This is a genomic window from Citricoccus muralis (genome assembly GCF_029637705.1).
Classification (GTDB): domain Bacteria; phylum Actinomycetota; class Actinomycetes; order Actinomycetales; family Micrococcaceae; genus CmP2.
The window spans coordinates 115,344-172,681 of sequence record NZ_CP121252.1 but is presented as its reverse complement, the minus strand read 5'-3'; the positions used below and the strand labels follow the sequence as shown (position 1 = coordinate 172,681).

Here is a 57,338-nt window from a genome sequence, read left to right as displayed (position 1 = left end):
GGGTTCACTCGCTCACCGCTTGGCGGGTTTGCGTTCTTTTCGAGTTCGAAACCGGGCGAGTTGACAGGGTTTTCCACGACGACATCGGGGGGCGTGATGGTCTCTCCGCCGGGAGGAGTCGCCGTACCTGATGCCGAGTTAGCCAGCGTCTCGCCTGAAGCGTTAGCACCGACTGTGAATTCAAAGGTGATGGTGAGGGTTTCGTCTGTGGCTAGGGTGCCTGTCCAGCTCAGCAAGCCGTCTTCGAGAATGGCTTCAGGCTCTGCAGGCTGACCATTGATGGTTGCCGTGATGCTGCCTTCATCGACGCTGCCGAGCTCGAGGAGCTCGTTGAGGTCGTCATTGACTTCAACATCTGTCAGCGGAGTTCCACCGGTGTTAGATGCCTCGATGCTGTATTCAAGTGTGTCACCAGGGTTGACCGCAGTCCCTGACTCCGGGGAAACCGATTTGTTGAGTTCGAACCCGGGAACATTCACGGGGTGATTTGTCGTAACCTCGGCGGGGTTGGTGGGAGGGGTGCCACCATTCGGAGGAGTTACCGATGCATTGGCTGCGTTATTCAGAATCTGGCCAGCGGCGTCACTACTCACCACCACCGTGTACGCTATGGTGACCGCCTCACCCACGCCGAGATTGCCGCCCCAGATCAGCTGCTGAGACCCGTCGACCGTGGGCTGATTTTCGGCAGGTGTTGTGTCGCCGGTCGCGTTGATAATGCTGGCGGAATATCCTTCGTCAGTAATGGTGCCGTGGGCCAGCACATCCGACAGGTCATCTGTCACGACGAAGTCCATGGCGACTGCGCCGGTGTTCTCTGCTGTCACCGTGTAGGTAATTTCATCTCCCGCGTTGACGGCAGTCCCTGACACCGGGTCGGACACCTTGTTGAGTTCGAGAGATTTCTCCAGCGAGGTGTTTGTCACGGTACAAACGACGGTCGATCCCACGAGACGGTCAGGTTGGTCAATGGACCAGTTCGGGGCCTCGCCGCGAACGTCGACCGGGGCGTTGTCTGCGGCCGCGTCGTAGCAGACAAGATCGGAGTTGTAGTAGCTCAGGTCAGTGCTGCCTGCACCGACCTCGCTAAGATTCAACACTTCACCGTTAGCGGTGATGTATGGGCCAGCGAATGATGATTGGCGTCCAGTCTGATTGCCGGACGTCGTTACTGCGCCGAGTCGAGCGCCGGAATTACCACGGCTGGGAGCGTCGACGACGAGCTCGAATTGGTCACCCGGCGCGAACCGCTCGGCATCGATGTCCTTTTCGAGCTGGACGGTATTCGGGAAACCACAGCTCGCCAGATCGGTGAATCCAGACGCCGTATTCGGGTTGCTGTAGGTATTGACCGTCTGGCCTGTGGCCAGGTCAATCTCGATCAGTTGGGACGAGGTCGAGACGAAGATATTGCCCGAGTTACCGAATGCGATTCCGTTGCCAAGAGTGCCAGCAGGAAGCTGGGCGATCGGATCGCCTAAATTCAAGGTTTGATTGCCCGGCGTGCTTGGCACCGCCCCGTCTACAGCGTAGACGTTCGCGTTAGCCACGACGATGAGTTGCCCGTCGGCCGTGAAGGCGAAATCGCCATTCTGATTACCAATGCCTGGGATATCGCCTACCCGGTATGCCGACTGAGTGTTCGGATTGTATACCCCCAGGTAGGCGGGACTTCCGGAACCGCCATAGTAATAGAGGCCGTTCGTCGGGTTTACCGCTCCCCGGATGAGGCTGGCCGGCGCGTTCGCATCGCCCAAGTTGCGAGTCTGGGTCCGTTCGGTAAGACGATCATGGATCGATAACTGCTTAGTCGCTCCAGCAGTGCCGTTCTGAATAGAGTAAAGGTATCGGCCATCCCCGGAAACACCCAGCCCATTGTTCTGCTGACCTGTGACCTGAAATTCTCCTGTAGGAGTGAACTCGCCGTCAGTGGCTATGAACTCACGGACCTGACCACCGGCATTTTGAGTATAGACTCCTGAACCGTCGCAATGCAGGAGTGGAGCGGCGAGAGCGGGAGGCGCACTTACCGTCGCATCAGCCACGACCAGACCGGAAGCCACGACTGCTGCCGTTGCGAAGGTAGCTAGGGTTTTCTTCAGCGATCGTGATTTTCGCCCGCGAAGCGTCATGCGTCTCCCTGTGTCATACGGTTTCACGCCCCCGAATCGGAAAATTCGCAGCGCTACCGCTCGATGAGCAAGTCCTCACACAGCCTACACAGGGCCGAAGGCCAGGGAGCACCCAGGAAAGAAAATGACAGAAAAGTTACCTGAAGTTCATGTGTCGGAGTCTGTTGTGCTCCACGTGCGCCGATCCGCGCGAGATTGTCGCACACGGCCGGCCGTCGGCTGCGACGTCGAATTGATCATTCCTTGACCGCCCGTTCGGCGATCTGCACGTCGAGCGGGAAGTCAACGGGAGCGCCACCAAACAGCAGCCGCCCCGCCGCGACGGCGGCGTCGCGAACGGCCTCGGCCGCTTCCTCCGCCAGCGCCTCCGGGGTGTGCACGATGACCTCATCGTGAAGGAAGAACACCAGGTGCGGGCGGTTCTGGAAAGCCAGCCCTGAGGCGGTGGCTCGCGGACCGTCGGTGACGGGATCGAGCCGGGCCAGGCGCAGCCGCAGGTCGGCGATCCAGGAGAGCGCCCATTCGGCAGCGGTGCCCTGCACCACGAAGTTGCGAGTGAACCGGCCCTGAGTGCGGGCCGCGTTGCGGGCGGCGCGCTCATCGGACGGACTGGCTTCGATGTCTGAGGCACGATCATGGAGCCGACGCCAGCCGGGGCTCGGGGCCGGGGAGGATCGGCCCCACCAGGTGGAGACGATGCCGCCGTTCTCGCCGGTGCGAGCTGCCTCATCCACGACGCGCATGGCGGCGGGGAAGACTTTCCGCAGCTGCGGGACGACGGTGCCGGAGACACCGGTGGTGCCTCCGTAGAGGGCGCCGAGCATCCCGATCTTCGCCTCCTGACGGGTGGCCACGATGTTCTGTTCGACGATGCCGGCGTAGAGGTCGCGGCGCCAGCCGGCTTGCGCCATCGCCCGATCCCCGGCCATGGCGGCCAGCACGCGCGGCTCCAGCTGGGCAACATCGGCGGAGACGAGCACCCAGCCGGGGTCGGAGCGCAGCGCGGGACGCAACAGCCGGGGCAGCTGCAGGGCTCCGCCGCCGGCGGCCGCCCAGCGCCCGGTGACCACGCCGCCGGGCACATACACCGGGTGGTACCGCCCCTCGCGCACCCATTCGTCGAGCCAGGCCCAGCCGTTAGCCGAGAGCAGCCGGGCCAGCTTCTTGTATTCCAGCAGCGGTTCGATGACCGGGTGCTCTTGCTCCTCGAGCTCCCATTTGGAGGTGGAGTCCACGCTGAGCCCGGCCCGGTGCAGGGCGCGCAGCAGCTGGGTGGGCGAATCGATGCTCAGTTGTGGGGCGTTCAGGGCTGCGCGCACCTGCTCGGCCAGCTCGAGCATCTTCGCGGGTTTGTGCCCTGCCGCTGGTCTGGGGCCGAGCGCCTCGGTGAGGATCCGCTGATGCTCGACGACGTCCCAGGGGGTGCCGGCCGCGCTCATCTCCACGGCGGCGAGCGCCCCGGCGGACTCGGCGGCCAGCAGCAGGTGCAGCGCGCCGGGCCGGCTACTTGATGCCACCGCGGCCCGCTGCCGGCGGAACTCGTCCAGGGCGGAGTCGAGGTCATGCGGGACGGTGTGTGCGCTGGGTCCGGCGTCGTAATCAAACAGGGCGGTGACCAGTTCGGGGCCGGCGATGTCGCTGGGCCCGGCATCCCACCGGGTGTCGGCGGCCAACTCGGCGCGCTCGGTGACGCTGGCGGCGTCGCGCAGAACCGCGTGGCACAGGCGCAGGTCATGGCACCGGCTGAGGGTGATGCCAGCGGCCACCAGTCGCGGGTACCAGTGCGGGGCATCGCTGAACACCCAGCGCAGCCCCGCGGTTTCGGCCTCCAGTCGGGTGACCAGCTCCGGCAACTGGGCACGCTCGACGTCGTCGCGTCCAAGCTCCGCGCCGTCGAGACTCAGCCACACCAGGCTCACCCGCCCGCCCGGAATCGTCCCGAGCACGCACCACCGCGGGGTCGGGACGTCGGGGCTCGGCATGGCCCCAGTCTACGGTTGCTGTGGCTCGAGCTTGGCCCCTCCTGCATCGCCGCTCAGATCGTCACCGGCATCGGGTTTCTCGGCGCCGGGGTGATCTTCGTGCGGAAGAACATCGTCTCCGGGCTCACCACGGCCGCCTCCATCTGGGTCACCGCCGCCGTCGGCATGGCCTGTGGCGCCGGCATGCCGCTGATCTCCGGGCTGACGGTGCTGCTGTACCTGCTGGCGGTCACCGTGATCAGTCCCCTCATCCGCCGACTGCCGCACCAGGACAAGACACGACTGTTGACGGTCCGCTACACCGACAGACACGGGGCCCTGCGCGACATTCTCCGTGTCGCCTCCGAGGAAGGCTACGAAGCAGTCCTCTCCCAGACGACCCGGGAGAAGTCGGACAACGGCAGCTACGCGGTGGAGGCCAGCATGCGCTTCACCCGCCAACAGGGCACCGCCGGCGAGACCCTGCTGACGCGCCTCAGCGAACTCGACGACGTGCTGGAGGTCCGAGCCGTCGACGAAGACCACGACTAACAGACACTCGACAATGCGGCGGCTGTCCATGCCCGCCGTCGTTCGTCGATAAGTTGTCGATTTTTCGTCGCATATCCGTAGATTGACAGTGCGCATCGCGGTACCTTGGGGACGCATCTAGAACGTGGCAAAATTCTGAAGAAAAGGGACCGGCGATGGCTTCGACCGACGCCGGAACAGCTCATGCCGAGATGGCGCGTCTGGGCGTCCGAGAAATTGTCCGGAGACTCAACCAGGCCCTGGGGGTAGCCCTCGTGGCGTCCTTGGCGGGCAACAAGGGCAAGAAGGTCAGCTACGGCTGGGCAAAAGTGGGCGGCCTTGAGCCGAAGGATGACTCCTTGGCCCGGATGATGCTCGCGTACCGTGCCTGGACCCACGTGGCTGAAGCTGAAGGCGACCACGTGGCCAGACTCTGGTTCATCAGCGCAAACCCGTGGTTGGGCGAAATCTCCCCCCCCTTGAGGCAATCCGCCAGGATCGCTCACAAGACGTCATGGCGGCAGCGCAGGCGATGACTGAAAACCGCTTCGCTGGCTAATGTGGATCTGCACACATACGGGCCTCGCAGTGGCGAATGACCTGCGGCCAAAATTCGAAGAAAAGTCATACTTGTCCTCGCCTACGAGTCCCCTGACTGTACTTCCACGAGTTGTGTCAACGCGCGTTGACAGTACCGCGCGGGTCCAAATACCATGTAGGTAATCGACCCCCTCCCAAGCCTCTCCACGATGCTCAAATGGGAGGGGCCTCTTTTTTCTCGAGGAGTGTGAGTGAAGCCGAGCCTGACGGTCGCGGAGCAGGTTGAACTGTTTGCGAAACGCGGGCTCGTCATCACAGACCAGGAAGAATGCTCCCGGTTCCTGCGTTCCACGAGCTACTACCGGTTCTCCGGTTACTTTCGATACTTCCAGCGCGCTCCGCATCTCGGGGATAACACCTTCGATCCAACAGTCACGTTCGAAGCAATACCTGCGATTTATGACGCGGACGAGAAACTTCGGGCAACGCTGACACGGTCGCTCGCCCACGCGGAACTGCTACTTCGCACTCACGTCGCGAGGGTAATCGCGGATAAGCACGGAGGGTACGGAAACTATCTCGACCGTGACTTCTATTCGGATCTCGGCGACGCAGAGCCGACCGTGGAGTCATGTCTACGCGACATCGAGCGCAGCAGAGAGCGTCACATACTTCGCTACCGTACGCCTGGGATTGAGATCCCGCTGTACGCAGACCTGCCGGTGTGGTCGGCGGTCGAAGCATGGTCCTTCGGGACCTTGTCGAAGGTCATTGAGCGCGGCGATCAGGGCTCCTTGGGTAGGGCCGTAGCGTCCAGCATCGGCGTTGCACAAGCAGGGTTCGCATACCGGGTTAAGGCACTTGTCTATCTCCGCAATCGTTGCGCTCACCACAGTCGACTATGGAATCACTCGGTCATCGATGCGGGACCGACTCCGAACAACGTCCGGAGCAAAGGGAAACGCGTTGCCGGCCAATTCAGCCCACGCTCCGTCCTCGATGTCGTCGCGTCCCTTGGCGATATTCTCATCCGTGGCAACGCGACTCCGCCAATTCTGGATGACCTCGTGATCCAGCACGGAGCGCACGAAGAATTCTGGAACGGACTTCGCCAACCAGTCGCTCCGCAAGACCACCAGGAATAGCCCGCGACTGGGTTTTTGCCAGCGGAGAGCCGAAGGTTTTTTGGTGCGTGAAGCATCGAGAAGCGACACTCCGTCTTCGGCCCTCAGCTCGCCCGCCGAGCGCGCAGCACGACATCGTGAACATGGTGGCTGGTGGCCGCTCCGGCGGGACGCTCCCGGCGCTCGTTCACCTCGATCTCCCATTCCGGCGAGGCAGACAATGCCTCCACGACGTCGTCGGTGCTGACGAACGCCTCGTGGTCGAAGGGCCGGGTGACGTCCGAATCCCCGTGCGAGTGGGCCTCCCGCATGTCGGCGACGTCGTGGTTGATGATCAGCAGTCGCCCGCCGGGTGCCACCGCGCCGAGGAGGTTCACGATGCCGCGCGCATCCGGGGTGCGCGGAATCGACGCGTAGGACGCGGTGACCAGGTTGTAGCGCTGCCCGGCGAAGGGATCGGCGGCGTTGGCGTCGGCCTGCCGGGTCTCCACCGGGATCGAACGCCGCTGCGCCTCGGCGCGGATGCGGTCAAGGGCGCGGTCGGAGATGTCGCTCGCCGTCACCCGCCATCCCTGTTCCGCGAGCCAGAGCGCGTCGCCGCCCTCCCCCGCACCGACGTCCAGCGCGGTGCCCGGTGTCAGGCCCTTCACCTCGGCGACGAGGGAGCCGTTGGGGTTGCCGCTCCACTGTCGCTCCCCGCTGTAGCGATGGTCCCAATCGGCGGCGTGGGGCGCGGGTCGCGCGGCGGCCGCCAGATCCTCTTGGGCCAGGTCAAAGCTGACCATCGCCCCGACCCGGGAACCGGCAGCCGCGGTGGGCAGCACCTGCAGCATCGGCTCGGCGAGCGTGCCGGCCGCATAGAGGCCGGGCACAGCCGTGGCCCCTGTCATCGCGTCCGCCTCCACGTAGCTCGCCACACCGCTCGGGTGCTCGCTGACGGTCAGGCCGAGACCGGCGAAGGGTGCCACCTGAGCATGCAGCTTCGTGCTGACAAGGATGGTGTCGGCGTCCACCTCACCACCGTCGGCCAGCCGCAGGGCGCGCAGCCGCCCGGATTCGTCGTCGAGAATCCGCTCCACGGGGGCGACGATCACGCGCACCCCCGCCGCCCTCAGCGCCGCCAGCTGCGGCTCCTCAGCGGAGGCACCGGCGTGCACCACCACAGTGAGCCGGTCGGTGAGCTGACGCAGCATCGGCAGGGGGTGCAGGCCCGCGGGCGAGGTGACCAGGGCGACGATGCGCTGATCTCGCGACTCGTATCCGTGGCAGAAGGGGCAGTGGATCACCGAGGCGCCCCAGTGCGCGGCGAGGCCGGGGAGCTCGGGGAGCTCATCGGTCAGTCCGGTGGCGGCGACGACGCGCCGGGCGTGCAGCACGTGCCCGCCGGTGAGCTCGATGCGGAAGCCCTCGGCTTCGCGGGCGACGTCAACAGCGCGGCCGGTGAGCACCTCCGCGCCGTAGGAGCGCACCTCCTCGCGGGCAATGTTCAGGAACTCGCGCGGGGAGCGGCCTTCGTGGCCCAGGTAGCTGTGCATCGCCTCGGCCGGTGCGTTGCGCGGCTCGCCCGCGTCGACCACGATCACCGAACGCCGCTGCCGGGACAGCTGCAGGGCGGCCGCCAGCCCGGCGGCCGAGCCGCCGATGATCGCGACGTCGGCATGGCGAGTCATGGAGGGCATAGCAGGTATGGCGGGCTGGTGCTGGTCTGAGGAAGTCATACCTCGAGCCTAGCGAGAATCTCATAAATCGCATACACTCTTGCAGTATTCGCAAACAGCCCCCGCGCTCAGGAACGGAGCACCATGTCCGAGATCGAACAGGTGGTGCGCACCCGCCTGCGCAGCCTGCGCCGCGCCCAGTCCCTCTCCCTCGACGATCTGGCCGAGCGCTCCCACCTCAGCCCCTCCACGATCAGCCGCATCGAAACCGGCAAGCGCTCGATCAGCCTGGACGTGCTGCTGCCGCTAGCCCGCGCCCTGCGCACCGACGTCGAGACCCTGCTCGAGGATGACACCGACGACGACGTCGTCATCCGCCCTCTGCCCAGCCAGGAGGGCTCCCGCACCACGTGGATGCTATCGAAGGCGACCGGCAACATGCGGGTACTCAAGGTCCGACTCGAACCCACCGGTGTGGTCCCGGAGCAGCGGGTGCACCCCGGTCACGACTGGTTCTTCGTGATGGAGGGCCGGATCCGCCTCTTTCTCGGCGAGCGCGCGGTCATCGTCGAGGCCGGTGAAGCTGCAGAGTTCTCCACCATGACCCCGCATGCGTTCGTGGCCGAAGGCGGAGCCGCGGAACTGCTCATGGTGTTCGATCAGGAAGGCCACACCGTGCATCGCCACGACGGCACCGAATGAGACGATTCCTCGAACACCCCGGCCGCATCATGCACCCAGGAGCGCAAGCGGCACCACAGCCACACCGTCTTCCCTCCGGTAGGCGTACTTTCCTGTGGTGACAACGATCAGGTCTGACACGTCATCCTTGAGTTGCTCTTTCAGCCACAGCAGGTGCTTCACGTCTCCGGAATCCACCGAAGCCGCTAGCTTGACCTCAATTCCGAGCACCTGGCCATCACGGCCCTCCACGATCAGATCCACTTCACGGTCGCCATTGCGCGTGCGGAGATGCCCCACCCGCGCTCGCGCTGCTTGCGCCGCCACCTTGACAGTCAAAGTCACCAACGACTCGAACAACGGACCTGCCATATGGGCACCGCGGGATGAGGACAGTTTCTTCGCGTTGAGGTTCAGCAGACGTGCGGCCAAGGCTGGGTCCGCGAGCTGATGCTTAGGAGCCTGCTGCAGCCGGGCGAACGGACTGGAGCTGGGGCTCCATCCGGGCGTAGGGTCCAGTAGCCATAGTTGAGTCAGGTGATCTCGGTAATTGATCGTCGTCACCTTCGTGGGCTGGTACCCGTCACCGGCCGTGGTGGCATCCAGAATCTCCGAGTATTTGGCCGTGCTCGACGAGGCCGCGGCGTACGCGGCGAGCCAGCGTCGCAAAACTTCAGGTCGGCGCGACGTAAACCCTAGGTCCGGCAGATCACGGTCAATGACCCGTTGCACGTAGGCTTCGAGCAAGTCTTCGCGAAACAATTCTGGGCGTGAGGTGATGCCCGGAAAGCCGCTGGCTTCAACGGCTTCCATATAGTCTGCGACGCCGAACTCTGTTGTACCCTCAATGTCGCCCCCACCCCCGTGCAGCAAGGCTTTCAAGCTCACCGTCGGGGCCGCTTCACCCCGTTCATACAGGGCCATGGGCCGCATCCTCAAAGACAGGATCCGCCCGGCTCCGCTGTGAGTTCCTTGACTGGAAGCCGGCGTGGCACTGCCCGTCAACAGAAAACTGCCAGGAGTGGCATGGTCGTCGACCTGACGTCGGACTGCGTCCCACACCTGCGGCAGCTTCTGCCATTCATCAATCAGCGTGGTCCCTTGAGCGCGGTTCGAGAAAGACAGATCAGCACTTAACAGCGACCGCTGATCGTCATCATCCAGCATCCACACCGATGCGGCCCGGCGTCGCGCAGTAGCCGTTTTCCCGACGCCTTTGGGGCCTTCGATCGCTATCGCCGGAGCCACCTCGAGCAGCTCATCCAGCTGGGAGTCAAGTGTTCTTGGAGAGTAACTCACCCTTCTACTATACCTCCAGCACGGCTCCTACTATACCTCCAGCATGGTTCTTACTGTACTTTGAGCAGACTTTCTATTGCACCTCCAGCAGAATCTCGATCTCAAGACTGGCTCAGTGGAGGGGTGTTCTAAACTATCCAACGTGTCTTCCACTCACTCTGCACCCACCGGTTCCGATTCCCGCTCCGCGCTCGACAAGCTCGGCCTGAAGTGGACGGTCCACGGCGACGGCTGGCATATCCGCCCCTCCGAAGTCGTCGCCCCCAACGAGCGCCTGGCCTGGCCGAACACCATCGGCGTGGGCGTGCAGCACGTGATGGCCATGTTCGGCGCCACCGTGCTGGTACCGACCATCACCGGGTTCCCGCCGGCGGCCGCACTGTTTTTCTCCGGGGTGGGCACCCTGCTGTTCCTGCTGCTCACCCAGGGCAAGGTGCCCAGCTACCTGGGCTCCTCCTTCGCGTTCATCGCCCCCATCACCGCCGCCACCTCGCAGCACGGCATGGCCGGGGCGCTCGGTGGCGTGCTGATGGCCGGGGTGCTGCTGTTCTTGGTCGGTGTCGTCGTGCAGATGGTGGGCACCGGGTGGATCCATGCGCTCATGCCCCCGGTGGTGATGGGTACCATCGTGGCCCTGATCGGGCTGAACCTGGCTTCGGCCACCACCGCCGGCATGGAAGAGCTCACCCTCACCACGTTCTCCACCATGGGCGCTATCGTTCTCGCTGCTGTCCTGTTCAAGGGACTGCTCGGCCGGCTGTCCATTCTGGTGGGCATCGTGGTGGGCTACCTGGTGGCACTGGCGCAGGGGCAGGTGGACTTCGCTCCGATCTCCGAGGCCGGCATCATCGGGCTGCCGCCGTTCCAGACGCCCGAGTTCCACTTCAATGTGGTGTTCCTATTCCTGCCGGTGGTGTTCGTGCTGGTGGCGGAGAACATCGGGCACGTGCGCACCGTGGGCCTGATGACCCGCCACGACCTCACCCCCTCCTACGGCCGCGCCCTGATGGCCGACGGCCTGGCCACCACGCTCTCCGGGCTGGGCGGCGGCGTCGGCAACACCACCTACGCCGAGAACATCGGGGTGATGGCCTCCTCCCGCGTGTACTCCACCGCCGCGTACTGGGTGGCCGGACTGACCGCGATCGCTCTGGCGTTCTTCCCGAAGTTCGGCGCGCTGATCGCCACCATCCCCGCCGGGGTGGCCGCCGGTGCCGGGATCATCCTCTACGGCATGATCGGCATCATGGGCGCCCGCATCTGGGTGCAGAACAAAGTGGACTTCTCCAACACCATCTTCCTGATGACAGCGGGGGCCGGGCTGATCATCGCCATCGCCGACCCGACCATCGTGGTGGGTGGCGCCGAATTCGGTGGCATCGCCCTGGGCACCGCCGCCACGGTGATCGTGTACCACGTGATGACGCTGATCGCCCGGTTGCGCGGATCCGAGCCCGTATCCGAGAACGACGAGGAGAGCTACTCGGCCACCGAGCCCGGCAAGCTCGGCTGACCCGGCTCCGGACGCACGAATGCCCCACCCGAAGGTGAGGCACCGGCAATGGCGGGTTAGCGTTCTGCCGCTATCCTGCGCCTGCAATCTAGCAGAATGATTCCGGCCTGGTCGCGTTGAATCCATCGCTTCGCGGACGACTTGACCCAGCCACAGCTTCGACACCGCCGTCACCGTCACGGATCCACCCCGCTACCCGGTGATTGCCGACTGGATCGCCCGCACCGCGCAGACGATCGGAGCTCAGCGGATCATCATCACCGGATCTTCCGGCGGAGGGCTGGCGTCCCTACAGATCGCCACCTACATCCCCGGAAGTATAGCGATGCCGTTCAATGCGCAGACGGCCGTATCGAAGTATCGCACCAAGAGCGTTCCGGGCCTGAGTCCACAGCGCAATTACCTCCGTCGAGTCATGCCTCATCTTCAGCCCGATGTTCCGCTCGACCAGTTGGACCCCGGGGAAGACTGGTCGGCTCCGTTGGGCGCCAGGCTCTCCGCCGTGACGCGTTACCGCGACGCACAGCCCAACCGGGTCCACTATGTGCAAAACTCGAACGACGATCGACACATGACGGATCACTATCAGCCGTTCCAGCAGGTGATCCACCACGGGCCGAACCAAGATCACGTGCGGTTCCACTTCTATGATGGCCCCGCCGGTCATGTTCCCCCACTGCCGCGCATCCTGAAGGCCGAGTTGGATTCCGCCCTCGCAGGGTTCGAAAAGTAGGCTCAGCGCCGCCGACCCCGAGCGCCCTTCTTCGCGGTGGTCTTCGCGCTCTTCGCACCCTTTTTGCCGGTTTTCGGTGCGGGTTGCTTCTTTGATGGCTTTTCCTGCGTTTGTTGCCTCTGCTCGGGCACCGCGGAGCTGCGCGACGACGACGGACGCCGCCCGCGGGCCACCCCGATAAAGTCCTGCACCAGCTCCGAGTCCAGGTCCCGACGCCAGGCCAGGGCCACCTGCCACCCCGGATGTGCCGCGCTGGGCTCCAGGGGCAGCGTCACCAGATCGCGGCGGCCAAACATCCGCGCCACCGAGGCGGGCAGCACGGTGTACCCGGCACCGGAGGCCACGATCTCCAGTGCCATCCGCTCCCCCGCCCCGGGCTGCTCGGGCACATCCAGCGGGTCGGCGTCGGGTGCCACGACCGGGGCGAAATCCCGCGGGTCCACCTCGGCGTCGTCGAGCGCCTCTAACTCCGCAGCGGGCAGCGGGCCGTCCACGTCGGGAGCCCACGCCGCCAGCACGTGATCGCGCCCCACGCACACCACCGGCTGCTCCTGGTACAGGGTCACCACGTGCACCTGCTCGGGCTCGATTCCGGCCGCCGTGAGTACCTCCGACGACGACGCATCCAGCCGCCAGCGCACGTAGCCCAGCTGCGGAATCCCGCGCGGTAGCTCGCCTTCGGCTGCCGGTCTCAGGTGCGCGACCTGCGCCGCCTCGTCCTGGTTCACCAGCTGCACGGCCCGATGCCGGGACGTGAACCGCTCCACCCATTTCGAGGGCGTGGCGCCGGGGACGGTCACAATGAACAGCGTCTCGGCGACGGTGTCGTGGGCAGCTCCGGACGCATCAGTCATGCACCCAGCGTAATCGCCCGAATGGCTCGTCACCGATCGATGTTCGGGAAATCCCGGCATTCCGTCGCCCGCGGAATCGGCGCGTTTCCCGAACAACGCGCCCGCCAGCACCCAGACACAGCAGCGGGCGCGGCCGAGAACATGTCTCGACCGCGCCCGCTCGCGCGTCAGGTGACGCTAGATCAGGGTGCGAGCCTGAATCAGGCGTCGTCGCTGGAGAGAACGAAGGAAGCGTCGATCTCGATCTTCACCTTGTCGCCCACGAGCACGCCACCGGTCTCCAGGGCTGCGTTCCAGGTCAGGCCGAACTCCTTGCGGGAGATCTCGCCCTTGGCCTCGAAACCGGCGCGGGTCATGCCGAAGGGATCGACGGTCTCGCCGCCAAACTCGCCCTTAAGCTCCACCTGGCGGGTGTTGCCGAGGATCTGCAGGTCGCCCACGAGGGTGAACTCGTCGCCGTCGACGTCCTTAATCTCGGTGGAGACGAAGGTCATGTGCGGGTGGTTCTCGACGTCGAAGAAGTCAGCGGACTTCAGGTGACCGTCGCGGTTCTCGTCGCGGGTGTTGATCGAGGCCAGGTCGATGGTGACGTCGATCTTCGCGTCCGAGAAGTTCTCGCCCACCACGGCCGTGCCGCTCACGGTGTTGAACGAGCCACGCACCTTGGAGATGCCGGCGTGGCGAACAATGAAGTTCACCTCGGAGTGGGAGTTGTCGAGGTTCCAGGTGCCTGCGGTCAGCTGAGCCATGATGATGTCCTCCTTGAAGAACGTCGGGGAGTATTTCAATTTTGTACGAACACCGAGCATAACCGCTGCTCGCGGGGGTCTATTCCCCATCGGTAGAAAATTTTTCAGAAATTTTTCGAGCCCGCTTCACGACCAGCCTCAGGGCAGCTCGCCGACCCCGGCCGCACAGGCTCCGCGGCCGAGATGTGGCAGCTCAGCAATGCTGTTCTGACCGGCCCACTGGTAGCCTATGGCCCCCTGTACGTAGGCATCTACAGCTGCCAGTTGCTCCTCCACCCGATCGCGCGTGGAGTCCTCCCGCGACTCGGAATCGCCTCCGCCGGGGGTCATCGCCTCAATGGTGACGTAAAGGTGCTCGGCGTCGACGTGGTGCAGTGCGGCGAAGTACTCCTCGGTGGTGTATTCGTGCTCCGCGGACTCATCCGCCTCCAAGGCGGTGGTGCCCACGCCGAGGCCGTCCTGCGGGGCGACGAAGATTTCGGACTCCCCTCCCAGGTCCAGCAGCTTCTGGTAGCCGGCGGCGGCCGTGTCCGGGGTCAGGGTGGCGGCATCGGCGCGGCCCTCGAGGTAGGGGGCGATCAGCACGGGGGCGCCGGCGTCGACGTCGTCGATGATCTCCACCTGGCGACCGTAGTAGTCGGTGACCGGGTTCCAGTGGTCGGCGTCGGTCAGCGGCATCTCCATGGCCAGGTAGTACCCGTCGGCGCCGCGCTGCTGGTAGGCCCGCACGAAGTACTCGTTGAACCCGTCGACGACGTCGGCGTAGCTGTTGTCCGGCAGCCAGGTGTCACCCTCGGTGCGCATCTGCGGCACGGGCAAGCCGATGTAGCCCTGCGCGTCCAGTTCGGGGGCGGTGCGCAACAGGGAGTGAAACGGGTCGTTGCCGTCGTCGCTGGAGGTGATGACTACGGCGTTCTCAAGCTCGACGATCCCGTATTCGGTGTCGCCCTCGTGGATGATGGCGTCGTCGTCGAGCAGATCGGTGTCTTCCCAGCTCATCTCCACGGTGTAGCCGTAGACGTCGTGAGTGCCCTCAAGGTCATCCACGGCGTCGCGCACCCGCTCGGGGTACTCGTCCCTCTCCGTAGGGCGCACCCAGCCCCCGAAGGTGACGGCGTCGGTGTTCATCAGCTCGAGGCGCTCCGCGGTGGACTCGTCACTGTTCTGGGGCGACATGAATCCGGCCACGAAACGCGCGTCCACCCGGCACACCGGGGGCGGTTCGGAAGGGCTGGGCCCGACCGTGGGTTCGTTTCGGGTGGGCTCACCCGCCTGGCTTTGCTCTCGATTCCCGCTCTGGTTCCCGCCGTCGTCGTCGCCCGTGGCCAGCACGATGGCCATCCAGCCCAAAAACACCACGGCGAGGATGATGGCCGCGAGCGCCACCCCGGTGCGCAGAGAACGGGACCGAGCGGGCGGGGAAGCAGGCATGCCTCCAGTTCATCACGACGACGGCGGCCGGGGACAGCTCTGAGGCGGCCCGGTCGCGCCGCCGAGTGCATGAGATGCACAACACCCGCCAGCGTGGTACTCTGAATCACCCACAGCAAAGTGATTCACGAGGTGCCTCATGAGCAGCATCACCGCCGCCATCAACACCGCGCTCGAGCACAGCACACTCTCCCAGCGCGCCCTGGCCGAGAAGACCGGAATCTCGCAGCCCACCCTGAACCGGATTCTGACCGGCGCCCGCGAGGCGAAGCTGCCCGAGATCATCCTGATCGCGGACGCCACCGGATGCACGGTCGCCCAGCTCACCGGGACGGGCGTCTCAGAACGCGTGGAGTGCGTCGCGCGGGCGACCAACGGATCGGGCATGGACACGATGCGGCAGCGGCTGCTGCACTTTATGGAACTCGATGCCTATCTCGACGACCAGGCCATTCCTGCACCATGAGGGGGACGTCGGAACAGCAAGCACGTGAAATGGCCGAACAATTCCGCGAGGAACACCGGCTCGGAGTCCAACCACTCGGCGACCTCGTCGCGCTGATCGAGCAATCGACGGGACACGATGTTGCCGTGCTGGACGCGGAACCCGATGAACACGGCCTCACCATGCGGGATCCCGTTCGGGACCGGGTCTTCATCGGAGTAGCTCGCACGCCACATCCGATGCGGCAGCGCAGCACGCTGGCTCACGAACTGGCTCACCTGATATTCGGAGATCGCGCCCAGGATCTAGCGGAACGCTCCCCGGCGGAAAAGCGCGCCGACGCCTTCGCTCGACATCTGCTGGTTCCCCAAGAAGGGTTGAGAGAATTTCTGGGCGTCGTAGCGAAAGCAACGGAATCCACCCTTTCCGATGTGGTCCAGCGGTTCCTCGTATCCCCAGCCATCGCCGCCATTGCGATGAGAGACGCCAGCTACATCTCTCCCGACACCGTTTCGGAATGGAAAGATCTCTACACCCCGGAGCTGGCGACGCGTTTCGGCTGGCAGGACCAGTACCGCTCCCTCCAGGAAGACTCACAGCGGCTCCGTGCCCCACAATCCCTGGTGGCACGGGCGAACGCCGGTTACGCCGCCGGTGTGGTGAGCGCGCAGACCATCGCCAGCCTGCGCGGCGTCAGCGAAGAGCAGGTCGTCAAAGAGCTGTATGAGGTCGGGCTGGCACCCAGATCTCCAGCCGAGGCCGACTTCGAGGTTGAGGACCTGCCCACCGTGACCGTCGACCTCACGGGCCTGGAGGATGATGGTGAGGACGCATGAGGCAACGGCCCATCATGGATGCTGGCCCAGGCCTTAATTTCTTCTCGATCAATAAAGAGCGCCTGCTCTTCGGGACCGTCGGCCCACTCTCGATTCCCGAAGTCGTGGAACAAGAGATCATCCGAAAATCCGGTCAAGATCAGCGATTCACCGCGGCCGAGCGCGTCCTCAGAAAAATTCCGTCCCGTTACCTCGAGATCCTCCGAGACGACCCCACCACAGAACTCGCCACCGCCGTCAGCCGCATCACCGGGATCCCCTTCCACGACCGCATGCGCACCAGCAAAGACCTCGGTGAAATCATGGTCGTGGCCCATGCTGTCGTCGCCGCCGAACGTGGGGACGACCTGCTGGTCTTGATCGATGACAGCGGAGGACGACGACTGGCCATGGCCGAAGCCGAGCGACTTCAACGCAAGCAACGCTCCGGCACCGCCTGCGGAGGCATCCGACTGGTGAACACCACGACCGTCCTCCGAAACGCCGCCGGCAAGGACTTTCTGCCGGATAAGTCCGCCCTGCGCGCCGTGTATGCGAAACTCCGTCAGCTGAACGACGGACTTGCTCCCCTGGAGACCGCGGGACTGCTCGACCTCCCCTGCTGGACGTGAGCTGACGCTCCGGACGATCGGCAGGCGACCGCCCGGTGCGCCGTCGCGATGAACCGCTCGGCTCAGGTGCTGGGCGGGGCGCCGCCGGGGGCACCCTGCGCACCGCCGCCGCCCGGCATGCCGCCGACCTCGGACTCGGTGGAGGTGTCGATCGGAACGTCGATGCGCACCGTGTAGCCGGAGGACACCGAGCCGGAGATCTCGGGCACCTGCAACTCCCAGCCGTCGGAGAACACGTTGTCGGTCTCGAGGGTGACGCCGCTGAGGTTCTGTGCGGAGCCGGTGTAGCGGGAATCGGCGTAGACCGCGGTGGAGGCTTCCTCCGGCAGGGCGATCTGCGAGGTCAGCACCGCATGGGTGGCATCCGTGATCGAGTCGATATCGGGGAACACCTCGAAGTGGATGTGCGGCCAGCGCCCCGCATAGCATCCGGGGAAGATCGTGGTGAAGGTGACCGTGCCGTCATCGCCCACCACCTGGACGCCGCGCAGATAGGTCTCATTCTCCAGGCCGGTGGAGTACATCGAGTACTCGCCCACGGCGTCGCAGTGCCAGATGTACACGGCAGCTCCGGTCATGGGGCCGTTGCTGTTCACCATGTCCACGATGTTCATAGTCAGGATCATTTTCACGCCGTCCGCGGTGGTGCCGCCGTCGATGCTGGAGCGGATGTCGGAACGCTCGACGCCGGAGATCTCCAAAACGTCCTGCCCGTTGGAGCCATCGCCCGGGTAGGGGCCGGCGGTCTCGCCCGGCATCTCCTCGGTGAAGTCTGCGGCGGAGGTGGATGAGGACGACGTCGGGGCACAGGCGGCCAGGGCCAGGGCACCGGCACCGATCCCGAACACGCCGAGCGCGCGACGGCGGGAGATCGCCGTCGTCAGGTCGAAGGCCAGGCCCTGATCTTCGACGTCCTCGTGCGGGCGGTCCAGGGGGCGGCCCTCGAAGGTGGGGGCGGCGCCGGAGGCTGCGTCGGAGGTGAGGGCGTCGTGCTCGGAGGCGGTCGGATACGCGGTGTATCGGGGATTCTCCGCGTGCTCGGGGGTGGCACGGCGGCGGGAACGGAAGAGCGGGGTCATGGTGCGGTCCTTTCGCAACGGTCGGGATGACGTGTCTGAACGAGCATCCCGCCCCGGCTCAGCACCGCACTGTGGGGTGGCTATGCCGAACCTGTGAGCCTCAGCCCGTCGACCGCGAGCGCTCCAGCGCCTCCAGGCCGCTGAGGAGGAGCTCGAGCCCGAAGCTGAATTCGTCCACCACCCTGGCAGCTTCGGGCTCAACGTCGTTCCGCGACGAAGTCAATAACAGCCGTTGATCCAAAGCTTGCCTCGGTAGATCTGCGGGGTAGCGGCAGTCGCTTAATTGGGCTCCCGATAGAGCAATTGGGCTAGCGTTGCCTCCAACGAAACCAAGTGAACGCGAATAAGCTCAATAGATCCTTGAGAACTGTGTTTTCCAGCCTGGAAAACCTGTTGGATACTAGTCACGGACAGTGCCAGCGCCTTCGTTTGAGCAGCGACCAGCTTGGGGGCATTTGGATGACATCGCTGGACCGAATAGGCAACGCGACCGGCACGAGTTGGAGCACGTTTCTCGTCCTTCATGTAGACGGAATTTTTTGGTAGTCGTCCTGTGTCGTATTCCAGGAGGACAACCTCGTCAGGAGCCAATGCCCGCAGAGTTCGATCAAGTACTTCCACAGCCGCATGCGACGCCATGTCTACTGCGGCTGGCCCTTTCAGCTCAACTTGCGCCCATGCGGCGTCCAAAAGCTCCGGGATACGAGGATCAAGGTCACCCAGCGACCGAATTAGTAGACGACGCGTGTTTTTCGGTCCTGCGAGCCAGGGCTCGATCACTTCCTTTTCGAGAAGTTCCCCAGATTCTTCGTCCATCTCGCACGTAGAGGTATATAGATCGACAGCAGTGATACCTGCGATTCCTCGGCTCGCGTGAGCAGCGAAAGTGAGTTCATCGGTATCCGGTGCGACTGAGATCCCGGAGAGGTGTTTGCGTAGCTCCCGTGTGGGTCTAGCACTTAACACTGGCGACAGCATCGCGGCCCCATCTTGATCGGCGACCCGTGCAAGGACTCTCGTAGTTGTGGCATTGACCCCTACGATGTCACGCAGCAGGCTAGCATCTCCGACGGGAAGCTTCACAGTACCGACCAAGGATCGCGCGGTAGCCTCGGCAAGCAAAGTCTGACGCCACGATCCCATCAGTTCTTCGGAGGCAATGAGGTTTGTGATCCCACTTGTGACAGCCAACCGCTGGGAGGAAATCCCACGTATGATCCCAAGACTCCCTGCTGAGAATTGCGCGGTCAAACTTCTATTGAGACCGGATATACCTTTCGAGCCCATTGCTGCTATCGCCGATCCGTCCGACCTCTCGGCCATCTCTTTCAAAACTGATGACGCCAAGCCAACACCAGCGGTGTCTGATGCAAGTTGCGAAATCATCGAGGAAACTGAATCAGAAACTTTCAGACCTGTAGCCAAAGTGAACGACGCGCGATCCGTTGTTGCCCGAGCGATTGATTCCATCACCGATAGCTGACTTTTGAAGTAGCCATTCCGAACCTGGGCCATTCGGCTTACATTATTGACTGCATTACTACTGAGTGCCTCGGAAACCACCGTCACGGCGCTACGTTGCCTCATGGCCATATCCTGTGGCTTCGCGATACCTTCAAGAAGCTTGCTCACACCCAGGTTTGCTTCGAGGATCTTGGGACGATTCGCGTCAAACATGATCTTCGCAAGACGCTCCCGTTGTTCCAACCATCCAGGGCGTGTCATTCGGGCCACAGCCTCAATCGCCGAACCGACAGAATCCGTCGGAGAATTCGACGACATTTCCACCTGAGGTGAACTATTGCAGTCCACTTCAGCGGGAGTCGGATAGTCTTCGCAGTCGCGCTCGGCACTGTCGTCTAACTGATCGTCCATTTCAAGCCGACCTCCTCCATATCACGGCATGCCCCTATCTTCTCAAGGAACGCGGAAATCCCGATGCCTTAATTAGAGCTGGAAGCTTCAACGAACATGATTAGGCGTAGCGCCCGCGACAGTCTTCCAACTTCTACGAGAACTCGACGCGCCCCATTCTTGATTCCCTTCCGGACAGCCCTATTAATCCCCCGCCTATTAATCCCCCGCTTCGGCCAGGACGCAACCCCGTGCTTCAAGTTCGTCAAAGTCCGGAGCTTCTTCATACGTGCTCGCACCCAGCTCCTCACTTACGCAGAACGTGGTAAACACGGCCGCGTGGTTGACCTTCTTCTGGTCTAAAGTCAGCCCCCTGATCCTCCATATCCTCATGCAAGCGATCACGAGAGTGCCCCTATGCCGAACCTGTGAGTCTCAATCCGCCGACCGCGAGCGCTCCAGCGCCTCCAGGCCGCTGAGGAGCAGCTCGAGCCCGAAGCTGAATTCGTCCTCCACCAACGCGCTCACCTCACTGCTCTCGTCGCCGCCGTCTCCGCCGTCACCCGCCGTCGGCGACCCGCCCACATAGTGCCCGCCGGCCACCAGCGGCTGCAGGTGCGGGAACCGCTCGGCGGTGATGACCTCCGCCATCAGCTCCGCGCCCTCCGGGGAGAACTCGACGGCGCCCTCGCGCGCCAGGTTCTGCTCGAGCTCCACCATGGAGCCCACAAACTGCGAGACGCTGAGGATGACGCCGACCTTCTCGTCGTCGTCCAGCTCGAGCTCCTCCAGGGCGGCCAGGCCGAGATCGGCGGCACGGGTGGACTGGGGCATCAGCACCGAGACCTGGCCGCGCGGAATGCTCAGAATCCAGGGATGGGCGCGAAAGGCCGCGCGGACCAGCTGCGCCCACTCGCGCAGCGCGGCGCGCCACCCCGAGGGCAGCGTGACCTTCTTCGGCAGCGCACTGGCGGCGTCCTGCATCAGCAGCAGCAGCTCGTCCTTGCTGGAGACGTAGCGGTAGAGCGACATGGTGGTGAACCCCAGGGATCGGGCCACCGCCTGCATCGTGACGGCGGTCAGCCCCTCGGCGTCGGCGATCGCGATGGCGGCTTCCACGATCCGCTCGTGGCTCAGCCCGCGGCTCGGCCCGCGCTGGGGAGCTTCCTGCATGCCCCAGGCGATGGCGATGGCGCGCGGCAACCCGGTGTCGGTGGTGTCAGCCATGCCCGCCATTGTCTCACGCGGTCCGGCGCCTCACGGCGAGATCCCCGCTTCTGTGTACATGATCCACAGTATGTGTCATACTCTGTATATGTCATACACAGAACCGCTGCTGGACGTCTCCCGGCTGAGCAAGAGCTTCGGCACGCATCGCGTGCTCGACCAGGTCACCTTCCGCCTCCCGCCGGGCCTCCATGCGCTGCTCGGCCCCAACGGCGCGGGGAAGACCACCCTGGTGAACATCCTCTCCACGCTGATCCGCGCCGACGCCGGCCGGGTCCGCGTGCTGGGCCTGGACCCCCAGGCTGACCAGCGCCGCCTGCGGAGCCTGATCTCGGTGACGGGGCAGTACGCCGCCGTAGATCAGCGGCTCACCGGCACCGAGAACATGCTGATGATGGGCCAGCTCTTCGGGCTCTCGCGCGCCGAAACCCGACGACGTGGCGGGCGGCTGCTGGAGCGCTTCGACCTGACGACGGCGGCGGCGCGGCCGGTGTCCACCTACTCGGGCGGCATGCGGCGCAAGCTCGATCTCGCCCTGTGCCTCATCGCCGCACCGCAGCTGATCTTCCTCGACGAGCCCACCACCGGCCTGGACACCCGCAGCCGCTTGGCGCTCTGGGACGAGATCACCGCCCTGGCCCGCGCCGGAACGTCGATCTTCCTCACCACCCAGTATCTGGAGGAGGCCGAGGCGCTGGCCGACCGGATTCTGGTGCTGCACGACGGCGGCATCGTGGCCGAGGGCACCGCCGTCGAGCTCAAGGAGCGTCTCGGGGCGGCCACGCTGGAGGACGTGTTCCTCGCGCTCACCGAGACGTCCGCGACGGAAACGGGCGCGACGCCGAACACGACGCCGGCCGAGAAGACGAGCGAGAAGGCGGGGAGTGCAGCATGAGCACCACCATCGATATGCGCGGCACGAACGACCTGCACCCGGCAACCGGGACGCCTCGTCAGCGCGGCGCCGGATTCTCCACGGCGCTGCGGGTCTTCTCCGCGCGCAGCCTGAAGCACTCCTTCCGCGACGGCGAGTCCCTGCTGATGGCGGTGCTGCTTCCCCTGATGCTGATGCTGGTGTTCACCTTCATCCTGGGCGGGGCGATGAACGTCACGCCCGCGGATGCGGCGGGCGCGGCGGGGTCAGCCGGATCAGCGGCGGAGGCCCGCGGCGCCTATCTCGCGTACGTGCTGCCGGCGATCGCCCTCACCGCCGCCGGATTCGGCGCCTCCTACACCGCCGTCGTCGTCGCCAACGACGTCAACACCGGGTTCATGAACCGCCTGCGCACCATGCCGTTCCCGGTGATCACCGTGCTGCTGGGGCACACCGTCTCCTCCTTGGTGCGCAATCTGATGGCCACCGCGGTGGTGGTGGCGGCGGCCTTCGCCCTCGGGTTCCGCACCGCGGCCTCTCCCGTGCAGATCCTGACGGCGATCGGGCTGATCATGCTGTGGATCCTGGTGATCACCTGCGTATTCACGCTGCTGGGGCTGGTGTCCGGGTCGGCGGAATCGGCCAGCGGCTACGGATTCATGCTGCTGTTCCTGCCCTATATCTCCTCCGGATTCGCCCCGGTGGAGACCATGCCCGGCTGGCTGCAGGGCTTCGCGGGGCATCAGCCGATGACGCCGATCATCGACGCGTCCCGGGCGCTGTTCACCGGCGAGCCCTGGTCGGCGCTCACCGCCGACCTGCTGGTGGGCGCGGCGTGGTGCGCAGGCTTCATCGCGGTGTCGCTGGCGCTCATCGCCGTCGTGTTCCCGCGCAAGGTGGCCCGCTGAGGAGTGGGCGCCGGGTCAGGGCGACGACGTGAAGGCGCCTGTGCGGCGCCGCATGACGCGCGACGGCGGCACGGCCTGCGTGACACGGCGAGCCCGCCCGGGCCGAGATGCTGCGCTACTCGCCGCACCTCTTCGCCCCGCCGCTGGGCACCTTCCTGCTGCTGCACGACGGCGAAGGACAACGGACTGGTCGAGGCCGTCTCCCTCGTGCTGGACCACGCCATCGCCATCGCCAGCGGCGAGTACGGCGAGGTCCTGGACCGCTGGGATCTCGGCGAGGAAGCCGTGGAGGAAGCGCTCATCAACCCGCCCGGACTGCCGCGTCAGTGATCGGCTGATCCGTGTGACTCGCGTCCGTTCGCCCGAGTCCGACACGCAGATTCATCGCTTTTCAGACAGAAACAGGTGATGTGGCGTCGCGTGCAGTAGGGCTGTTGTTCCGGTGGGTCAGCTGTCGGACGGACCCTGGTACTCCCACCTCTCGGCGAGGGCGGTGACCCGGGCCTGGAGCTCGTCGAAGTCGGGCGCCAGGCCCGGATCGCTCTCGTCGTCGTGGGCGGAGGCGTCGTCAGTGCCCGTACCGGACCCCGCCTGCGCCTGCCCCAGCGCCAGGCCGACGAGGAACGTGGTGAGCGGGGCGGCGGGCCGAGCGACCCCGTGGGCGACGTCGCGGGCGATGTCCAGCACCTTGCCGATCGGCACCACCTCCGGGTCCAGGCCGAGCTCGGGGGCAACCTCGGCCAGCCAGTCGTTCAGGGCGGACGGGGGCAGGTGCTTGCTGTTCGAAGCGCTCATGGGGTCTGGTCTCCTTCGGGGTCGGGGTCAGGCTGTGAGTCAGGGATGGCACGGGCGCGGGTGAGGTCTTCGGGCCGGTCGATGTCGGCGGTGCGGGAACCAGGGGCCGGGATCTTGGTGAGGCGCAGGTCCCCGGCGCGGAACAGGGCGCGTAACGGCAGGTCGGCGAGGTGGGTCAGGCGGCTGTCGGCGTCTGCACCGTCGCCGTCGTCGCCCAGTTGTTCGACCCCACGGCGCAGAGCAGCGGTGCGGTAGAGGCCCGCCAGCCATTGCGGGTAGCCGTCGTCGTCGACCAGCACCCACCCGTCTTGCGGAATTGATACAGCGGGCTCCGGATCGGGAGTAGGCGCCAGGTGCTCCGCCAACTGCTCGGCCAACAGGGCGCACACGGCGTCGGGGTGCTCGAGGTCGCAGGACAGCAGCAGCGTCCAGGTCGCGTCGAGGTGCGGCAGCGCGGTGGCCAGCGCCGCCAGCGGGCCAGACAGCGGCGGGTCTTCGCGCACCACGAGGCTGCCCGGGGCGCGGGTGTGCTCGGGTCCGACGACGACGATGCGCCCGGCACCGTTCCCGCGGGCGGCGGCCGCGGCGCGGTCCACCAGGCGTTCGCCGTCGATCCGCAGGGTGGCCTTGTCGAGACCGCCGAGCCGACTGCCGCGCCCGCCCGCGAGAATCACGGCGTCGAGCATCATGACCCCACCAGGATCACGGGGACGGTCTCGCCGGCGCGCACATCGCCGCGGTCCTCGGCCACCAACGCGTAGCCGTCAGCGGTACCGTGACCACCCACCGCATGCGACACCCCGCGCGGATTCACCGCCGGCACGCAGCACAGTTGAGGGGCGTCGACCGTCCTGCCGGCCTCACCCGCGTCGTCCACCCGCACGGGCAACACCTGGAGCCGACCGACCTTGCCACGCCAGTCCGCCCCGGCCACCGCCTGCACCCGCGGACGCTCGGTGCGCGCCGCACCCTGCATCCCCAGCAACACCGGCCGCACGAACAGCTCAAAACTCACCGCCGCGCTCACCGGGTTGCCGGGCAGCGCGATCACCAGCGGCCCGTCGGTGAGTCGCCCGGCCCGCTGGGGCGCCCCCGGTCGAACGGCCACATGAGCCCCGCGCACCCCGGGCTCAGATTCCAACGCGATGCGCACCACGTCGTGGGTGCCCGGCCCGATGCCGCCGGTGGTGAGGATGAGGTCGCAGCCCGAGCTGTCCACCATGCCGCGGGCCAGCTCGGCGAGCAGCGCGCGCGCCCCGGCCGCGTCGTCGCGTGAATGTCGCACCGCCACCGGCTCAAGCCCCACCTCACGCAGCAGCCCGGCGATCAGCACCGAGTTCGACTCCGGGATCTGCCCGCGCTGCGGCACCTGCCCGGGGGCGCACAGTTCGGACCCGGTGACGACGACGGCGACCCGCGGTGCGGCGTGCACGCGCACGCGCTCCACTCCGGCGGCGGCGAGGGCGGCCTGACGGGCGGCAGTGAGCCGGGTGCCCGCGGCGGCCAGCACGGTGCCGGCGCGGGTGTCCTCCCCGGGACGGCGGATGTTCGCGCCCTCGGCCACCGGTTCCAGGATCTGCACGGTGTCGCGGGCCCAGGTCTCGCCGTCAGCGCTGCGGGTCCGCTCCACCGGGATCACGGCGTCGGCGTCGGTGGGCACCGCAGCACCCGTCATGATCCGCACCGCGCACCCGACCGGCATCTCCGGATCCGCGCCGCTGCCCGCAGGCACCTCGCCCAGCACGCGCAGGCTTACCCCGACACCCAGATCCGCCGCCCGCACCGCGTACCCGTCCATCGCCGAATTCGCCCACAGCGGCAGGTCGTACCGCGCCACCGCATCCTCGGCGAGCACCAGCCCGTGCGCCTCCGTCACCGCACGCTCGACCACCGCCGTCGTCGCGATCTGCGCGCGCAGCCAGTCACCCCACGCCGCCGCCGACACCAGCCCGTCGTCGTTCATCGCACCCCTAGAAAAGTCCACCCGGGCCTCGCACCCGGTGCCCCCATGCTATCCAGTCCCCACGCCCACCCCACCAGACAGGCGCGCCACCTCGCACTCGCGCACCAAACGGGGCAGACTGGTGCCATGTCCCGCATCGCCGCCCGCCGTCGCGTCACCCGCATCACCGTCGGAGAGAAGCGCACCCAGCGCCCCGATTCCCTCTCCGGGGAGGAACCGCTGGAGCTGCGCGTCGGCGGCACCCCGCTGGCCGTCACCATGCGCACCCCCGGCCACGACGTCGAACTGGCCACCGGGTTCCTGGTCTCCGAGGGTGTCATTTCCTCGGCCGGCGAGCTCGCCGCGGCCCGGTACTGCGCGGGCGCCGTGGTCGACGACGTCAACACCTACAACGTGCTCGATCTCAGCCTGGCCCCCGGCGTCGCCCCGCCCGACCCCTCCGTAGAGCGCAATTTCTACACCACCAGCTCCTGCGGGGTGTGCGGCAAGGCCAGCATCGATGCGGTCGCGACGACGTCGAAGTTCGAGGTGCGCCATGATCCGCTCGTCATTGAAGCCGGGCTGCTCACCACCTTCCCGGAGAAGCTGCGCGACCAGCAGGCGGTGTTTGAACGCACCGGCGGGCTACACGCGGCCGGCCTCTTCGACGGCACCACCGGGGAGATGCTGGTGTTGCGCGAGGACGTCGGACGCCACAACGCGGTGGACAAGGTGGTCGGCTGGGCGCTGCAGCAGGGACTGCTTCCCGCGCGCGGCCACGTGCTGATGGTGTCCGGGCGGGCCAGCTTCGAGCTCACCCAGAAGGCGCTGATGGCCGGCATTCCGATGCTGGCCGCCGTGTCCGCGCCGTCGTCGCTCGCGGTAGATCTGGCTGACGACGCCGGCATCACCATCGTCGGTTTTCTGCGCGGGTCCTCCATGGTGGTCTACACCCGCGACGACCGCGTCATCGACTCCACCTTCACCGGCTAGCTTCTCCGCCCACGAGCTGCCGGAAGCAGGGCCACAGCGTCTGAGCACAGCGGTGTGATGCCCACGCCCCCATTCGCCATCAATCGAGTTTTGCCGTAGGCGATCACGTACCAACCGCTGAAGTCCGAGAAGGCCTCAACTCCGTTGCGCGCGTTCAGAGTTATGAGTACAGCAGCGAGGTCTTCCGAGATTTCGACGGCGCCCTTGTTGTAGCCCGCAGCACCCTGGTTCAAAAACCACGAACCCGTCCGCTGGTGATGGTTGGCCGAATAGACCTTGCCCCATACGATCACGTGTCGTCCCATCATGGCCCTGTTACGCGGGTCCAGTTCGTCCATCGACCAGATCAAATCTTCCGGACTAACCCGACCGCGTTCAGGGACCTCCATAACCCTTCCAGCGTCTACCAGCCCCTGCACATACCCTTCATCAGCAATGAGATGCCGCAGAAGAGACGACACATTATGTGATTGGCTATGCCCTTCCTGGTGGACTCTGCCGTCGAGAGCAGAACCCCTTCGCCCTGCGCTGTCCGGGTCGCTTCCGTCCGCATGAATTTCTTGTCCATCCCGTCCAGTAACCCGCGAATCTAGACGCAACACCAAGACAGATGCGTCATTGTTCAGGGGCCGCCGTCGGGGTTCTACGACGCCGGGAGCGTTGTCGACTTGTCGGCCTTCCATAAGACAACCAGTGGCGTGGTGAGCCGAGAAATGGCCGGCGCTGGAATTGCGTTTGACCATCCAGGCGAATCCTTGACATCCCGGACATTCCCAGGATCGTTCAGCCTTCGCTTGCGCCCAAGATCCGGGCTCTCGGCGCTCGGCCCTAAGCAGGTTGGCGATGTTGATCGTTGTCCCAGTGCCACAATCGCGCGCACTTTCCATAGGTGTACCTCGCTTTGTCGACCGCGGGGGTCGGTGACCTACCGCGGTGTCCGTTCACTTCATCGAGAAAGAGGATTAGCTGGTGTTCACAACACCATCCTGATCGATGGATAGGACGAGATAAGCGCCTCGTGGTTCGTGTTCTTCACGCTGACTCTTGCAGCGCAGCTATGGAACGCGTGTCGCATCCCTGTGGAGGACCCGCCTCCCGCACCACCCCGCGCACCCACTCATTTCGGCGCCCAACTTATCCCCAACATCGATCACCACTTCCCTTGAATTGAAACATCTACTAGACTTTGACCTAGAACATACGTACCAGCAATATCGTTAACACTGGACCAGATCGGGAAGGGAGCAACATCGTGACCATCATTGTCCCGTCACCCCTTCCTGCCTTGCCCGAGCTCCTCGACGCCCTCGATGACCTGAACACCGCCGATCTGACTGCCCTGCTTGAACAGGGCCTCACCACCCTGAGCCGGCGCGTCTCTGCGGCCCATGCCCACGACGAGTTCACCCCGTTCCACCGGCAGACACCCGACACCCGCCAGGACTGGGGCACCTCATTCCTACCCAACGAGAAAGGCCACTACGCCACCGGCGGCAAGAACAATGAGGACGCCATCGTCTGCGATGACCCGGCCGGGTCGCTGCCCAGCATCATCACCCAGGCCGCTACCCTGGGCCGACTGTGTGAGAACGTGGAAACCGCGTTGGCCGGGATTGTCGGGCGGATCTTCCCCCTGCACGAACAACGCCTAGAACTCCTCGGGTTACCCACCGGGCGGTTAGCGCATAAAAACGCCGCCGACTATCTGCGCTTCCAGACCCATGTTGGGTTTGGTGTTGCTCGGCGTCGTGTCCACACCGCAAACGCCATCCACCCCGATACCACCCTGGCCAGCCTCGCCGACGCCGCGGGCACCACCACCGAACCCCCGCTGCCCGAAGTCCACGACGCCGCCGTCGACGGAGACATCACCCCACGAGCCACCCAGGCCATCATCGACGCCCTGAACGCGGTGGATGAAGAAGCCCGCTCCGTGAGCACTGACCCAGAAGAGGTCACGAAACTCATCCACGACGGGGAGAAAACCCTGGTTGATCAGGCCCGGGAGTTTGATGACAACGCCTTCACTGCCTACGCGTCCGGGTGGAAACAACGCACCAGCACTCGGATCAATCCCGACGGCCAAGCACCCGACGACAAAATCGCCGAAAAGAAGCGGGGACTACGTCGCATCGGCACTCGGGGCAAGCTCAGCATCTGGCAATGCGCCACCGACCAAGCCGGCGACGAACTCCTCTCCACCCTGGTCCACGCGATGAACAACCCCAGAGCCACCCCTGGCTCCCACAGCGAAAACACGACCAGCACCTCAGAGGCTGGCACTGAAACTCATGCGGTCGATGCTGACGGGAACCCATCCGAGAGCTTGGATACCCGCACCCGGGACCAGAAAGCCCACGACGCTCTGATCGGAGTCCTCACCGCAGGATTGAAAGTCCCCCACAACAAACTCCCAGACCAAGGCGGGGCCCGGCCCCAGATGCTGGTCACCATCGACCTGCCCCTGCTGCTACGCATGATGCACCAGTCAGGGATCGCTCCGAAGAACTTCGACCCGGCCTGGCTGACTGACGGCACCCTACCGAGTTTCGAACTCTCCCAGGGCTCTTACACCGGCCAGATCAGCCCCGCCGCCATCCGCCACCTACTCTGCGAAGCCGAGATCCTGCCCGTCGTCCTAGGCGGTGCAGGACAAGTGCTAGATGTCGGCACCAGTGAACGATTCTTCGATAAACACCTACGCAAAGCCCTCGTCGCCCGCGACGGCGGCTGCGCCGCCCCCGGATGCACTACACCGGCACCGTGGTGCGAAAGCCACCACATCGACCCGGCCCGCAACCACGGCCCCACCTCCACCGCCAACGGGGTACTGCTATGCCACCACGATCACCGGTTAGCCGACCGAGGCGACTGGGACATCCACATCATCGATGACGTGCCCTGGTTCACCGCGCCACCCTACATCGACCCCGGCCAAGTACCGAGGCGGAACACCTACTGGCGACCCAGGCGGGAGTGAGCCAACACGACAGTAGGCCGACGCGAGAAAATGTGTTTCGTCGTGCCGACCTATCGTGCCAGTTTTCTGTACCGACCTACAGCTGACCTACATACATCGCGCGTCTTACAGCGCGGCTTCGACCGTGGATTCTTCTTGGTCGTACTCATTGGCGCCCTGTGGATCCTCGGCGCGCTCTTCGAAACGCACCATCACCGCCTTGAAGCCCGGGGTGTTGGACTCGCGTGCCACCAGCTCGCGGTGCACCAGTGCGTTCGCCTCCGGGTAGTAGGCAGCCACACAGCCCCGCGCCGTCGGGTACGCCACCAAACGGAACCGATCCGCGCGTCGCTCTTCACCCTTGAACACCGAAATGACGTCCACCAGGGTCCGATCCGCGAAGCCGGTCTCCTTCAGGTCCTCCGGGTGGATGAGAATCACCCGGCGACCGCCCTTGATACCGCGGTACCGGTCATCGAGACCATAGAAGGTGGTGTTGTACTGATCATGAGAGCGCATCGTCTGCAACACCAGGTGCCCCTCAGGCGGCGTCAGGTACTCCAACGGGCTCACCGTGAAGTGCGCCTTGCCGGCTGCGGTGGCGAAGCTGCGCCGATCGCGCGGCGGGTTCGGAAGCACGAAACCGTACTTCGTGCGCACCCGGGTGTTGAAGTCCTCGGTGCCCGGAATCACGCGCGAGCAGTGGTCGCGGATCACATCGTAGTCATCCGCCATCGCCTTCCAGTCCACAATATGGTCCGGACCGAAAATCTCCCGCGCCATCCGCGCCAGAATCACCGGCTCGGCCAGCAGGTGGTCCGACACCGGCTGTAGGCGACCCTGCGTGCGGCTGATCACCGACATCGAGTTCTCCACGGACAGGAACTGCATCCCGCCCGGGTGCTTATCGTCCAGGTCGGTGCGGCCGAGGGTCGGCAGAATGATGGAGGTCTTGCCGTGAGTGACGTGCGAACGGTTCGGCTTGGTCGAGATGTGCACCGTCAGCCCGGTGCGCCGCAGACCCTCCTCCATGTGCGCGGTGTCCGAATTCGCCATCGCCAGGTTGCCACCCAGGGAGACGAAGACGTCGGTCTTGCCGTCATACATGGCGTCCATCGACTCGGTGGAATCGTAGCCGTGCTCACGCGGGGAGGTGATGCCGAATTCCTTGTCGATCCGCTCCAGCAGCGCTTCGGTGGGCTTTTCCCAAATACCGAAAGTCCGGTCGCCCTGCACGTTCGAGTGCCCGCGCACGGGGCAGGCACCGGCACCCGGTTTGCCGAAGTTACCCTGCAACAGCAGCAGGTTGATGATCTCCTTGATGGTGTCCACCGAATGCGGTTGCTGCGTGATGCCCAGCGCCCAGCAGAAAATGGTGGCCTTCGAATTTGCCAGCATGTCGGCGGCCATCTCAATCTCCGACCGTTCCAGGCCGGTGGCCTCCAGAGTGGCATCCCAATCCAGCTCGGCCCTCGCGTCAGCGTACTCCTGGAACCCGAGGGTGGAGGACTCCACGAACTCGCGGTCCACAATGGTCCCCGGCGCTTCGGCTTCCTTCTGCAGCAGCAGGTGGCCCAGCGCCTGAAGCAATGCCAGGTCACCGCCGACCTTGATCTGCAGGAACTCGTCCGAGGTCCGTTCGCCGTCGGCCAGCAGGCCCTTCGGCGTCTGTGGGTCCTTGAAACGCAGCAGCCCGGCCTCCGGCAGCGGGTTCACCGCCACCACCTTGCCGCCGTTCTTGCGACACTCGGCCAGCGAGCCCAGCATGCGCGGGTGGTTGGTGCCCGGGTTCTGCCCGACGACGAAGATCAGCTCCGCCTTTTCCAGATCCTCCAGGGACACGGTGCCCTTACCGATGCCGATCGTCGGGTTCAGCGCGCTACCCGAAGACTCGTGGCACATGTTCGAGCAGTCCGGCAGGTTGTTGGTACCCAGCGAGCGGGCGATCAACTGGTACATGAACGCTGTCTCGTTCGGCGTGCGGCCCGAGGTGTAGAAGGTGCACCGGTCCGGCGTCGTCGCGTGAACGTGCTCGGCGATCGTCGTGAACGCCTCGTTCCAGGTGATCGGCTGGTAGTGCGTCTCGCCCTCGCGGATGATCATCGGGTGCGTGATGCGCCCGGACTGACCCAACCAGTACTCGGTCTTCTGCTCCAGCTCCGCGATCGAGTACTGTGCCCACCATTCCGGGCTGGCTACACGCGTGGTGTTCTCCTCGGCCAGGGCCTTGGCGCCGTTCTCGCAGAACTCGATCTTCTTGCGGTCGCCGGTGATCGACTCGGGCCACGCACAGCCGGGGCAGTCGACGCCGTCGGGCTGATTGATCCGATACAGCGAACGGACGGTGCGGCTCACCCCACCCTGACGCACGGCACGCTGCAGGGCCACTTCCACGGCTTTCAGCCCGGCAGCGGCACCCTTCGGCTTCGAGACTTCCAGGGCGTTCTCGTCAATATCGTTGAATTCGACGATCCGTCCTCGTACATCAGACATGGTCGACCCCCTCAGGATCTCTCCGCGCCGTCTTCCGCACTCTCAGCGGTGCGTGACGCGCGTCATCTACCTCAGATTGCTCCGTATATCGAGGATACGGGATTGAGCTCACATTCTCGCCTAGAAGAACGCTCCGGCCTTGATCAGCACCTGGGTCAGTGCGTAGATCAGACCCACGATGACGACACCGGTCAGCGCGTACGCCACGATTTTGTAGATGCCGCCGGTCGAGTGGATCGGCTGCGCCCCACCGTTGCCGTTGGTTTCGTGCACCTTGGCGGCTTCGACCTCCTCCTCGGAGGCGAAGAACTTCTCCCTCACCGGGCGCATCAGCAGGTTCGCCACCAAACCGAGGGCGAGCAGGCCCACCATGATGTAGAGCGACAGGATGTAGACGTCGGCACCCTCGGCCCCGGCGGCCCGACGGTTCTCGATCACCATATTGACGATCAACGGCCCGGCCACGCCCGCTGCCGACCACGCGGTGAGCAGGCGTCCATGGATGGCGCCCACCTGATAGACGCCGAACATGTCCTTCAAGTAGGCCGGAATGGTGGCGAAACCGCCGCCGTAGAACGACAGGATCACCATGGTAGCGATCAGGAAGATGATCAGGCTCTGCGCACCGAACAGCGCGATCACCAGGTACATCACGATGCCCACACCCAGGTAGACGATGTAGATGTTCTGCCGGCCGATGAAGTCGGAAACGCTGGACCACAGGAAGCGCCCGGCCATGTTCGCAATGGACAGCAGGCCCACGAACCCGGCGGCGGTGGCGGCGTCGACGTCGGAGAAGAAACTCTGGATCATCGGAGCGGCGTTCTCGAGGATGCCGATACCCGCCGTCACGTTGGTGAACAGCACGATCCACAACAACCAGAACTGCGGGGTGCGGATCGACATCTTCGCCGAAACGTTTCCGGAGGTCTGCAACTTCTTCTTGACTGCCTTCGACGGGTCCCAGCCAGTCGGCTTCCAGTCCGGGTGCGGCAGGCGAATCACGATCGCGCCCAAGGTGATGGCGACGGCATAGACGATGGCCAGGGTCAGGAAGGTCGGCGTCAGACCCGCGATCAGCTGCTCGGGTTCACTACCGCCACCGTAGAACGCCATCAGCGAGTTCGACATGGGGCTGGCGAGCAGGGCGCCGCCACCAAAGCCCATGATGGCCAAGCCGGTGGCCAGACCGGGGCGGTCCGGGAACCACTTCATCAGGGTCGAGACCGGGGAGATGTAGCCGATGCCCAGGCCGATACCGCCGATCACGCCGTAGCCGAGGTACAGCAACCAGAGCTGGCCGGTGGAGATACCCAGGGTGGCCACGAAGAAGCCGACCACCCAGAACGCGCCCGCCACGACCATGGCCTTGCGGGGTCCGGCACGTTCCACCCAGGTGCCGCCCACCGCGGCGGAGATGCCCAGCATGGCGATCGCCACGGAGAACACCCAGCCGATGGCGACGTCGCCGGCGTCGAAATTACCCATCAGCGGGGTCTTGAACACGCTGAGCGCGTAGACCTGACCGATACAGAGGTGGATGGCGAGCGCCGCGGCCGGCATCAGCCAGCGGTTGAACGTCGGCGGCGCGATGATGGCTTCGCGATCGAGGATGCGCATGTGACTCTTTCGTGAGGTGTGAACGGTGCTGCTCTAAGGTGCGTCTGAACTGCGTGAATGCTCGAATCTCATGCCACATCGATCCCAGCTGAACGTCATCTGAAGGTGCTGACGGGAAAACACTACATCGTGTGACATAACTAACTCCACAGGCAGCGAAGTGTCCGAGGTGTCAATTTTCGCAGGTACGTCTGCAACGCCCCATTTGAAACGCATTCGCGGTGATACGCTTCGATTCGTGACAGAATTCCGTATCCGAGAAGTGGCGCGCCTGTTGGGTGTCAGTGACGACACCGTGCGGCGCTGGGTCAACGACGGCAAGCTCACCACGGGCACCGACGCCTCCGGGGTGCAGGTGGTGGACGGCCGCTCGCTGGCCGAACACGTCAAGCACCTGGCCACCGGAGGTGACGAGGATCCAGTGCGGCGCAGCGCGCGCAACACCTTCACCGGGATCGTCACGAAGGTCGACGTCGACGGCGTGATGGCGGTGGTGGAGATGCATTCCGGGCCGCACCGACTGGTGTCCATCATGACCCGCGAAGCGGTGGAGGAACTGGAGCTGGAGGTCGGATCCCGCGCCACCGCGCTGGTGAAGTCCACCCACGTCATCGTCGAAACCCCGCGCTGAGCGCCTCCGGATGTCGCACTCACGTCAGCGCTCACACCGAAGGACGGTCCATCATGACACTCCCACGCACCTGTCGCTCGTCGCGCTCTGCGCTGCTAGCCGGGCTACTCAGCGCCGGACTGCTACTCGCCGGATGCGGTGGGGATTCGGGCGCGGATTCTGGCTCAGGCGCGGGCGATGCGGGCGGTACCACGGACGCGGCGGCGTCGTCGGGCGGTTCGTCGTCGGGCAGCACTGATGGCGCTGAGGTGTCCGGCGAGCTGACGGTGTATGCCGCGGCCTCGCTGAAGGGCGCCTTCGACGAACTCACCGCCGCCTTCGCGGAAGCCCACCCCGACGTCACCTTCGCGCCCACGGTATACGATGGCTCCTCCACCCTGGTCACCCAACTCACCGGCGGCGCCCCGGCCGATGTGTTCGCCTCCGCCGATGAGCCCAACATGGACGACGCCGTGTCGGCCGAGCTGACCGCGGACGACCCGGTGCTGTTCGCCACCAACGAGCTGGTCATCGCCGTCGAGCAGGGCAACCCACTGGGCATCGAATCGCTGGAGGACCTGGCTGACGGGACGGACGGAGCTGACGCGCCGATCACCGTGATGTGTGCGGCCGAGGTGCCGTGCGGCAACGCTGCCCGGACGCTGCTGGAGGCGGCCGGAGTCGAGTTGACCCCAGCGTCGGAGGAGCAGAACGTGAGCGCCACGCTGTCGAAGGTGGTCAACGGGGAGGCCGACGCGGGGCTGGTGTATCGCACCGATGTGGCCACCACCGACGGCGAGGTGGAAGCGGGGACGATCGACGGCGCGGCCGAGAACCCGAACCGCTACCCGATCACCGTGCTCCAGGACGCTGACGCACCGGACGCCGCCCAGGCCTTCGTGGACTTCGTGCTCTCCGAGGAGGGCCAGCAGGTGCTGGAGGACTTCGGCTTCGGCGCACCGTGAGCGGGTCGGTGAGCAGTGTGGTGACCCGACGATCAACATGACGGCGACAGCGACGACAGGACGGTGAGTAGACGGTGACGGCGGTGCGCATTTCGCGGTGGCTGTGGATCCCGGCTGGGCTCGGGCTGATGTTCCTGCTCTTCCCGCTGATCGCCCTGCTGCTGCGCGTGGACTGGGTGCAGGTGCCTGCGGTGCTAGCCACCCCCACCGCGCTGAGGGCCCTCGGGCTCTCGCTCGCCACCGCGTCGATCGCGACGGTGTGCTGCGTGCTGATCGGGGTGCCGCTGGCCATACAGCTCTCCACCCTGCGCGGTTGGCCGGCGACCCTGGTGCGCGGGGTGGTGCTGATGCCGCTGGTGCTGCCGCCGCTGGTGGGCGGGCTCGCGCTGCTGATGCTGCTGGGCCGGGGCGGGCTGCTCGGCGACGTGCTGCTGTTGGCCGGGGTGCGGATCCCGTTCACCACCCTCGCGGTCGTGTTGGCTCAGGTGTTCGTGGCGTTGCCATTTCTGGTGATCTCGGTGGAGGGCGCGCTGCGCAGCGCCGACCCGGATTTCCGGCGCGTGGCCGAAGGGCTGGGGGCCCGGCCGGTCACGGTGCTGCGGCGGGTGACCCTGCCGCTACTGGCGCCGGCGCTGGTGTCGGGGACGGTGCTGAGCTTCACGAGGGCGCTGGGCGAGTTCGGGGCGACCGCGATGTTTGCGGGCAATGCGGAGGGGGTCACCCAGACCATCCCGCTGGCCATCTATACCGCGTTCAACGGGTCCGGCGTCGGCCAGGACACCGCGCTCACCCTGGCGCTGCTGCTCATCGCGATCTCCTTCGTGACCCTGGTGCTTCGGCTGCCGGACCGGGAAAGGCGCGGGACCGGGGCTGGTGCTGGGACTGGTGCCGGACGTCGAGTTTCAAACAAAAACGGCGCCGAATCGAGTGAACATGTCTGACAAGCGGCGTCCCGCTGCCGGTGGACGGAATTCGGGGTCAGGTGCGGGACTGACGGCGGACCTCGAGGTGCGGCGCGGCGAGTTCCGGCTGCGGGCCGCACTGACGGTGGCGCCCGGGGAGACCCTCGGCGTCGTCGGACCGAATGGCGCGGGGAAGACCACGCTGCTGGCGGCCGTAGCCGGGACGCTGGACGAGCGCGCTGGCACCACGCTCACCGGCTCCATCGCGGTGGGGGCGCGCGAGCTGACTGCGCTGCCCGCCTGGCGCCGTCGCGTGGGCTACGTGGAGCAGAAACCGCGGCTGTTCCCGCATCTCGACGCCGCCGACAACATCAGTTTCGGGCTCCGCGCCCACGGGATGCGACGCCGGCCGGCCCGCGCCCTGGCCGCCGAGTGGCTGGAGCGGGTGGGGCTGCCCGGGCGGGATCGGGCGCGCGCGTCGGAGCTGTCGGGGGGTCAGCAGCAGCGGGTTGCCCTGGCCCGCGCCCTGGCCCACACCCCGGAGGTGGTGCTACTCGACGAGGCATTCGCCGCACTCGACATGGACAGTGCGGCCGGGCTGCGCGAGCTGGTGCGCGACGAGCTGGCCCGGTTGCAGGTGCCGGCGCTGATGGTCACGCACGACGGCGACGACCTGGATGCGCTGGCGGATCGGGTGCTGGCCCTGGACCGCGGACAGGTGGTGGACCGGGCACCCGTAGCACCGGATCCCGGGCCGGCCGAGTCCGGGCGCGAGGTGCGGGGCACCGTCACCGCGGATGGCGGCGTCGTCGTCGCCCCTCACCACCGCAACACCCTGCCACCCGGAACCGAGGTGATCCTCCGCGTCGTCCGATAGGCGATTGCGGCCCGCAGGCTAGGGCGCCCGCAGGCCTGAGCTTGAACACGGGTGTTAGCCTGAAGTGTGCCCGAAATTCCCGCGAATGCACGCCGCCTGAACCTCAGCGTCGTCGACCAGCACCGGCGACCGCTGACCGATCTGCGCATCTCCGTGACCGATCGGTGCAACTTCCGCTGCGTGTACTGCATGCCCAAGGAGGTCTTCGGGCGCGACTATCAGTTCCTCGAGCGCGACGAGCTGCTCAGTTTCGAGGAGATCACCCGGCTGGTGCGCATCGGCATCCGACTGGGCGTGCGCAAAGTGCGCTTGACCGGCGGCGAGCCCCTGCTGCGCCGCGGGATCGAGACCCTCATCGCCCAGTTGGCCGAGCTGCGCACCCTCGACGGCGAGCCGCTGGACCTGGCCCTGACCACCAACGGATCCGCGCTGGCGGTCAAGGCGCAGGCGCTGAAAGAGGCCGGACTGACCCGGGTCACGGTGTCGCTCGATTCGCTGAACAACGAGAAGTTCATGGCGCTCAACGACGTCAAATTCCCGGTGGAACGGGTGCTGAAGGGCATCGCCGCCGCGGAGGAAGCCGGGCTGGGCCCCGTCAAGATCAACACGGTGGTGAAGCGCTCCGCCAACGATCACGAGCTGCTCCCGCTCGCCGAGCATTTCCGGGGCACGGGTCAGGTGCTGCGGTTTATCGAGTACATGGACGTGGGCACCTCGAACGGCTGGGTGCTCGATGAGGTGGTGCCCTCGGCCGAAATCGTGGAGCGGATCTCCGCAGTGCATCCGCTGGATCCGGTGCCGCCGCGGAACCCCGGCGAGACGGCGAAACGGTGGCGTTACCGTGACGGCGCGGGCGAGATCGGCGTGATTTCCTCGGTCACGCAACCGTTCTGCGGGGACTGCTCGCGGGCGCGAATTTCCGCGGAAGGCCAGCTGTTCACCTGCCTGTTCGCCTCGGAGGGGTTCGACGTGCGCGCCCTGCTGCGCAACGAACACGGGGAGTCCGGCGCGATTGACTCTACGGACGACGACGTCGCTGCTGCTCTGCAGGGTCGGTGGAAGGCGCGCACCGACCGCTACTCCGAGCACCGCACCGAGCTGAGCCCCACCCGCAAGCGGATCGAGATGTCCTACATCGGAGGCTGAGCCGGAACACAGCGGTCAGTCAGTGCCGCCGGCCCCGCATTCAGAGCCCGACCCACTCCGAGGTTCCGGCCTCGAAGTGCTGGCGCTTCCAGATCGGCACCTCGTGCTTGATCCGCTCCACCAGCTGTTCGATGGCGGCGAACGCCTCGCCCCGATGCGCCGACGCCGCGGCCGCGACCAAGGCGGCGTCGCCCACCGTCAGCGGGCCGATCCGGTGCCAGGCCGCCAGCCGCACCCCGGTGCGCTGCTGTTCCTCGGCCACAATGCGCTCCATGAACTGACCCACCTGCGGGTGTGCGCTGTAGTCGAGGGCGCGCACGGACTCCCCGCCGTCGTGATTGCGAATCACCCCGTGGAACAGCACCAGCGCGCCGCAATCGGGGGCCTCCACCGCCGCGCGCACGGCCGCTTCGTCAATGGGGTCCTCGCCCACGCGGGCCAGGGGTGCGGGTAGATCAGACATGTGCTTCTCCTCGGTGGTGTTCACTGGTCTCGTTACTCTTCACGAGCTCCGGGGCGGCGGTGGTCAGCGCGCGGATTCCGCCACGCAGGTATCGCACCCGGTCGAATCCGGCCTCGCGTAAGATCCGTGCCGCCCGGATCGAGCGCGGATCGCGTTCACAGTGCACGACGACGTCGGGGCCGGTGCCGTCGGCCACCAGATCCGCGAGCGCGGGCAGGCCTCGCACCGCGTCCGTTCCCTGGTCCGCCGCGGCGTCGAGCGCATCCAGCGGGAGCAGTCGGGCGCCGGGGATGCTGCGCTGAGCATGTTCTTCGGCGGTGCGGACGTCAATCAGCACGGGACGCGCTGGGTCAGGTCCGCCGTCGTCGCTTCCGCCAGCACCACCGGAGAATCCACCAGAGTACTCGCCGGCAAACGCCCCGGCGTCCACCCCCTCGGGCGCCGTCGCGCCGCCAGCGCAGAACAGCTCATAGTCGATCAGCTCGGTCACCGCCACCGCCTCCGGGTCCCGTCGATACGTGATCTCACGGGTGCTGGCGGCGAGCGCGTCGTACACCAGCACCCGCCCCAACAGCGGCTCGCCGACCCCGGTCACCAGTTTCATCACCTCGGTGGCCAGCAGCGATCCGATGGTGCCGCACAACCCCGGCAGCACCCCGCCCTCGCCGCAACTCAGGACGTCCTCGGGTGCGGGCGGCACCGGGAACAGGTCGCGGAATCCGGGGCCGTGTGCGTGCCAGGCCACCGACACCTGCCCGTGGAACTGCAGAATCGAGCCCCACACCAGCGGGATGCCGGTGAGCTGCGCGGCGTCATTGCTCAGGTAGCGGGTGGCGAAATTATCGCTGCCGTCCACCACCAGGTCATAGTCGGCAAACACGTCCAGGGCGTTCACCGAGGTCAGCCGCTCCCGGTGCTTCACGATCGTCACGCCGGGGTCGAGCCGCGCGGCCGTCTCCGCCATCGAATCCACCTTCGCGCGCCCCACGTCGTCGGTGTCGTGGGCGATCTGCCGGTGCAGGTTCGACAGCTCCACGACGTCGTCGTCCACCACGCCGATGGTCCCGATCCCGGCGCCCACCAGGTAGGGGACACTAGCTGACCCCAGGCCGCCCGCCCCGATCACCAACACGCGGGCGGCGGCCAGACGGCGCTGCGCTTCCTCACCAAAACCGGGCAGGCGGATCTGCCGGGCGGCGCGATCCCGCTGTTCCGCGCTGAGAGCGGGCACCGGGTCCACGAGGGCGGGCAAGCGGGCGGGTGCGCCGGTGGTGATGTCGGTGGAGATGTCTGACATGCGGCCATTCTACGGGCGGGCTAGCATGTGACTATGGCACCCCGCACCGCTGAGACTCCCCCGACCGCACCGGCGAGGACCGCGCTCACCGTGCGCTATTTCGCCGCCGCCGCCGACGCTGCAGGTACGACGCAGGAGCGCCTGGAGCTGGGCGAGCCCACCCTGGCCGCGCTGCGCGCCGAGCTCACCGAGCGGTATGGCGATCCCATGGCGAAGGTGTTGCGCAGCGGATCGTTCCTGGTGGACGGCGTGGTGCGGCGTGATCGGGGCGCGCTGACCGGCGCCGATCGGGGTGACGCCGACGCCGCTGACGAGACCTCCGGGACGCCGCTGACCGTAGACGTGTTGCCCCCGTTCGCCGGCGGATGAGCACGGTGACTGAACTCCGCACCGTCGAGGACCACCTTGCCGAGGTCACCGCGCTGCTCGCGCCCGTCGTGACACGGTTGCACGCAGCCGAACCCGAGCTGATCCCGCTCGACGCCGCCGCCGGGCGAGTCTGCGCGCGCAGCATCACCGCACCCGCCGATCTGCCGCCCTTCGACAACTCGCAGATGGACGGGTACGCCGTGCGGGTTGCGGATCTGACGAGCCTTTTCCCATCACTGAACGCTCCCAGCCTTCCACTCGGCCTGGCCACCGCCGCCGGCGACCCCCCGGCTACGCATATTCCGGGCACCGCCTCCCCGGTGATGACCGGCGCGCCCATCCCGGCCGGGGCCGACGCGGTGGTCCCCGTGGAAGCCACGACGACGGGCCGGTTTCCCGCGCTGACCCGGCACACCCAGGCGCCGCCATCGCCCGAAGGCACGGAAGGCACCGGCGCCGCACCCGAACCCGCCCATACCGCCCAGATCGGCATCACCAAGACCCCGGAGCCGGGCGCCTTCATCCGACGCCGCGGCACCGATATCCGCGCAGGTCAGGTGCTCTTCGACGCCGGTACCCGCCTGTCCCCCGCGCACCTCGGCGCGCTGGCCGCCTCCGGAATCACCACCGTCCCGGTCCGTCCGCGGATGCGCATCCTGGTGTGCACCACCGGCGACGAGCTCGCCCCCGATACCCCGGACATCACCGCACTCGCTCCCGGGCGCATCCACGATGCCAACGGACCCATGCTCGTGCACCTGCTGCGCGACGCCGGCGCGGAGGTCACCCTCGCCCGCTGCCCCGACGACCCCGCGGCCCTGCTCGCCCTGGTCATCGAGCACACCGCACCCGATCTCGTCGTCACCTCCGGCGGCATCAGCGCCGGCGCTTTCGAGGTCGTCCGCGACACCTTCCAACCGCTCGGCGCCCGTTTCGCCTCCATCGCCCTGCAACCCGGCGGCCCCCAGGGACTCGGCGCGCTCCAGCTTCCCCACCACACCGGCGCACCCGGCGCCAGTACCCTGCCCGCCCTGTGCTTCCCCGGCAACCCGGTCTCCACCCTGCTCTCCGCCCTGCTCTTCCTCGTCCCCACCCTGCGCGAACTCGCTGGCCGCCCCGCCCGCCGCACCACCGTCCAACGCCCACTCGCCACCGACGTCGACTCCCCGGAACACCAGCTGCAGCTGCGCCGCGCCGTCCTCGAAACCGACGGCACCGTCACCTGCCTCCCCCCGGGTTCGCACCTGCTGCACAACCTCGCCACCGCCGACCTCATCGCCGAGATCCCGCTCGGCGTCAGCCACCTGCCCGCCGGAACCCCCGTGACCACCTGGAGCCTCCATGACTGAACCCGCTGACACCCCCATCCAGCCAGATCAGCCCGCACGACTCACCCACCTCCGCACCGATGGCAGCGCCCACATGGTCGACGTCACCCACAAGCCCGTCACCCAGCGCACGGCCCGCGCCCAAGCCGTCCTCACCACCACGCCCGAGGTCGTCGCGCTCATCGGCTCCGGCGACCTCCCCAAGGGCGAGGCCCTCGGCACCGCCCGTATCGCCGGCATCATGGCCGCCAAGCGCACTTCCGACCTCATCCCCCTGTGCCACCCGCTGCCGCTGAGCAAACTCGCCATCGACTTCGACACCGACCCTGAAAACATCCACGACGACGCCGATTCCGGCACCGCCAGCGTCCGCATCCTCGCTACCGTCACCACCAAGGGCCCCACCGGCGTCGAAATGGAAGCCCTCACCGCCGCCTCGGTCGCCGCGCTCACCCTCTACGACATGATCAAAGCCGTGGATAAACACGCCGTCATCACCGACACCCGCGTGCTCGCCAAATCCGGCGGCAAATCCGGCGACTGGTCGGTCGAATGACCCACGACGACGCCCCCGGCACTCCGCAGAGTGAGCCAGGTCAACCACGAGCGGCCGTCATCGTCGCCTCCACCCGCGCGGCCGCCGGCACCGCCGAGGACGCCACTGGTCCGGTCATCCGCGCCTGGCTGCACGAGCGCGGATTCCGCACCGTCCCGGACCAGCCCACGGTGGTTCCCGACGGCGCACCCGTGGGCCAGGCCCTCCGACAGGCACTCGACGACGGCGCCCGGGTCGTCATCACCACCGGGGGCACCGGAGTCTCCCCCACTGATCAGACCCCGGAGCAGGTCACTCCGCTGCTGGACGTCACCCTCCCCGGGATCATCGAGCAGATCCGGGCCCGCGGCACCGCGACCACCCCGATGGCCGCGCTCACCCGAGGCGTCGCCGGATTCGTTGGCAGCACCTTCGTGATCACCCTGCCCGGCTCACCGTCCGGGGTCCGCGACGGCCTTGCCGTCCTCGACCCGCTGCTGCCCCACCTGCTCGCCCAGCGCGCCGGCGGGGATCACTGAGCGGATCCGAGCTCCGGGCTGAGTTCGGCGGCTTCAACAGCCAGGGCGGCGCGCACGGCTTCCACCGCGGGGTGGGCACTGTGCGAGGCCCGGGCCGCGGTGAAAGTGGTGCGGCGCGGCTCCCCGTCCAGCTCGATCAGCCGCACGCGACCGGCCACCCCCTGGTGCAGCAGCCCCGGCAGCAGGGACACCGCATTCCCGGTCTCGATGAACCGGATGTGGGTGCGCAGATCCGCCGTTTCATAGCGGACATCGGGCTCAAATCCGGCCAGCCGGCACGCCTGTTCCGCCCAATGCCGGGTGGCCGCCCCCTGCGGCTCCATCACCCACGGCAGCTCACGCAGATCCTCCAGCCGCTCGGCGTCGTCGAACGCAGCATCCCCCACCCCGCGCGGGGGCACCGCCAACCGGATCGGGTCGCTGAGCAGCAGCTGCCGCTCCAACCCCGGAAAATGCTCAGTGGAATGCCCCGGGTACTGCTCGGCGACGACGACGTCGAACCCGCGCCCCCACGTTTCCTGCAGCGCCTCCCCCGGTTCGTAGTGCACCGCTTCCACCCGCAGCTCCGGATGATCGCGCCGCAACCGCCGCAGCGCACCCGGCATCAGGGCGATCATCGCCGTCTGGAACGCCGCCACGCGCAGGGTGCCACCCACCACATCCCGGGCCCGATGCAGGGCCGATTCGGCGCGCTCCAGCCCGGCCAGCAGCTGCTCGGTCTCGCCCACCAGCGCCTCGCCCGCCGCCGTCAGGGTAAGGGTGCGTCCGGTGCGCCGCATCAGCGGCACCCCGGCCTCCTTCTCCAGCACCGCCAGCTGCTGCGACACCGCCGAGGGGCTGTAGCTCAGCGCCTTCGCCACCGCCGCCACGGTGCCGCGATGGTGCAGCTCCCACAGCAGGCGCAGGCGTTTCAGGTCCAGCATGGCGGCTCCTCGGCTCGGCGTCCGTCGTCGTAGATCATCCGGTTTTTCTTCATGATACTCACCACAAACAATTGCTTTACTTCATGGTGGATGGCGCCCACACTGGCTGAAGTAGTGATCCACCGCACAGGCACCACCAGAGACGGAGACCCGCCACAGTGAACACCCCCGCATCACCCGACGTTCGCCCCCAGGACCTGGCCGCCGACGCCATCGCCCTGGTGCACCGCTGGCTGGCCGAGGCCGAAGAGTACCCCGCGGACCCCTCGGCCGAGCGGTTGGCCGGAGTGCTCAGCGACCCGAACGGACTGGACTTCACGGTCGGCTTCGTCGACGGCGTGGTGCGCCCCGAAGACCACCGGGCCGCGGCCAAGAAACTGCAGGAGATTGTCCCGCTGACCCCCAGCTTCCTGCCGGCCCCGATGCGCGGCGCCATCAGCCTCGGCGGCACCCTGGCCTCCACCCTGCCCGGCGTCGTGGTCCCCACCGCCCGTCGCGTGCTACGCCAGATGGTCAGCCACCTCATCATCGACGCCTCCGACAAGAAACTCGGTCCCGCCATCGCGAAGCTGCGCAGCGACGACGTCCGGCTCAACATCAACCTGCTCGGCGAGTACATCCTGGGTGAGGACGAAGCCGCCCGCCGGCTCGAGGGCACCCACCGGCTGCTCGCGCGCGACGACGTCGACTACGTCTCCATCAAGGTGTCTTCCACGGTGGCCCCGCACAACCACTGGAGCTTTGATCAGGCGGTGGACCACATCGAGGAGCACCTGGTGCCGCTGTACGCCCGCGCCGCGGAAGCCTCCCCGCACAAGTTCATCAACCTGGACATGGAGGAATACAAGGACCTTGACCTCACCGTCGCGGTGTTTAAGCGGATTCTGGAGCGCCCTGAATTCCTGCACCTGCAGGCCGGCATCGTGCTGCAGACCTACCTGCCTGACGCCCTGGGCGTGATGATGGACCTCCAAGCATGGTCGGCGGCGCGCGTGGCCCGGGGTGGCGCGCCGATCAAGGTGCGCGTGGTGAAGGGCGCGAATCTGCCGATGGAGCAGGTCGACGCCGCCCTGCACGGCTGGCCGGTGGCGACCTGGGGCTCCAAGCAGGATTCCGACACCAACTACAAGGCGGTGCTCGATTACGCGCTCACCCCGCAGCGCACGCAGAATGTGCGGGTGGGTGTGGCCGGACACAACCTCTTCGACGTCGCGCTGGCGTGGTTGCTCGCCCAGGCGCGCGGCGCCACCGAGGGCATCGAGTTCGAGATGCTGCTGGGCATGGCCACCGGTCAAGCCGAAGCCGTGAAGAAGGACGTCGGCTCGCTGCTGCTCTACACCCCGGTGGTGCACCCGCAGGAGTTCGACGTCGCCATCGCGTATCTGATCCGGCGGTTGGAGGAGGGCGCGAGCCAGGAGAACTTCATGTCGGCGCTGTTCCAGCTCACCGACACCCCCGAGCTGTTCGAGCGTGAGAAGCAGCGCTTCCTGGATTCGCTGGCCAAGCTGGAGACCATCACCGGCGACGGCACCGTGGAGTCCTACCGGGTGCCGGCCCCGGCCCGAGGCCAAGATCGACGCACCACCACCGCCGGTGCGGCCCAGCTGAGCGACGACGACGTCGAGGCCCGCGTGCAGCAGCGGGTGGAAGCCGGCCGGGCCGGGGAGTTCGAGAACACCCCCGACACCGACCCGGATCTGCCCGGCAACCGCGCCTGGGGTGCTGACATTGCAGCGCGCATGGTCGGCTCCACCCTGGGCACCGAGCTGGTGGAATCCTCCCGGGTGCCGGATGAGGCCGGGCTGAACGAGATCGTCGAGCGCGGTGTCGCCGCCGCCGACTCCTGGCAGTCGCTGAGCGCCGATGAGCGTGCGGAAATCCTCTACCGCGCCGGCGAGCGCCTGGAAGCCCGCCGTGCGGACCTGCTCGAGGTGATGGGCTCCGAATGCGGCAAAACCCTGGACCAGGGCGATCCGGAAGTCTCCGAGGCGATCGATTTTGCGAACTACTACGCCATGCTCGGCCAACAGCTGAGTCAGGTCGAGGGGGCCGAATATCGTCCGTCGCGGCTGGTCGCGGTGATCCCGCCGTGGAACTTCCCGGTGGCCATTCCGGCCGGGGGCGTGCTCTCCGCGCTGGCCGCCGGGTCCGCCGTCGTCATCAAGCCCGCTGCCGCCTCGGCCCGCTCCGCCGCCGTCATGGTGGAAGCGCTGTGGGACGCCGGGGTGCCGCGCGAGGTGCTGCAGTTCGTGCAGTTCGACGAGCGAGCCCTGGGCAGCGCCCTGATCGCCGATGAACGCGTGGACCGGATCATCCTTACCGGGTCCTACGACACCGCCGCGACGTTCCGCGAGTTCCGGCCCGACGCCCCGATTCTGGCCGAAACCTCCGGGAAGAACGCCATCATCGTCACCCCCAACGCCGACCTGGACTTGGCCGCCCGCGACGTGGTGCAGTCTGCGTTCGGGCACGCCGGGCAGAAATGCTCCGCCGCCTCCCTGGTGATCCTGGTCGGCTCGGTGGCCACCTCGGAGCGGTTCCGCCGCCAGCTCATCGACGGCGTGCGCTCCCTCACCGTGGGCACCCCCGACGACCTCGAGACCCAGATGGGCCCCGTCATTAACGCGCCGTCGGGCAAGCTGCTGCGCGGGCTTACCACCCTGGGCGAGGGCGAGACGTGGGTGCTGAAGCCCGAACCGGTACCGTCCGATCACCCGCTGGCGCGCGACCGCCACGGCGAGATCACGCAGTGGACGCCGGGGCTGCGCTCCGGGGTGCGCCGCGGCTCCGAGTACCACCTCACCGAGTACTTCGGCCCGATTCTGGGTGTGATGACCGCGGACACCCTCGAGGAAGCCATCGAGATGGTCAACGAGATCGACTACGGCCTGACCTCCGGGCTGCACTCCCTGGACCGCGATGAGCTGGCCACCTGGCTGGACACCGTACAGGCCGGCAACCTGTACGTGAACCGCGGGATCACCGGGGCGATCGTGCGTCGGCAGTCGTTCGGGGGCTGGAAGCGCTCCGCTATCGGTCCTGGCACCAAAGCCGGCGGCCCGAACTATCTGCACGGCCTCGGCACCTGGACCGACGCTCCGGTGAACGAAGCTCCCGCAGGCTCGGATTCCACCCCGGAGGTGCGTCCCGCGGTGGCTGGCCTGCTGCGCGCCGTCGAGCAGACGCCAGAGATCGACGACGACGACGCCGCGTGGCTGCGCTCGGCACTGGCCACCGACGCCCGCGCCTGGGCCGAGGAGTTCGGGGTGGCCCGTGACGCCTCCCAGCTGGTGTTCGAGCGCAACCTGTTGCGCTACCGCCCGGTCCCCGTTGTCGTGCGCCTGGCCGCCGATGCGGCGCTGCACCACAGCGTCCGGGTGATCGCCGCCGGGCTCGCCGCGGAGTCCGCCCCCACCGTGAGTACCGCCGTCGAGCTCCCCGCGGCCCTCACTGCCGCCCTCGCGCACGCCGGGGTCACGGTCACCGTGGAAGACGACGCCGCGTGGACCGCGCACCTGCAGCGCCTGGCTGAGCGCAGCGGACCCGAGGCCGGCGCCCGCATCCGGCTGGTCACCGGGGCCACTCCGGCATCGGGAGCGTCCAGCACCTCCCGCGCCGAAGAAACCGCCCGCATCGTCTCCGCCACCGGCGGCAAGCCCGACATCGCGGTCTACTCCGGCGACGTCGTCTCCGCGGGCCGGGTCGAGATGCTGCCGCACCTGCGGGAACAAGCGGTCTCCATCACCGCGCACCGGTTCGGCACCCTGCACCGCCTGTCGGAAGGGCTGATCTGATCATGCGCCGTTCTGACCGTGCGCCGTCGCAAGTCGCTACCCTATTCGTACTGGATCTCATCACCACTCACCATCCATCTGCGCACCCACCGGTGACGCGGAACTACTGAAGAGAGAACCACCATGTCCGACCAACTCTGGCTCTACATCGCGCTCGGCGCGTATTTCGCCGCCATGATCCTCCTCGGCTACCTCGCCTACCGCCGCACCACCGGCCACGAGGGCTACATGCTCGGCAACCGCGGCCTGCCCCCGGCGGTCGCCGCACTCAGCGCCGGCGCCTCCGACATGTCCGGATGGCTCATCATGGGCCTGCCCGGCGCCATCTACCTTGCCGGTCTCATCGAGGCCTGGATCGCCATCGGCCTGACCCTGGGTGCCTACATCAACTGGCTCGTCGTCGCACCGCGTCTGCGCGCCTACACCGAGGTCTCCCGGAACTCGATCACCATTCCGAGCTTCTTCGAGAACCGGCTGCGCGACCGTTCCCGGTCGTTGCGCATCGTCTCCAGCATCATCATCCTGGTGTTCTTCACCCTCTACGTGTCCTCCGGCATGGTCGCCGGCGGCGTGTTCTTTGAATCCGCATTCGGTGGGGACTACGTGTGGGGCATGCTCCTGGTGACGGCGGTGACCCTGGCCTACACCCTGTTCGGTGGGTTCCTCGGCGCCTCGCTCACCGACGTCGTGCAGGGACTGATGATGGTCGTCGCCCTGATCGTCGTCCCCGTGGCCGCGGTCATCGCGGTGGGCGGCCCCGGCGAGGCCTACACCCTGATCTCCAGCCTGGAACCGGCCCACTTCGACTTCTTCGGCGGCACCGGGCTCACCTCGGTCACCCTCATCGGCGTGCTCTCCGGACTCGCCTGGGGCCTGGGCTACCTCGGGCAGCCGCACGTGATCGTCCGCTTCATGGCGCTGCGTCACCCCCGCGAGGCCAAGTCCGCCCGCCGCATCGGCATCACCTGGCAGATCGTCTCGCTCTCCGGGGCCGTCATCGCCGGCCTGGTGGGTGTGGCCTACGTGGCGCAGAACAACATCGATCTGGGCGACCCGGAAACCGTGGTGCTGCTGATGTCGCAGGCGCTGCTGCACCCGCTGGTCGCCGGGTTCGTGCTCGCTGCCGTGCTGGCCGCCGTCATGAGTACCTTCTCTTCGCAGCTGATCGTCTGCTCCTCGGCCCTGGTGGAGGATGTCCTCAAGGTGGTGCGGAAGAACCCGCCGGCCGAGCGGACCCTGGTCACCCTGGGCCGGGTGTGCGTGCTGGTGGTGGCGCTGATCGCCGCCGTGCTCGCCCTGAACCCACAGGACTCGATCCTCGGACTGGTCAGCTTCGCTTGGGCCGGCTTCGGTGCCGCCTTCGGCCCCGTGGTGTTGCTGAGCCTGTTCTGGCGCAAGCTCACCCACTGGGGCGCGCTGGCCGCCATGGTGGTGGGCACGGTCACCGTGTTCACCTGGAGCGAGGCCGAGGGCGGAATCTTCGATCTCTACGAGTTGCTGCCCGGCTTCCTCTTCGCGGTGATCACCGCCGTCGTCGTCTCCCTCATCACCTACACCCGTAATGAGGACATCGAGGCGGAATTCGACGCCGCAGTGGCGCTGGTGCGTGACGAAACGGCGCCCGAGCGTGCCGGAGTCTGAGCCCCAGGTTCGGCTTTCCACACACGACGTCGCCCGCGTCCACCGACACACCCTGGCTGTCGTCATCCTCAGCCAGGTGCTCGGTGGCGCCGGGCTGGCGGCGGGCATCTCCGTGGGCGCGCTGTTGGCCGCGGAGATGCTCGGCTCCGACGCCCTCTCCGGGCTCCCCACCGGGCTGTTCACCCTCGGCTCCGCCCTGGCTGCCTTTCTGGTGGGACGCTCCACCCAGCGGGTCGGACGGCGCCTGGGCCTGGGGTTCGGGTTCCTGGCCGGCGGGACCGGAGGCCTCGGCGTCGTGCTGGCCGCCGCCCTCGACAGCCTCCCGTTACTGTTCGTCTCCCTGTTCGTGTACGGAGCCGGCACCGCCACCAACCTGCAAGCCCGGTACGCCGGGGCCGATCTGGCTCCGGCGCACCGGCGCGGATTCGGCACCTCCATGGCCATGGTGGCCACTACCCTGGGCGCGGTGGTCGGGCCGAATCTCATCGATCCGCTCGGCCACCTCGCCCACGCGCTCGGCGTGCCCGCCCTGGCCGGGCCCTTCCTGCTCGCGGCCGCGGCCTACGGTGCGGCCGGTGTGGTGCTGCTGGTGCTGCTGCGTCCAGACCCGTACCTGCTGGGCCGGCGCCTGGCCGACGAGGAAGCAGCGCAATCCCCCGCCCCGGATCCTGATGCCCCGGCCCCCGCCGTCGGGATCGGAGCGTACGCGGGCGCCACCGTGATGGTGCTGTGCCAGCTGGTGATGGTCGCGATCATGACGATGACGCCGATCCACATGCGGGCCCACCACCACGAACTCGCCGCCGTCGGGCTGGTGATCGGACTGCACATCGGGGCCATGTGGCTGCCCTCGCTGGTCACCGGGATCCTGGTCGACCAGCTCGGCCGCGCCCCCATGGCCGTCGCCGCCGGGGTCACCCTGCTGCTGTCCGGCATCGTGGCCGCCACCGCTCCCGGTGACTCGCTCGGCCTGCTCATCCTGGCCCTGGTGCTGCTGGGGCTCGGCTGGAACCTCGGCCTCGTCTCGGGCACCGCGCTCGTCGTGGACGCCACCGTGCCGGAAAACCGCCCGCGCACCCAGGGCTCCATCGACGTGCTGGTCGCCTTAGCCGGCGCAGGAGGCGGAATGATGTCGGGGATGGTCATGTCCGCGACCAGCTTCCAGTTGCTCTCCCTCGGCGGCGGCGCACTCGCCCTGCTGCTCATCCCGGTGCTGCTCTGGTCTCAGCGCCGCAACCGCGCAAGGTGAGCTCGCATGCCTTCAGAGCCGATCGCCTGCGTCGAATCTGCATCAGGCTCGACGCACGAAGCCGCCACCAGGCACAGTTCCACAACGCAACGCACTGTCAGCGCTTGTCGCACTTGACCACTACCCTCGCGACGTCATAGAACGTGGGCGATGCGATGCGCGGCCGAACATAGCCTGTCATATGCAACCGACAACGTCGGGTTCGCCGCTGTGCCGCGAGAGACGAATGGCCCCCGACCTGAGGATCAAAGATCCAGGTCGGAGGCCATTTCAGATGGTGCGCGAGGGGGGACTTGAACCCCCACGTCCGTAAGGACACTGGCACCTGAAGCCAGCGCGTCTGCCAATTCCGCCACTCGCGCGCGGTCCGTTCACACAGGTTCGATCCGTGATGCAGACATGCGGATCGTGCTGAACAGCGAGATCTATCCTAACCAGAGGAAGCCTGATTCGTCTAATCGACGTTGCACCTGGGGCTCCCCGCTGCGCGAAACCGGCAAAATGGGCAGAAACCCGCCTTCTGTGCCGTCTCAGAGTCTTGTCATCCGCGTCTAGTACGCTTGCCCAGGCTCCCCCAACCTGCGGGAATCACACCTTGCACACTAGTATCGTGAAAGAAACTGCGGAAAGGAGTGCCCCGGTGGGACTTCTGGATAACCTGGAACGCGGCCTCGAGCGGGCTGTGCGATCAGCGTTCTCCGCCGGTGGCTCGCGATCAGTCAAGCCGGTGGAGATCGCCAATGCGTTGCGCCTGGCGATGGACAACGACTCGATCGTCGTCTCCGAGGGCCGCACGCTCGCGCCCAACGTCTTCACGATCTCGTTCAGCACAGACAACTTCGAGCAGATCCGGCACTGGGGCACCGCCCTGGCCGAAGAGCTCTGCGACGACGCGATCCGCCACGCCAACGAGCAGGGCTACACCCTCTCCGGTGGGGTGCGCGTCACCTTCATCGAAGACGAATCCGTGCGCTCGGGCAAAATCAAGGTCGAGACGACGACGGAGCGCGATGAGGCGCCCGTCCCCTCCTCAGCACCGGCTCCCGCTGCCCCGGCTCAGCCCGCGCCCGCCCCGGCTCCCGCACCCAGCCAGCCGGCCACCCGGCTGAAGCCCGTGCTCGACGTCGCCGGCACCAAGTACGCGTTGAACGCAGACTCCGTGGTGCTCGGCCGCGCAACGGACGCCGACATCACTCTGAATGACCCCGGCGTTTCCCGCCGCCACCTGGAGGTCACCACCCGTGGAAGCACCATCACTGCCGTGGATTTGGGCTCCACCAACGGGTTCTTCGTCAATGGCCGCAAGGTCCAGGGCTCAGCAACGTTGCGCCACGGCGATTTGATCACGGTCGGCCGACAGCGCATTATCTTCCGTATGCTTCCTGATCGCACCGGAGGTGACCGTTGAGCGAGCTCGCCGTTGCCGCACTTCGCATCGGCCTGCTGGCCGTCATCTGGGTTCTCATCATCGCCGTCGTCGCCTCCCAGGGCCGCGACCTGATGGTGGGCCGCCGCAATAAGCTCGGCGGCTCCAAGAAAGCTCAGCGCGCCGCCGCCCGCGCGGAAGAAGCCGAGGCAGCACCCGTCCCGACCGCTACCGAGAGCGCACCGAACACCGGCCAGACCCAGCAGCGCACGCTGGCCTCCCAACTCGTCGTCACCGAGGGTCCGCTCCAGGGCACCGTCATCGACCTGCACGGCGCCCCGCTCATGCTGGGCCGCGCCGCGGAGGCCGACCTGATTCTCGACGACGACTACGTGTCCGGCCGCCACGCCCGTCTGTTCCCGCAGGGGTCCCGCTGGTTCCTCGAGGACCTCGGATCCACCAACGGAACCTACGTCAACGGCGCCCAGCTCGCCCGCACCGTCGCCGTCGAACCCGGCACCCCCATCCGCATCGGCAAAACTGTGCTGCAACTGAGAGCCTGACCCGATGCCCCTGGTCCTCCACTACGCCGCCCGCTCCGATGTGGGCCGAGTCCGCTCGAAGAACGACGACTCGGCCTATGTGGGGCGCCACCTTGCTGTGGTCGCCGACGGGATGGGCGGACACGTAGGTGGCGACGTCGCCTCGGCCTCCACCGTGCTCGACCTGGCACCCTTGGACCACACCCATCACGCGGACCCGTCCACCGTGTTGGCCGATGAGATTCAGAACGCGAACCTGATTCTCAACGACCTGGTCAACACCAACCCCAAGCTGGCTGGCATGGGCACCACCTGCACCGCGCTGTTGCTCGAGGGCTCCACCCTGCACCTGGCCCACATCGGCGATTCCCGCGCCTACCGGCTCAAGGACGGCGAATTCTCCCAGATCTCGCGCGACCACACCTTCGTACAGCGCCTCATCGACGAAGGCCGGCTCGACCCCTCCGAGGCCGAAACCCACCCGCACAAGAACGTGCTGATGCGGGTGCTCGGCGACGTCGACGCTTCCCCCGAACTCGACCTGGCTGTTTATGACGCCGCCGTCGGTGAACGCTGGCTGCTGTGCTCAGACGGTCTCAACGCCGTGGTTCCCGATCAGGTGATTGAACAGAAACTGCGCCATGGCACCGATCTGAACGCGATCGTGCACGAACTCGTGGACCTCACCCTGGCCGGGGGCGCCCCCGACAACGTCACCATTGTGGTGTTTGAGGTCGCCGAATCAGCCGACGACGACGCCTCCGGCGACGCCGGCCAGATCTCCGAGAATGCCCGCGCCGCCGCCAGCGCGAGCACCACCGGCACCGGCGAAGAAACCGTCTCCGCCGCCCTGCTGCGCGAAGACCTGGAATCCCGGCCCCACGAACTGGTGGGTGCGGCCCGACTGGCCACCAACACCGACCAAATCCCGATTGTCACCCGCGCCTCCACCCAGAAGCGGGCCGCCACCTTGCTCCACGGCAACGACGACGAACTGAACGAGGGTGCGCTCACCGCCTCCGCCGCGGCTTCCTCCACGACATGGGGAAGTCCATCCCCTGCTTCCAGCCCGGGCGCCACCCAGCCGGGCACCGACGTGCGCCAAGCCGACCACGATCCGCGCCCCAAACCCTGGCGCTCCTGGCCACTGATCACGCTGGCCGCCGTGCTCGCCCTGTTCTTCGCCGGCGCCGTCGTCGCCTCCTACGTGTGGACCCAGTCCCAGTTCTACGTCGGAGCCGAAGGTGACAACGTGGCCATCTACCGCGGCGTCTCCCAGGATCTCGGACCCATCCGGCTCTCCGGCGTCGAAGAATCCACCGACATCGCCCTGGATCGGCTCCCCGCCTACTCCCGGCAGCGCGTCGAATCCGGGCTACCCGCCCAGGACGAGCAGCACGCCCGCGATATTGTGGCCGATCTGCGCGACAATCTGACCCCGGAGGCCCCGCCGGTCGCCACCCCAGAGCCCAGCGAATCCGGTTCCGCCAGCGCCGATCCTTCGGAATCCAGCCCCTCCGCCTCACCCACGGAATCCGAGGCGAGCCCCTCACCCAGCGAGACCGATCTGCCCTCACCGATCCCCTCGGTGCCCGGGTCCTCGGCCCAAGTATCCATCGGTGGCGCCGCCGCCGGAGCGATGGGAGGTAACCGCTGATGACCGATGTGATCTCACCGTCCCGTCCGCGCCGCACCACCGAGCTGATGCTGCTCATCATCGCGCTGGGCATCTCCACGGGCGCCAACTACCTGGCCCTGGTCGGCATGGACCTGCCCGCCGACGCCGCCTTCTGGATCCAGTCCAGCGCCCTGGCCATCCTCGCGTTCACCTTCCACATTTTCCTGCGGGTCCGCGCCAAGTACGCCGACCCCTACATCCTGCCGATCGTCGTCACACTCAACGGCATCGGCATCGCGATGATCCACCGTCTCGACGTCGCCAATGGCACCGATGCAGCGTCGTCACAGCTGCTGTGGACCGCCCTGGCCATGATCATGGCCATCGCCCTGCTCTGGTTCCTGCGCGATCACCGGATCCTGCGCAAGTGGACTTACCTGTTCCTCGCCGCCTCAGCCCTGTTGCTTCTGCTGCCGCTCATTCCCGGTCTCGGCATGGAGATCAACGGCGCCCGGATCTGGATCAACGTCGGCATCGGCTCCTTCCAGCCCGGGGAAATCGCCAAGATCACCCTGGCCATCTTCTTCGCCGGATACCTCTCCGCCAACCGCGACCTGATCCTGCTGGCGGGTCAGAAGATCGGCCCGATGACCTTCCCGCGGTTCCGCGATATGGCACCACTGGTGATCGCCTGGGCGGTGTCCATGGGCGTGCTCGTGTTCCAGCGCGACCTGGGATCCGCCATCCTCTACTTCTCGCTGTTCATGGCGATGATTTACCTGGCCACCTCACGGGTGTCGTGGATTGTGCTCGGCGGGGCGCTGGCCCTGGCTGGCGCGGTGGCGGCCGTACAGATCTTCCCGCACGTTTCCGGACGTTTCGACGCCTGGCTCAACGCCTTCGCCCCCGAGAATGTGCAGTCGACGTCGTTCCAGATCGTCCAGGGGCTGTTTGGCATGGCCTCCGGCGGGCTGGTGGGCACCGGACTCGGCGGCGGCCGTCCCGATCTCATTCTGTACTCGAACTCCGACATGATCGTCGCCTCGTTGGGCGAGGAACTGGGCTTCATCGGCCTGGCTGCCATTATTGTGCTGTTCGTGCTGCTGGTGACCCGCATGATGCGCGCCGCCCTGGGCGCCCGCGACTCCTTCGGGAAGCTGCTGGCCTCCGGGCTGGCCTTCACCCTGGCCATCCAGTGCTTCGTGGTGATGGGCGGAGTGATGCGGGTGATCCCGCTGACCGGCCTGACCACCCCGTTCATGGCAGCCGGTGGTACCTCGCTGCTGGCTAACTGGCTAATCGTCACCCTGGTGCTCGTGGTCTCCCACGCCGCCCGCCGTCCCGTCGTCGTCGGCCCCATGGTCAACGCCTCCGGCGATGGTGCCGGCACCGCCGATCGCGCCGTCGCCACATCCGCTCGTGGAGGTGAGAACCAGTGAATCAGGCCATTCGCAACGCCTGGACCGTCACCATCGTGCTGTTCCTCGTCCTCCTCGGAGCGGCCTCGTACATTCAGGTCATTGGTGCCAAGGACCTCAACGAAAACGAGCACAATTCGCGCCAGATCTACCAGCAGTTCGGCTCCCATCGCGGCCCGATCCTGGTGAATGGCACCCCCATCGCCGAATCGGTCCAGACCAACTCCGAGAACTTCGAGTACCAGCGTCAGTACAACAACCCCGAGCTCTACTCGGGCATCACCGGCTTCTATTCGCTGACCTACGGTGCCACGGGGTTGGAGTCCAAGCTTAACGATGTGCTCTCCGGCACCTCCGACAACCAGTTCGTCGATCGTGCCCGCGCACTGTTCACCGGTGAGCAGGTCGAAGGCGCCCAGGTCGAGCTGACCATCGACCAGGACATCCAAGAGCTGCTGTACTCGAAGCTACCCGAGGGCATCAAGGCCTCGGCGGTCGCCACCGATCCCTCCACCGGCCGCATTCTCGGCATGGTCTCACGCCCGAGTTACGACACCAACAAGCTGGCGGTGCATTCCGGAACCCAGGCGAAAGCCAATATGGATCAGATCCTGGCCAGCGGTGCCAGCCCGTATCGGAACAGTGCAACTCAAGACGCCGTTGCACCTGGGTCGACCTTCAAACTGATCGACACCATCGCCATGCTGGAATCCGGCGACTACACCCCGGACGGCACCCTCGATCTGCCCAACTCGATCGACCTGCCGCAAACACAGAACACGATCAGCAACTTTGGCGGCGGCATTTGCGCCAACCGGAACAGCGCAGACCTGGGCTGGATTTTCGCCCAGTCCTGCAACACTCCCTTCGCCACCGCGGCGATGGATCTGGGACAGGACGCGATCCGCGACGTTGCCGAGCGCTTCGGATTCAACCAGAGCTTCGAGATGCCCCTTCCCGTCCAGGGATCTTCATTCCCCACGGAGGACATCGCCGACGCCACGCTCGCGCAGTCGTCACTCGGCCAAGTCGATGTGCGTGCCAGCGCTCTGCAGATGAACATGGTCGCAGCCGGAATCGCCAACGGTGGCACGGTGATGAAACCTCAGCTGGTCGAGTCGGTGCGCGGTCCGGACCTGAGCCTGCTCGAGGAGTTCGAGCCCGAGGTCTTCAGCGAAGCCACCAGCGAGGATGTGGCCGACGACATGACGCAGATGATGCGCCGCGTGGTCCAAGAGGGCACGGCGTCGACAGCAGGATCCTCCTCGGTGGACTGGGCGGCCAAAACCGGTACGGCTCAGCGCGGCGTCGAGAATGACGCTGGCGAAGAGCTGGTCAATTCCTGGATCACCGCGTTTGCCCCCGCGGATGACCCACAGATCGCGGTAACACTGGTATATGAAAACGTTCCGTACAGCACGGGCAGCAGTCTGACGGTGAGCAATATGAAAGACATCATGGAAACGGTGGTGACACAGTGAGGCCGACATCGGGAATCACGCTGGGTGGGCGATACCAGCTGACCGATCGCATTGCCATTGGTGGCATGGGCGAGGTCTGGAAAGCCCGCGACAAGGTCCTGGGGCGTATCACCGCCGTGAAAATCCTCAAAGAGGAGTACACCGGCGACCCCAACTTCCTGCGCCGTTTCCGCGCGGAAGCACAACATACCGCCCTGCTCAATCACCCGGGCGTGGCCAACGTGTTCGACTACGGCGAGGAAGAGGGCTCCGGCTACCTGGTCATGGAGCTGGTCCCCGGACAGCCGCTCTCCGCGATTCTCGAGCGCGACAAGGTGCTCTCCCCCGACCGCACGCTGAACATCATCGCCCAGACTGCTCGCGCGCTTTCGGCTGCCCACGCCCAGGGACTCGTGCACCGCGACATCAAGCCCGGCAACCTGATCCTCGATCA

General features: G+C 66.5%; 51 protein-coding genes and 1 tRNA gene (2 of these 52 cut by a window edge). 32 read left to right on the top strand and 20 right to left on the bottom strand.

Annotation, left to right across the window (positions count from 1 at the left end; all coding sequences use genetic code 11):
- A protein-coding gene (locus tag P8192_RS00800; RefSeq protein ID WP_278157796.1) for a DUF7507 domain-containing protein crosses the window boundary here: on the bottom strand, window positions 1–1,757 show its beginning. 7,246 nt of this gene lie to the left of the window's left edge; 1,757 of the gene's 9,003 nt are visible here — the first part of the coding sequence; it begins with the start codon at window positions 1,755–1,757; the stop codon falls past the left edge of the window.
- A 611-nt stretch (window positions 1,758–2,368) separates the two neighbouring features.
- Window positions 2,369–4,114: a bifunctional 3'-5' exonuclease/DNA polymerase gene (locus P8192_RS00795; protein WP_278157795.1), complete on the bottom strand. Its 1,746-nt coding sequence runs from the start codon at window positions 4,112–4,114 to the stop codon at window positions 2,369–2,371.
- Between the two features lie 15 nt (window positions 4,115–4,129).
- Here P8192_RS00795 and P8192_RS00790 point away from each other — a divergent pair, with 15 nt between their 5' ends.
- The 3 genes from P8192_RS00790 (at window position 4,130) to P8192_RS00780 (ending at window position 6,309) form a co-directional block, all read left to right on the top strand.
- On the top strand, window positions 4,130–4,645 hold the full coding sequence (locus P8192_RS00790; RefSeq protein WP_278157794.1) for an MgtC/SapB family protein: 516 nt from the start codon (window positions 4,130–4,132) through the stop codon (window positions 4,643–4,645).
- Between the two features lie 155 nt (window positions 4,646–4,800).
- The gene (locus tag P8192_RS00785) at window positions 4,801–5,160 is read left to right on the top strand and encodes a hypothetical protein (RefSeq protein WP_278157793.1); all 360 of its coding nucleotides are present in this window, start codon (window positions 4,801–4,803) and stop codon (window positions 5,158–5,160) included.
- Window positions 5,161–5,415: 255 nt separating this feature from the next.
- The gene (locus P8192_RS00780) at window positions 5,416–6,309 is read left to right on the top strand and encodes an Abi family protein (protein WP_278157792.1); all 894 of its coding nucleotides are present in this window, start codon (window positions 5,416–5,418) and stop codon (window positions 6,307–6,309) included.
- Between the two features lie 83 nt (window positions 6,310–6,392).
- Here the strand turns inward: P8192_RS00780 and P8192_RS00775 are convergent, their stop codons facing one another.
- Window positions 6,393–8,006 carry a bifunctional NAD(P)/FAD-dependent oxidoreductase/class I SAM-dependent methyltransferase gene (locus tag P8192_RS00775; RefSeq protein WP_278157791.1) on the bottom strand — a complete coding sequence of 538 codons (1,614 nt, stop codon included), beginning with the start codon at window positions 8,004–8,006 and terminating at the stop codon, window positions 6,393–6,395.
- Window positions 8,007–8,090: 84 nt separating this feature from the next.
- Between P8192_RS00775 and P8192_RS00770 the strand changes: the two genes are divergently transcribed.
- Window positions 8,091–8,648 (top strand): helix-turn-helix domain-containing protein, encoded by a 558-nt coding sequence (locus P8192_RS00770; protein ID WP_278157790.1) that lies wholly within the window; start codon window positions 8,091–8,093, stop codon window positions 8,646–8,648.
- A 27-nt stretch (window positions 8,649–8,675) separates the two neighbouring features.
- Here P8192_RS00770 and P8192_RS00765 read toward each other — a convergent pair whose 3' ends face one another.
- Entirely contained in the window at window positions 8,676–9,875 is a 1,200-nt protein-coding gene (locus P8192_RS00765) for an ATP-binding protein (protein WP_347403417.1), read from the bottom strand.
- A gap of 193 nt (window positions 9,876–10,068) precedes the next feature.
- On the opposite strand from P8192_RS00765, the gene P8192_RS00760 reads away from it, so the two are divergent.
- Entirely contained in the window at window positions 10,069–11,439 is a 1,371-nt protein-coding gene (locus P8192_RS00760) for a uracil-xanthine permease family protein (protein WP_431521125.1), read from the top strand.
- 199 nt (window positions 11,440–11,638) lie between these two features.
- Window positions 11,639–12,172 (top strand): hypothetical protein, encoded by a 534-nt coding sequence (locus tag P8192_RS00755; RefSeq protein WP_278157788.1) that lies wholly within the window; start codon window positions 11,639–11,641, stop codon window positions 12,170–12,172.
- Between the two features lie 2 nt (window positions 12,173–12,174).
- Here P8192_RS00755 and P8192_RS00750 read toward each other — a convergent pair whose 3' ends face one another.
- From P8192_RS00750 to P8192_RS00740, 3 genes are all read right to left on the bottom strand, one after another.
- On the bottom strand, window positions 12,175–13,026 hold the full coding sequence (locus tag P8192_RS00750; protein ID WP_278157787.1) for a LysR substrate-binding domain-containing protein: 852 nt from the start codon (window positions 13,024–13,026) through the stop codon (window positions 12,175–12,177).
- A 200-nt stretch (window positions 13,027–13,226) separates the two neighbouring features.
- Complete coding sequence (locus tag P8192_RS00745) at window positions 13,227–13,775, bottom strand: YceI family protein (RefSeq protein ID WP_278157786.1); 549 nt, start codon at window positions 13,773–13,775, stop codon at window positions 13,227–13,229.
- A 138-nt stretch (window positions 13,776–13,913) separates the two neighbouring features.
- Entirely contained in the window at window positions 13,914–15,206 is a 1,293-nt protein-coding gene (locus P8192_RS00740) for a DUF4434 domain-containing protein (RefSeq protein ID WP_278157785.1), read from the bottom strand.
- Between the two features lie 139 nt (window positions 15,207–15,345).
- On the opposite strand from P8192_RS00740, the gene P8192_RS00735 reads away from it, so the two are divergent.
- The 3 genes from P8192_RS00735 to P8192_RS00725 are packed head-to-tail and all read left to right on the top strand — an operon-like array spanning window position 15,346 to window position 17,098.
- Window positions 15,346–15,672: a helix-turn-helix domain-containing protein gene (locus P8192_RS00735; protein WP_278157784.1), complete on the top strand. Its 327-nt coding sequence runs from the start codon at window positions 15,346–15,348 to the stop codon at window positions 15,670–15,672.
- Between the two features lie 29 nt (window positions 15,673–15,701).
- A complete protein-coding gene (locus tag P8192_RS00730) occupies window positions 15,702–16,487 on the top strand; it encodes an ImmA/IrrE family metallo-endopeptidase (protein ID WP_278157783.1) in 786 nt (261 codons plus the stop codon).
- Entirely contained in the window at window positions 16,484–17,098 is a 615-nt protein-coding gene (locus P8192_RS00725) for a hypothetical protein (protein WP_278157782.1), read from the top strand. Before P8192_RS00730 ends, P8192_RS00725 begins: the two co-directional genes overlap by 4 nt.
- 62 nt (window positions 17,099–17,160) lie before the next feature.
- On the opposite strand, the gene P8192_RS00720 is transcribed toward P8192_RS00725, so the two are convergent.
- From P8192_RS00720 to P8192_RS00710, 3 genes are all read right to left on the bottom strand, one after another.
- The gene (locus P8192_RS00720; RefSeq protein ID WP_278157781.1) at window positions 17,161–18,177 is read right to left on the bottom strand and encodes a 3,4-dioxygenase subunit beta; all 1,017 of its coding nucleotides are present in this window, start codon (window positions 18,175–18,177) and stop codon (window positions 17,161–17,163) included.
- A 279-nt stretch (window positions 18,178–18,456) separates the two neighbouring features.
- Window positions 18,457–20,052, bottom strand: coding sequence for a hypothetical protein (locus P8192_RS00715; protein ID WP_278157780.1), 1,596 nt, complete (start codon window positions 20,050–20,052; stop codon window positions 18,457–18,459).
- A gap of 414 nt (window positions 20,053–20,466) precedes the next feature.
- Complete coding sequence (locus P8192_RS00710; protein WP_278157779.1) at window positions 20,467–21,258, bottom strand: TetR/AcrR family transcriptional regulator; 792 nt, start codon at window positions 21,256–21,258, stop codon at window positions 20,467–20,469.
- Between the two features lie 88 nt (window positions 21,259–21,346).
- On the opposite strand from P8192_RS00710, the gene P8192_RS00705 reads away from it, so the two are divergent.
- The 3 genes from P8192_RS00705 (at window position 21,347) to P8192_RS00695 (ending at window position 23,370) form a co-directional block, all read left to right on the top strand.
- The gene (locus P8192_RS00705) at window positions 21,347–22,153 is read left to right on the top strand and encodes an ABC transporter ATP-binding protein (protein WP_278157778.1); all 807 of its coding nucleotides are present in this window, start codon (window positions 21,347–21,349) and stop codon (window positions 22,151–22,153) included.
- Window positions 22,150–23,040, top strand: coding sequence for an ABC transporter permease (locus P8192_RS00700; RefSeq protein WP_278157777.1), 891 nt, complete (start codon window positions 22,150–22,152; stop codon window positions 23,038–23,040). Before P8192_RS00705 ends, P8192_RS00700 begins: the two co-directional genes overlap by 4 nt.
- Before the next feature lie 207 nt (window positions 23,041–23,247).
- Window positions 23,248–23,370: a hypothetical protein gene (locus P8192_RS00695; RefSeq protein WP_278157776.1), complete on the top strand. Its 123-nt coding sequence runs from the start codon at window positions 23,248–23,250 to the stop codon at window positions 23,368–23,370.
- A 117-nt stretch (window positions 23,371–23,487) separates the two neighbouring features.
- Here the strand turns inward: P8192_RS00695 and P8192_RS00690 are convergent, their stop codons facing one another.
- The 3 genes from P8192_RS00690 to P8192_RS00680 are packed head-to-tail and all read right to left on the bottom strand — an operon-like array spanning window position 23,488 to window position 25,798.
- The gene (locus P8192_RS00690) at window positions 23,488–23,835 is read right to left on the bottom strand and encodes a DUF6457 domain-containing protein (protein WP_278157775.1); all 348 of its coding nucleotides are present in this window, start codon (window positions 23,833–23,835) and stop codon (window positions 23,488–23,490) included.
- Window positions 23,832–24,524, bottom strand: a complete 693-nt coding sequence (gene mobA, locus P8192_RS00685) for a molybdenum cofactor guanylyltransferase (RefSeq protein WP_278157774.1) — start codon at window positions 24,522–24,524, stop codon at window positions 23,832–23,834. Before mobA ends, P8192_RS00690 begins: the two co-directional genes overlap by 4 nt.
- On the bottom strand, window positions 24,521–25,798 hold the full coding sequence (locus P8192_RS00680) for a molybdopterin molybdotransferase MoeA (protein WP_278157773.1): 1,278 nt from the start codon (window positions 25,796–25,798) through the stop codon (window positions 24,521–24,523). The genes mobA and P8192_RS00680 overlap by 4 nt, the downstream gene beginning before the upstream one ends.
- A gap of 126 nt (window positions 25,799–25,924) precedes the next feature.
- Here P8192_RS00680 and fdhD point away from each other — a divergent pair, with 126 nt between their 5' ends.
- Window positions 25,925–26,770 carry a formate dehydrogenase accessory sulfurtransferase FdhD gene (fdhD, locus tag P8192_RS00675; protein ID WP_278157772.1) on the top strand — a complete coding sequence of 282 codons (846 nt, stop codon included), beginning with the start codon at window positions 25,925–25,927 and terminating at the stop codon, window positions 26,768–26,770.
- On the opposite strand, the gene P8192_RS00670 is transcribed toward fdhD, so the two are convergent.
- Window positions 26,767–27,108: a hypothetical protein gene (locus tag P8192_RS00670; RefSeq protein ID WP_278157771.1), complete on the bottom strand. Its 342-nt coding sequence runs from the start codon at window positions 27,106–27,108 to the stop codon at window positions 26,767–26,769. The two genes, fdhD and P8192_RS00670, sit on opposite strands and share 4 nt — an antisense overlap.
- Window positions 27,109–28,022: 914 nt before the next feature.
- On the opposite strand from P8192_RS00670, the gene P8192_RS00665 reads away from it, so the two are divergent.
- A complete protein-coding gene (locus P8192_RS00665; protein WP_278157770.1) occupies window positions 28,023–29,750 on the top strand; it encodes an HNH endonuclease signature motif containing protein in 1,728 nt (575 codons plus the stop codon).
- A 105-nt stretch (window positions 29,751–29,855) separates the two neighbouring features.
- Here the strand turns inward: P8192_RS00665 and P8192_RS00660 are convergent, their stop codons facing one another.
- The gene (locus tag P8192_RS00660; RefSeq protein WP_278157769.1) at window positions 29,856–32,222 is read right to left on the bottom strand and encodes an FdhF/YdeP family oxidoreductase; all 2,367 of its coding nucleotides are present in this window, start codon (window positions 32,220–32,222) and stop codon (window positions 29,856–29,858) included.
- A 120-nt stretch (window positions 32,223–32,342) separates the two neighbouring features.
- Complete coding sequence (locus P8192_RS00655; RefSeq protein WP_278157768.1) at window positions 32,343–33,842, bottom strand: L-lactate MFS transporter; 1,500 nt, start codon at window positions 33,840–33,842, stop codon at window positions 32,343–32,345.
- A gap of 238 nt (window positions 33,843–34,080) precedes the next feature.
- Here P8192_RS00655 and P8192_RS00650 point away from each other — a divergent pair, with 238 nt between their 5' ends.
- The 5 genes from P8192_RS00650 (at window position 34,081) to moaA (ending at window position 38,342) form a co-directional block, all read left to right on the top strand.
- Window positions 34,081–34,473 (top strand): TOBE domain-containing protein, encoded by a 393-nt coding sequence (locus P8192_RS00650; protein ID WP_278157767.1) that lies wholly within the window; start codon window positions 34,081–34,083, stop codon window positions 34,471–34,473.
- 53 nt (window positions 34,474–34,526) lie between these two features.
- The gene (gene modA, locus P8192_RS00645; RefSeq protein WP_278157766.1) at window positions 34,527–35,417 is read left to right on the top strand and encodes a molybdate ABC transporter substrate-binding protein; all 891 of its coding nucleotides are present in this window, start codon (window positions 34,527–34,529) and stop codon (window positions 35,415–35,417) included.
- Between the two features lie 128 nt (window positions 35,418–35,545).
- Complete coding sequence (locus P8192_RS00640; protein ID WP_431521154.1) at window positions 35,546–36,358, top strand: ABC transporter permease; 813 nt, start codon at window positions 35,546–35,548, stop codon at window positions 36,356–36,358.
- A complete protein-coding gene (locus P8192_RS00635) occupies window positions 36,351–37,196 on the top strand; it encodes an ABC transporter ATP-binding protein (RefSeq protein WP_278157764.1) in 846 nt (281 codons plus the stop codon). The genes P8192_RS00640 and P8192_RS00635 overlap by 8 nt, the downstream gene beginning before the upstream one ends.
- A 66-nt stretch (window positions 37,197–37,262) precedes the next feature.
- Complete coding sequence (moaA, locus tag P8192_RS00630) at window positions 37,263–38,342, top strand: GTP 3',8-cyclase MoaA (protein ID WP_278157763.1); 1,080 nt, start codon at window positions 37,263–37,265, stop codon at window positions 38,340–38,342.
- A 40-nt stretch (window positions 38,343–38,382) separates the two neighbouring features.
- Here moaA and P8192_RS00625 read toward each other — a convergent pair whose 3' ends face one another.
- Window positions 38,383–38,805, bottom strand: coding sequence for a molybdenum cofactor biosynthesis protein MoaE (locus P8192_RS00625; protein ID WP_278157762.1), 423 nt, complete (start codon window positions 38,803–38,805; stop codon window positions 38,383–38,385).
- Window positions 38,798–40,102, bottom strand: coding sequence for a ThiF family adenylyltransferase (locus tag P8192_RS00620; protein WP_278157761.1), 1,305 nt, complete (start codon window positions 40,100–40,102; stop codon window positions 38,798–38,800). The genes P8192_RS00625 and P8192_RS00620 overlap by 8 nt, the downstream gene beginning before the upstream one ends.
- A gap of 33 nt (window positions 40,103–40,135) precedes the next feature.
- On the opposite strand from P8192_RS00620, the gene P8192_RS00615 reads away from it, so the two are divergent.
- From P8192_RS00615 to P8192_RS00600, 4 genes are read left to right on the top strand one after another with little or no spacing between them, the layout of a single operon-like run.
- Window positions 40,136–40,471: a MoaD/ThiS family protein gene (locus P8192_RS00615; RefSeq protein WP_278157760.1), complete on the top strand. Its 336-nt coding sequence runs from the start codon at window positions 40,136–40,138 to the stop codon at window positions 40,469–40,471.
- A 5-nt stretch (window positions 40,472–40,476) separates the two neighbouring features.
- Window positions 40,477–41,820 carry a molybdopterin molybdotransferase MoeA gene (locus tag P8192_RS00610; RefSeq protein WP_278157759.1) on the top strand — a complete coding sequence of 448 codons (1,344 nt, stop codon included), beginning with the start codon at window positions 40,477–40,479 and terminating at the stop codon, window positions 41,818–41,820.
- Window positions 41,813–42,355, top strand: a complete 543-nt coding sequence (gene moaC / locus P8192_RS00605; RefSeq protein ID WP_278157758.1) for a cyclic pyranopterin monophosphate synthase MoaC — start codon at window positions 41,813–41,815, stop codon at window positions 42,353–42,355. Before P8192_RS00610 ends, moaC begins: the two co-directional genes overlap by 8 nt.
- Window positions 42,352–42,873, top strand: coding sequence for a MogA/MoaB family molybdenum cofactor biosynthesis protein (locus tag P8192_RS00600; RefSeq protein WP_278157757.1), 522 nt, complete (start codon window positions 42,352–42,354; stop codon window positions 42,871–42,873). The genes moaC and P8192_RS00600 overlap by 4 nt, the downstream gene beginning before the upstream one ends.
- Here the strand turns inward: P8192_RS00600 and P8192_RS00595 are convergent.
- A complete protein-coding gene (locus P8192_RS00595) occupies window positions 42,867–43,796 on the bottom strand; it encodes a LysR family transcriptional regulator (RefSeq protein ID WP_278157756.1) in 930 nt (309 codons plus the stop codon). The two genes, P8192_RS00600 and P8192_RS00595, sit on opposite strands and share 7 nt — an antisense overlap.
- A 158-nt stretch (window positions 43,797–43,954) precedes the next feature.
- Between P8192_RS00595 and P8192_RS00590 the strand changes: the two genes are divergently transcribed.
- The 3 genes from P8192_RS00590 to P8192_RS00580 all read left to right on the top strand — a co-directional run bounded on the left by P8192_RS00590 (window position 43,955) and on the right by P8192_RS00580 (window position 50,480).
- The gene (locus P8192_RS00590) at window positions 43,955–47,590 is read left to right on the top strand and encodes a bifunctional proline dehydrogenase/L-glutamate gamma-semialdehyde dehydrogenase (protein ID WP_278157755.1); all 3,636 of its coding nucleotides are present in this window, start codon (window positions 43,955–43,957) and stop codon (window positions 47,588–47,590) included.
- 123 nt (window positions 47,591–47,713) lie between these two features.
- Window positions 47,714–49,231, top strand: a complete 1,518-nt coding sequence (gene putP, locus P8192_RS00585) for a sodium/proline symporter PutP (RefSeq protein ID WP_278157754.1) — start codon at window positions 47,714–47,716, stop codon at window positions 49,229–49,231.
- On the top strand, window positions 49,197–50,480 hold the full coding sequence (locus P8192_RS00580; RefSeq protein ID WP_278157753.1) for an MFS transporter: 1,284 nt from the start codon (window positions 49,197–49,199) through the stop codon (window positions 50,478–50,480). Before putP ends, P8192_RS00580 begins: the two co-directional genes overlap by 35 nt.
- 275 nt (window positions 50,481–50,755) lie before the next feature.
- Here P8192_RS00580 and P8192_RS00575 read toward each other — a convergent pair.
- Window positions 50,756–50,842 (bottom strand) — tRNA-Leu (locus tag P8192_RS00575).
- Between the two features lie 278 nt (window positions 50,843–51,120).
- Between P8192_RS00575 and P8192_RS00570 the strand changes: the two genes are divergently transcribed.
- The 6 genes in view from P8192_RS00570 to P8192_RS00545 are tightly spaced (at most 4 nt apart) and all read left to right on the top strand, a layout consistent with a single transcriptional unit that may run on beyond the window.
- Complete coding sequence (locus tag P8192_RS00570) at window positions 51,121–51,888, top strand: FhaA domain-containing protein (protein ID WP_278157752.1); 768 nt, start codon at window positions 51,121–51,123, stop codon at window positions 51,886–51,888.
- Complete coding sequence (locus tag P8192_RS00565; RefSeq protein ID WP_278157751.1) at window positions 51,885–52,409, top strand: FHA domain-containing protein FhaB/FipA; 525 nt, start codon at window positions 51,885–51,887, stop codon at window positions 52,407–52,409. The genes P8192_RS00570 and P8192_RS00565 overlap by 4 nt, the downstream gene beginning before the upstream one ends.
- A 4-nt stretch (window positions 52,410–52,413) precedes the next feature.
- On the top strand, window positions 52,414–54,045 hold the full coding sequence (locus tag P8192_RS00560; RefSeq protein WP_278157750.1) for a PP2C family protein-serine/threonine phosphatase: 1,632 nt from the start codon (window positions 52,414–52,416) through the stop codon (window positions 54,043–54,045).
- Complete coding sequence (locus P8192_RS00555) at window positions 54,045–55,445, top strand: FtsW/RodA/SpoVE family cell cycle protein (protein WP_278157749.1); 1,401 nt, start codon at window positions 54,045–54,047, stop codon at window positions 55,443–55,445. The genes P8192_RS00560 and P8192_RS00555 overlap by 1 nt, the downstream gene beginning before the upstream one ends.
- On the top strand, window positions 55,442–56,905 hold the full coding sequence (locus tag P8192_RS00550) for a penicillin-binding transpeptidase domain-containing protein (protein ID WP_278157748.1): 1,464 nt from the start codon (window positions 55,442–55,444) through the stop codon (window positions 56,903–56,905). The genes P8192_RS00555 and P8192_RS00550 overlap by 4 nt, the downstream gene beginning before the upstream one ends.
- Window positions 56,902–57,338, top strand: partial view of a protein kinase domain-containing protein gene (locus tag P8192_RS00545; RefSeq protein WP_278157747.1) — the 5' end (the start) only. It continues 1,315 nt past the right edge of the window; the window shows 437 of its 1,752 coding nt (coding positions 1–437); its start codon is at window positions 56,902–56,904; its stop codon lies beyond the right edge, outside the window. The genes P8192_RS00550 and P8192_RS00545 overlap by 4 nt, the downstream gene beginning before the upstream one ends.

What these genes read in the sequence shown, in the direction of transcription:
- P8192_RS00795 (WP_278157795.1), bottom strand. Translation starts at nt 4,114, where the DNA reads ATGCCGAGCCCCGACGTCCCGACCCCGCGGTGGTGCGTGCTCGGGACG.
- P8192_RS00785 (WP_278157793.1), top strand. Translation starts at nt 4,801, where the DNA reads ATGGCTTCGACCGACGCCGGAACAGCTCATGCCGAGATGGCGCGTCTG.
- P8192_RS00775 (WP_278157791.1), bottom strand. Translation starts at nt 8,006, where the DNA reads ATGACTTCCTCAGACCAGCACCAGCCCGCCATACCTGCTATGCCCTCC.
- P8192_RS00770 (WP_278157790.1), top strand. Translation starts at nt 8,091, where the DNA reads ATGTCCGAGATCGAACAGGTGGTGCGCACCCGCCTGCGCAGCCTGCGC.
- P8192_RS00750 (WP_278157787.1), bottom strand. Translation starts at nt 13,026, where the DNA reads ATGACTGATGCGTCCGGAGCTGCCCACGACACCGTCGCCGAGACGCTG.
- P8192_RS00745 (WP_278157786.1), bottom strand. Translation starts at nt 13,775, where the DNA reads ATGGCTCAGCTGACCGCAGGCACCTGGAACCTCGACAACTCCCACTCC.
- P8192_RS00740 (WP_278157785.1), bottom strand. Translation starts at nt 15,206, where the DNA reads ATGCCTGCTTCCCCGCCCGCTCGGTCCCGTTCTCTGCGCACCGGGGTG.
- P8192_RS00735 (WP_278157784.1), top strand. Translation starts at nt 15,346, where the DNA reads ATGAGCAGCATCACCGCCGCCATCAACACCGCGCTCGAGCACAGCACA.
- P8192_RS00730 (WP_278157783.1), top strand. Translation starts at nt 15,702, where the DNA reads ATGGCCGAACAATTCCGCGAGGAACACCGGCTCGGAGTCCAACCACTC.
- P8192_RS00725 (WP_278157782.1), top strand. Translation starts at nt 16,484, where the DNA reads ATGAGGCAACGGCCCATCATGGATGCTGGCCCAGGCCTTAATTTCTTC.
- P8192_RS00720 (WP_278157781.1), bottom strand. Translation starts at nt 18,177, where the DNA reads ATGACCCCGCTCTTCCGTTCCCGCCGCCGTGCCACCCCCGAGCACGCG.
- P8192_RS00715 (WP_278157780.1), bottom strand. Translation starts at nt 20,052, where the DNA reads ATGGACGATCAGTTAGACGACAGTGCCGAGCGCGACTGCGAAGACTAT.
- P8192_RS00710 (WP_278157779.1), bottom strand. Translation starts at nt 21,258, where the DNA reads ATGGCTGACACCACCGACACCGGGTTGCCGCGCGCCATCGCCATCGCC.
- P8192_RS00705 (WP_278157778.1), top strand. Translation starts at nt 21,347, where the DNA reads ATGTCATACACAGAACCGCTGCTGGACGTCTCCCGGCTGAGCAAGAGC.
- P8192_RS00700 (WP_278157777.1), top strand. Translation starts at nt 22,150, where the DNA reads ATGAGCACCACCATCGATATGCGCGGCACGAACGACCTGCACCCGGCA.
- P8192_RS00690 (WP_278157775.1), bottom strand. Translation starts at nt 23,835, where the DNA reads ATGAGCGCTTCGAACAGCAAGCACCTGCCCCCGTCCGCCCTGAACGAC.
- mobA (WP_278157774.1), bottom strand. Translation starts at nt 24,524, where the DNA reads ATGATGCTCGACGCCGTGATTCTCGCGGGCGGGCGCGGCAGTCGGCTC.
- P8192_RS00680 (WP_278157773.1), bottom strand. Translation starts at nt 25,798, where the DNA reads ATGAACGACGACGGGCTGGTGTCGGCGGCGGCGTGGGGTGACTGGCTG.
- fdhD (WP_278157772.1), top strand. Translation starts at nt 25,925, where the DNA reads ATGTCCCGCATCGCCGCCCGCCGTCGCGTCACCCGCATCACCGTCGGA.
- P8192_RS00670 (WP_278157771.1), bottom strand. Translation starts at nt 27,108, where the DNA reads ATGGACGAACTGGACCCGCGTAACAGGGCCATGATGGGACGACACGTG.
- P8192_RS00660 (WP_278157769.1), bottom strand. Translation starts at nt 32,222, where the DNA reads ATGTCTGATGTACGAGGACGGATCGTCGAATTCAACGATATTGACGAG.
- P8192_RS00655 (WP_278157768.1), bottom strand. Translation starts at nt 33,842, where the DNA reads ATGCGCATCCTCGATCGCGAAGCCATCATCGCGCCGCCGACGTTCAAC.
- modA (WP_278157766.1), top strand. Translation starts at nt 34,527, where the DNA reads ATGACACTCCCACGCACCTGTCGCTCGTCGCGCTCTGCGCTGCTAGCC.
- P8192_RS00640 (WP_431521154.1), top strand. Translation starts at nt 35,546, where the DNA reads ATGTTCCTGCTCTTCCCGCTGATCGCCCTGCTGCTGCGCGTGGACTGG.
- P8192_RS00635 (WP_278157764.1), top strand. Translation starts at nt 36,351, where the DNA reads ATGTCTGACAAGCGGCGTCCCGCTGCCGGTGGACGGAATTCGGGGTCA.
- P8192_RS00625 (WP_278157762.1), bottom strand. Translation starts at nt 38,805, where the DNA reads ATGTCTGATCTACCCGCACCCCTGGCCCGCGTGGGCGAGGACCCCATT.
- P8192_RS00620 (WP_278157761.1), bottom strand. Translation starts at nt 40,102, where the DNA reads ATGTCAGACATCTCCACCGACATCACCACCGGCGCACCCGCCCGCTTG.
- P8192_RS00615 (WP_278157760.1), top strand. Translation starts at nt 40,136, where the DNA reads ATGGCACCCCGCACCGCTGAGACTCCCCCGACCGCACCGGCGAGGACC.
- moaC (WP_278157758.1), top strand. Translation starts at nt 41,813, where the DNA reads ATGACTGAACCCGCTGACACCCCCATCCAGCCAGATCAGCCCGCACGA.
- P8192_RS00600 (WP_278157757.1), top strand. Translation starts at nt 42,352, where the DNA reads ATGACCCACGACGACGCCCCCGGCACTCCGCAGAGTGAGCCAGGTCAA.
- P8192_RS00595 (WP_278157756.1), bottom strand. Translation starts at nt 43,796, where the DNA reads ATGCTGGACCTGAAACGCCTGCGCCTGCTGTGGGAGCTGCACCATCGC.
- putP (WP_278157754.1), top strand. Translation starts at nt 47,714, where the DNA reads ATGTCCGACCAACTCTGGCTCTACATCGCGCTCGGCGCGTATTTCGCC.
- P8192_RS00560 (WP_278157750.1), top strand. Translation starts at nt 52,414, where the DNA reads ATGCCCCTGGTCCTCCACTACGCCGCCCGCTCCGATGTGGGCCGAGTC.
- P8192_RS00555 (WP_278157749.1), top strand. Translation starts at nt 54,045, where the DNA reads ATGACCGATGTGATCTCACCGTCCCGTCCGCGCCGCACCACCGAGCTG.